The organism is Streptomyces sp. NPDC048650, from assembly GCF_043199095.1.
Classification (GTDB): Bacteria; Actinomycetota; Actinomycetes; order Streptomycetales; family Streptomycetaceae; genus Streptomyces.
The window spans coordinates 219,832-276,932 of sequence record NZ_JBICVM010000010.1 but is presented as its reverse complement, the minus strand read 5'-3'; the positions used below and the strand labels follow the sequence as shown (position 1 = coordinate 276,932).

At 71.8% G+C, this 57,101-nt stretch carries 47 protein-coding genes, 8 tRNA genes and 1 riboswitch (2 of these 56 only partly in view); of the genes, 29 read left to right on the top strand and 26 right to left on the bottom strand.

Annotated elements, in window-relative coordinates:
• The 4 genes from lhgO to ACGFML_RS27235 all read left to right on the top strand — a co-directional run.
• Positions 1-81: the 3' portion of an L-2-hydroxyglutarate oxidase gene (gene lhgO, locus ACGFML_RS27250; protein ID WP_393547975.1), read on the top strand. The gene continues 1,131 nt to the left of window position 1, outside the view; 81 of the gene's 1,212 nt are visible here — the last part of the coding sequence; its start codon lies off the left edge, out of view; it ends in the stop codon at positions 79-81.
• A 266-nt stretch (positions 82-347) separates the two neighbouring features.
• Complete coding sequence (gene trmB, locus ACGFML_RS27245; RefSeq protein WP_393547973.1) at positions 348-1,253, top strand: tRNA (guanosine(46)-N7)-methyltransferase TrmB; 906 nt, start codon at positions 348-350, stop codon at positions 1,251-1,253.
• 151 nt (positions 1,254-1,404) lie between these two features.
• Positions 1,405-2,778 (top strand): PrsW family glutamic-type intramembrane protease, encoded by a 1,374-nt coding sequence (locus tag ACGFML_RS27240; RefSeq protein WP_393547971.1) that lies wholly within the window; start codon positions 1,405-1,407, stop codon positions 2,776-2,778.
• Between the two features lie 173 nt (positions 2,779-2,951).
• Positions 2,952-3,254, top strand: coding sequence for a hypothetical protein (locus tag ACGFML_RS27235; RefSeq protein ID WP_393547969.1), 303 nt, complete (start codon positions 2,952-2,954; stop codon positions 3,252-3,254).
• A gap of 134 nt (positions 3,255-3,388) precedes the next feature.
• Here the strand turns inward: ACGFML_RS27235 and ACGFML_RS27230 are convergent, their stop codons facing one another.
• Both ACGFML_RS27230 and ACGFML_RS27225 read right to left on the bottom strand, forming a co-directional pair.
• Positions 3,389-4,330, bottom strand: a complete 942-nt coding sequence (locus ACGFML_RS27230) for an aldo/keto reductase (RefSeq protein ID WP_393547967.1) — start codon at positions 4,328-4,330, stop codon at positions 3,389-3,391.
• An 87-nt stretch (positions 4,331-4,417) separates the two neighbouring features.
• A complete protein-coding gene (locus tag ACGFML_RS27225) occupies positions 4,418-5,647 on the bottom strand; it encodes a M23 family metallopeptidase (RefSeq protein WP_393547965.1) in 1,230 nt (409 codons plus the stop codon).
• A gap of 12 nt (positions 5,648-5,659) precedes the next feature.
• Positions 5,660-5,792: riboswitch (cyclic di-AMP (ydaO/yuaA leader) on the bottom strand.
• Between the two features lie 449 nt (positions 5,793-6,241).
• On the opposite strand from ACGFML_RS27225, the gene ACGFML_RS27220 reads away from it, so the two are divergent.
• A complete protein-coding gene (locus ACGFML_RS27220; RefSeq protein WP_393547963.1) occupies positions 6,242-7,396 on the top strand; it encodes a DUF2332 family protein in 1,155 nt (384 codons plus the stop codon).
• Position 7,397: 1 nt separating this feature from the next.
• Here the strand turns inward: ACGFML_RS27220 and ACGFML_RS27215 are convergent, their stop codons facing one another.
• The 5 genes from ACGFML_RS27215 to ACGFML_RS27195 all read right to left on the bottom strand — a co-directional run bounded on the left by ACGFML_RS27215 (position 7,398) and on the right by ACGFML_RS27195 (position 12,782).
• Positions 7,398-8,537: a PP2C family protein-serine/threonine phosphatase gene (locus tag ACGFML_RS27215; protein WP_393547961.1), complete on the bottom strand. Its 1,140-nt coding sequence runs from the start codon at positions 8,535-8,537 to the stop codon at positions 7,398-7,400.
• Positions 8,538-8,950: 413 nt separating this feature from the next.
• Positions 8,951-9,023 (bottom strand) — tRNA-Lys (locus tag ACGFML_RS27210).
• 207 nt (positions 9,024-9,230) lie between these two features.
• Positions 9,231-11,399, bottom strand: a complete 2,169-nt coding sequence (locus tag ACGFML_RS27205) for a DEAD/DEAH box helicase (RefSeq protein WP_393547959.1) — start codon at positions 11,397-11,399, stop codon at positions 9,231-9,233.
• Positions 11,400-11,638: 239 nt separating this feature from the next.
• Positions 11,639-12,331, bottom strand: coding sequence for a hypothetical protein (locus ACGFML_RS27200; RefSeq protein WP_393547957.1), 693 nt, complete (start codon positions 12,329-12,331; stop codon positions 11,639-11,641).
• Positions 12,332-12,431: 100 nt separating this feature from the next.
• Positions 12,432-12,782 (bottom strand): metallopeptidase family protein, encoded by a 351-nt coding sequence (locus ACGFML_RS27195; protein ID WP_362711845.1) that lies wholly within the window; start codon positions 12,780-12,782, stop codon positions 12,432-12,434.
• Between the two features lie 130 nt (positions 12,783-12,912).
• Here ACGFML_RS27195 and ACGFML_RS27190 point away from each other — a divergent pair, with 130 nt between their 5' ends.
• The 4 genes from ACGFML_RS27190 to ACGFML_RS27175 all read left to right on the top strand — a co-directional run bounded on the left by ACGFML_RS27190 (position 12,913) and on the right by ACGFML_RS27175 (position 14,822).
• Positions 12,913-14,466, top strand: a complete 1,554-nt coding sequence (locus ACGFML_RS27190) for a metallophosphoesterase (RefSeq protein WP_393547955.1) — start codon at positions 12,913-12,915, stop codon at positions 14,464-14,466.
• 82 nt (positions 14,467-14,548) lie between these two features.
• Positions 14,549-14,621 (top strand) — tRNA-Glu (locus ACGFML_RS27185).
• A 48-nt stretch (positions 14,622-14,669) separates the two neighbouring features.
• Positions 14,670-14,744: transfer RNA gene (locus ACGFML_RS27180), tRNA-Asp, on the top strand.
• A gap of 4 nt (positions 14,745-14,748) precedes the next feature.
• Positions 14,749-14,822: transfer RNA gene (locus ACGFML_RS27175), tRNA-Phe, on the top strand.
• 107 nt (positions 14,823-14,929) lie between these two features.
• Here the strand turns inward: ACGFML_RS27175 and ACGFML_RS27170 are convergent.
• The gene (locus ACGFML_RS27170) at positions 14,930-16,003 is read right to left on the bottom strand and encodes an ABC transporter permease (RefSeq protein WP_393547953.1); all 1,074 of its coding nucleotides are present in this window, start codon (positions 16,001-16,003) and stop codon (positions 14,930-14,932) included.
• Positions 16,004-16,130: 127 nt separating this feature from the next.
• Between ACGFML_RS27170 and hrpA the strand changes: the two genes are divergently transcribed.
• From hrpA to ACGFML_RS27155, 3 genes are all read left to right on the top strand, one after another.
• Positions 16,131-20,207, top strand: coding sequence for an ATP-dependent RNA helicase HrpA (gene hrpA / locus ACGFML_RS27165; protein WP_393547951.1), 4,077 nt, complete (start codon positions 16,131-16,133; stop codon positions 20,205-20,207).
• A 96-nt stretch (positions 20,208-20,303) separates the two neighbouring features.
• Positions 20,304-20,378 (top strand) — tRNA-Asp (locus tag ACGFML_RS27160).
• A 149-nt stretch (positions 20,379-20,527) separates the two neighbouring features.
• Positions 20,528-20,761 (top strand): DUF6274 family protein, encoded by a 234-nt coding sequence (locus ACGFML_RS27155; RefSeq protein ID WP_393547949.1) that lies wholly within the window; start codon positions 20,528-20,530, stop codon positions 20,759-20,761.
• Positions 20,762-21,282: 521 nt separating this feature from the next.
• On the opposite strand, the gene bldC is transcribed toward ACGFML_RS27155, so the two are convergent.
• Both bldC and ACGFML_RS27145 read right to left on the bottom strand, forming a co-directional pair.
• Positions 21,283-21,489 (bottom strand): developmental transcriptional regulator BldC, encoded by a 207-nt coding sequence (gene bldC, locus ACGFML_RS27150; RefSeq protein ID WP_003949541.1) that lies wholly within the window; start codon positions 21,487-21,489, stop codon positions 21,283-21,285.
• Between the two features lie 457 nt (positions 21,490-21,946).
• Positions 21,947-22,783, bottom strand: a complete 837-nt coding sequence (locus tag ACGFML_RS27145; protein WP_393547947.1) for a hypothetical protein — start codon at positions 22,781-22,783, stop codon at positions 21,947-21,949.
• A gap of 208 nt (positions 22,784-22,991) precedes the next feature.
• Between ACGFML_RS27145 and ACGFML_RS27140 the strand changes: the two genes are divergently transcribed.
• The gene (locus tag ACGFML_RS27140) at positions 22,992-24,110 is read left to right on the top strand and encodes a Leu/Phe/Val dehydrogenase (protein WP_393547945.1); all 1,119 of its coding nucleotides are present in this window, start codon (positions 22,992-22,994) and stop codon (positions 24,108-24,110) included.
• Positions 24,111-24,435: 325 nt separating this feature from the next.
• Complete coding sequence (locus tag ACGFML_RS27135) at positions 24,436-24,687, top strand: DUF3073 domain-containing protein (protein WP_393547943.1); 252 nt, start codon at positions 24,436-24,438, stop codon at positions 24,685-24,687.
• A 148-nt stretch (positions 24,688-24,835) separates the two neighbouring features.
• Here the strand turns inward: ACGFML_RS27135 and purM are convergent, their stop codons facing one another.
• Positions 24,836-25,909, bottom strand: coding sequence for a phosphoribosylformylglycinamidine cyclo-ligase (gene purM / locus ACGFML_RS27130; protein WP_393547941.1), 1,074 nt, complete (start codon positions 25,907-25,909; stop codon positions 24,836-24,838).
• A 34-nt stretch (positions 25,910-25,943) separates the two neighbouring features.
• Entirely contained in the window at positions 25,944-27,503 is a 1,560-nt protein-coding gene (gene purF, locus ACGFML_RS27125) for an amidophosphoribosyltransferase (RefSeq protein WP_393547939.1), read from the bottom strand.
• 43 nt (positions 27,504-27,546) lie between these two features.
• Between purF and ACGFML_RS27120 the strand changes: the two genes are divergently transcribed.
• Both ACGFML_RS27120 and ACGFML_RS27115 read left to right on the top strand, forming a co-directional pair.
• A complete protein-coding gene (locus ACGFML_RS27120) occupies positions 27,547-27,765 on the top strand; it encodes a putative leader peptide (protein ID WP_393547937.1) in 219 nt (72 codons plus the stop codon).
• A 233-nt stretch (positions 27,766-27,998) separates the two neighbouring features.
• Positions 27,999-29,510, top strand: coding sequence for a sulfatase (locus ACGFML_RS27115; protein ID WP_393547935.1), 1,512 nt, complete (start codon positions 27,999-28,001; stop codon positions 29,508-29,510).
• A gap of 51 nt (positions 29,511-29,561) precedes the next feature.
• Here ACGFML_RS27115 and ACGFML_RS27110 read toward each other — a convergent pair whose 3' ends face one another.
• The 4 genes from ACGFML_RS27110 to purS form a co-directional block, all read right to left on the bottom strand.
• Positions 29,562-30,368, bottom strand: a complete 807-nt coding sequence (locus tag ACGFML_RS27110; RefSeq protein WP_393547933.1) for a sterol carrier family protein — start codon at positions 30,366-30,368, stop codon at positions 29,562-29,564.
• Positions 30,369-30,478: 110 nt separating this feature from the next.
• Positions 30,479-32,728 carry a phosphoribosylformylglycinamidine synthase subunit PurL gene (gene purL / locus ACGFML_RS27105; protein WP_393547931.1) on the bottom strand — a complete coding sequence of 750 codons (2,250 nt, stop codon included), beginning with the start codon at positions 32,726-32,728 and terminating at the stop codon, positions 30,479-30,481.
• The gene (purQ, locus tag ACGFML_RS27100; protein WP_393547929.1) at positions 32,725-33,405 is read right to left on the bottom strand and encodes a phosphoribosylformylglycinamidine synthase subunit PurQ; all 681 of its coding nucleotides are present in this window, start codon (positions 33,403-33,405) and stop codon (positions 32,725-32,727) included. The genes purL and purQ overlap by 4 nt, the downstream gene beginning before the upstream one ends.
• Complete coding sequence (gene purS / locus ACGFML_RS27095; RefSeq protein WP_393547927.1) at positions 33,402-33,665, bottom strand: phosphoribosylformylglycinamidine synthase subunit PurS; 264 nt, start codon at positions 33,663-33,665, stop codon at positions 33,402-33,404. Before purS ends, purQ begins: the two co-directional genes overlap by 4 nt.
• A gap of 298 nt (positions 33,666-33,963) precedes the next feature.
• Between purS and ACGFML_RS27090 the strand changes: the two genes are divergently transcribed.
• The 8 genes from ACGFML_RS27090 (at position 33,964) to ACGFML_RS27055 (ending at position 38,793) form a co-directional block, all read left to right on the top strand.
• Positions 33,964-34,284 carry an Lsr2 family protein gene (locus ACGFML_RS27090; protein WP_393547925.1) on the top strand — a complete coding sequence of 107 codons (321 nt, stop codon included), beginning with the start codon at positions 33,964-33,966 and terminating at the stop codon, positions 34,282-34,284.
• A 118-nt stretch (positions 34,285-34,402) separates the two neighbouring features.
• Positions 34,403-34,474, top strand: a tRNA-Gly gene (locus ACGFML_RS27085).
• A 90-nt stretch (positions 34,475-34,564) separates the two neighbouring features.
• Positions 34,565-34,637: transfer RNA gene (locus tag ACGFML_RS27080), tRNA-Gly, on the top strand.
• Between the two features lie 222 nt (positions 34,638-34,859).
• Entirely contained in the window at positions 34,860-35,918 is a 1,059-nt protein-coding gene (locus ACGFML_RS27075) for an ABC transporter ATP-binding protein (protein ID WP_393547923.1), read from the top strand.
• Complete coding sequence (locus ACGFML_RS27070) at positions 35,915-36,727, top strand: ABC transporter permease (RefSeq protein ID WP_393547921.1); 813 nt, start codon at positions 35,915-35,917, stop codon at positions 36,725-36,727. Before ACGFML_RS27075 ends, ACGFML_RS27070 begins: the two co-directional genes overlap by 4 nt.
• A 40-nt stretch (positions 36,728-36,767) precedes the next feature.
• Complete coding sequence (locus ACGFML_RS27065; RefSeq protein ID WP_393547919.1) at positions 36,768-38,072, top strand: sensor histidine kinase; 1,305 nt, start codon at positions 36,768-36,770, stop codon at positions 38,070-38,072.
• A gap of 8 nt (positions 38,073-38,080) precedes the next feature.
• Positions 38,081-38,686 (top strand): DNA-binding response regulator, encoded by a 606-nt coding sequence (locus tag ACGFML_RS27060; protein ID WP_393547917.1) that lies wholly within the window; start codon positions 38,081-38,083, stop codon positions 38,684-38,686.
• A gap of 34 nt (positions 38,687-38,720) precedes the next feature.
• Positions 38,721-38,793 (top strand) — tRNA-Gly (locus tag ACGFML_RS27055).
• A gap of 76 nt (positions 38,794-38,869) precedes the next feature.
• On the opposite strand, the gene ACGFML_RS27050 is transcribed toward ACGFML_RS27055, so the two are convergent.
• The 4 genes from ACGFML_RS27050 to purD form a co-directional block, all read right to left on the bottom strand.
• A complete protein-coding gene (locus tag ACGFML_RS27050; protein WP_393547915.1) occupies positions 38,870-39,769 on the bottom strand; it encodes a phosphoribosylaminoimidazolesuccinocarboxamide synthase in 900 nt (299 codons plus the stop codon).
• Between the two features lie 187 nt (positions 39,770-39,956).
• Positions 39,957-41,435, bottom strand: coding sequence for a N,N-dimethylformamidase beta subunit family domain-containing protein (locus ACGFML_RS27045; protein ID WP_393547913.1), 1,479 nt, complete (start codon positions 41,433-41,435; stop codon positions 39,957-39,959).
• A gap of 223 nt (positions 41,436-41,658) precedes the next feature.
• Positions 41,659-43,515 (bottom strand): hypothetical protein, encoded by a 1,857-nt coding sequence (locus ACGFML_RS27040; protein WP_393547911.1) that lies wholly within the window; start codon positions 43,513-43,515, stop codon positions 41,659-41,661.
• Between the two features lie 314 nt (positions 43,516-43,829).
• Positions 43,830-45,095: a phosphoribosylamine--glycine ligase gene (gene purD / locus ACGFML_RS27035; RefSeq protein WP_393547909.1), complete on the bottom strand. Its 1,266-nt coding sequence runs from the start codon at positions 45,093-45,095 to the stop codon at positions 43,830-43,832.
• Between the two features lie 269 nt (positions 45,096-45,364).
• Between purD and ACGFML_RS27030 the strand changes: the two genes are divergently transcribed.
• On the top strand, positions 45,365-46,219 hold the full coding sequence (locus ACGFML_RS27030) for an SLATT domain-containing protein (protein WP_393547907.1): 855 nt from the start codon (positions 45,365-45,367) through the stop codon (positions 46,217-46,219).
• A gap of 73 nt (positions 46,220-46,292) precedes the next feature.
• Here ACGFML_RS27030 and ACGFML_RS27025 read toward each other — a convergent pair whose 3' ends face one another.
• The 4 genes from ACGFML_RS27025 to ACGFML_RS27010 all read right to left on the bottom strand — a co-directional run bounded on the left by ACGFML_RS27025 (position 46,293) and on the right by ACGFML_RS27010 (position 49,981).
• Complete coding sequence (locus ACGFML_RS27025) at positions 46,293-46,943, bottom strand: hypothetical protein (RefSeq protein ID WP_393547906.1); 651 nt, start codon at positions 46,941-46,943, stop codon at positions 46,293-46,295.
• A gap of 143 nt (positions 46,944-47,086) precedes the next feature.
• On the bottom strand, positions 47,087-47,764 hold the full coding sequence (locus ACGFML_RS27020; protein ID WP_393548006.1) for a GntR family transcriptional regulator: 678 nt from the start codon (positions 47,762-47,764) through the stop codon (positions 47,087-47,089).
• A gap of 145 nt (positions 47,765-47,909) precedes the next feature.
• Entirely contained in the window at positions 47,910-49,283 is a 1,374-nt protein-coding gene (locus ACGFML_RS27015; RefSeq protein ID WP_393547904.1) for an aspartate aminotransferase family protein, read from the bottom strand.
• Positions 49,284-49,504: 221 nt separating this feature from the next.
• On the bottom strand, positions 49,505-49,981 hold the full coding sequence (locus tag ACGFML_RS27010; RefSeq protein ID WP_393547902.1) for a hypothetical protein: 477 nt from the start codon (positions 49,979-49,981) through the stop codon (positions 49,505-49,507).
• A gap of 142 nt (positions 49,982-50,123) precedes the next feature.
• Between ACGFML_RS27010 and ACGFML_RS27005 the strand changes: the two genes are divergently transcribed.
• Both ACGFML_RS27005 and ACGFML_RS27000 read left to right on the top strand, forming a co-directional pair.
• Complete coding sequence (locus ACGFML_RS27005) at positions 50,124-50,834, top strand: response regulator transcription factor (protein WP_393547900.1); 711 nt, start codon at positions 50,124-50,126, stop codon at positions 50,832-50,834.
• 3 nt (positions 50,835-50,837) lie between these two features.
• Positions 50,838-52,163, top strand: a complete 1,326-nt coding sequence (locus ACGFML_RS27000) for a sensor histidine kinase (RefSeq protein ID WP_393547898.1) — start codon at positions 50,838-50,840, stop codon at positions 52,161-52,163.
• A 185-nt stretch (positions 52,164-52,348) separates the two neighbouring features.
• On the opposite strand, the gene ACGFML_RS26995 is transcribed toward ACGFML_RS27000, so the two are convergent.
• Complete coding sequence (locus ACGFML_RS26995) at positions 52,349-53,143, bottom strand: polyphosphate polymerase domain-containing protein (RefSeq protein WP_393547896.1); 795 nt, start codon at positions 53,141-53,143, stop codon at positions 52,349-52,351.
• Positions 53,140-53,883, bottom strand: a complete 744-nt coding sequence (locus tag ACGFML_RS26990; protein ID WP_393548004.1) for a DUF4956 domain-containing protein — start codon at positions 53,881-53,883, stop codon at positions 53,140-53,142. Before ACGFML_RS26990 ends, ACGFML_RS26995 begins: the two co-directional genes overlap by 4 nt.
• 268 nt (positions 53,884-54,151) lie before the next feature.
• On the opposite strand from ACGFML_RS26990, the gene ACGFML_RS26985 reads away from it, so the two are divergent.
• Together ACGFML_RS26985 and ACGFML_RS26980 are read left to right on the top strand one after the other, a co-directional pair.
• A complete protein-coding gene (locus ACGFML_RS26985; RefSeq protein WP_393548002.1) occupies positions 54,152-55,807 on the top strand; it encodes a serine/threonine-protein kinase in 1,656 nt (551 codons plus the stop codon).
• Between the two features lie 125 nt (positions 55,808-55,932).
• A protein-coding gene (locus ACGFML_RS26980) for a serine/threonine-protein kinase (RefSeq protein ID WP_393547895.1) crosses the window boundary here: on the top strand, positions 55,933-57,101 show its 5' portion. The gene runs 673 nt beyond the window's last position; the window shows 1,169 of its 1,842 coding nt (coding positions 1-1,169); it begins with the start codon at positions 55,933-55,935; its stop codon lies beyond the right edge, outside the window.

Genomic DNA, 57,101 nt, shown 5'->3' with positions numbered 1-57,101 from the left:
GCCCCGTCGCCGGCCGCCACGGCGTCGCTCCCCATCGGGCGGGAGGTGGCGCGGCGAGTTCTGGCGGTGGTGGGGGCCTGAGGGCGAACCCGCCGTGCGAGTGGGGGCGGCGGCGCTTGCGGGACGGATCGGGAACGGCGCGGCGTACGGCGGCGTGCGCGGCATATGGCTGCCGCCCTGCTGCCCTGCCGCCCTGCTGCCCTGCTGCCTGCGTATGGCAGGAGACGGCCGACGGGCCGGCGACCTGGCGCTTCCCCACTCTTCCCGGCTTCCCTGCCCGTCGTAGGCGCCTCCCCTCGCAACCGTCGGCGTCTCCCCGCCGCCGCCATCCGTAGAATCAACACACTGTGTCCGAGAATCCCGCCACCCCCGAAACCGACGTCGCCCGGGCCGATGCCCCCGCGGCCGACGGCCCGGAAGCCCGCGCGCAAGCCCCTGCGACCACGGCCCCCGCCCCGCAGCCCCCCGTCGCCCAGGAGGACACCCGCCTGGGGGCCACCGCCGCATCGGCGGCCATGCCGCGCCGCGGCGAGCCGATGTTCCCCGACGGAACCGGCCCCGCCGCCGACCCCGCGGGCTCGCATCACGAACGCCGGATCCGCTCCTTCCAGCCCCGCCGCAGCCGGGTCTCGCCCTCCCAGGCCGATGCCCTGCGCCGCCTGTGGCCCAAGTGGGGCCGGGACATCGACGGGCTCGCCCGGATCGATCTGGACGAGTTCTTCGACGGCCGCCCGGTCGTCCTGGAGATCGGCTTCGGCATGGGCGAGGCCACGGCGCAGATGGCCGCCGCCGACCCGGACACCGGCATCCTCGGCTGTGATGTGCACACTCCCGGCCAGGGCAATCTGCTCGCTCTCGCGGAGCGGAACGGCCTGTCCAACATCCGGGTGGCGAACGGCGACGCGATCATCCTGCTCCGCGAGATGCTCGCCCCCGGCTCGCTCGCCGGCCTGCGCGTCTTCTTCCCCGACCCCTGGCCGAAGAAGCGCCACCACAAGCGCCGTCTGATCCAGCCGGAGTTCGTCTCCCTGGCCTCCACCCGGCTCGCTCCCGGCGCGCTGGTGCACTGCGCCACCGACTGGGAGCCGTACGCCGAGCAGATGCTGGAGGTCCTCTCCGCCGCACCGACGCTGGAGAACCTCCACCCCTCGTACGCGCCCCGGCCGGACTTCCGTCCGCTCACCAAGTTCGAGGGACAGGGTCTGGACAAGGGGCACGTCGTCCACGACCTGATGTTCCGCCGACTCGGGTAGCCCCGGCGAAGCGGGCCGTGGGTGGCGTGCCGGCGCCCCCACGCGACGGCCGGCGGTGGGCGACGGCCCTGCCCACCCCGCTGTCACGCCCTCCTCATGCGCTTTGCCGGCTCTCGTCCGGGTGCCCCGCCCCGCTCGTTAGGGTCGATGGGTGTACCCGTCCCAGCCGCACCCGCAGCCGCCTCTCCCGGCGTACGCGCCGCGTCAGCACCCGGACACCCACGAGCCGCACCCGTACACCCAGGTCACCCGGCACACCCACCCGCGCCGCCGGCCGGCGCCCTGGCACAGCAAGACCGTCCGCGCCCTCACCCTGATCTCGCTGCTGGCGCTCTCCGGCGTGATCATCCTCGCCATCGTCCGCCGCCAGACCGGCCCCGAGGGGTTCCTGGTCGGGCTCGGTCTGGCCGTCTTCCCCGTACCGCCGCTCATCGCGGCGTTCTGCTGGCTGGACCGAATAGAGCCCGAACCATGGCGCAATCTCGCGTTCGCCTTCGCCTGGGGGGCATGCGCCGCGACCCTGGTCGCGATCCTCGCCAACGGCTTCGCCACCGACTGGCTGGCCACCAACATCGCCGGTGCCTCCGATTCCGACGCCCAGGTCTGGGGCTCCACGGTCATCGCGCCGGTGGTCGAGGAATCGGTCAAGGGCGCCGCCGTCCTGCTCCTCTACCGCTTCCGCCGGCGCGACTTCGACGGCATCACGGACGGCCTGGTGATCGCCGGTCTCAGCGCCACCGGCTTCGCCTTCACCGAGAACATCCTCTATCTGGGCAGCGCCTTCGGCGAGGACCAGTCCATGGGCCACTCCGGCCTGCACTCCCTCACCGCCGGCACCTTCTTCATCCGCGTCGTCGTCTCCCCCTTCGCCCACCCCCTCTTCACCATGCTCACCGGCCTGGCGTTCGGGACGGCCGCCACCCGCTACCACCACCGCCGCGTCGCCCGCGCCGCGCTCGCCCTGCTCGGCCTCGCCACGGCCGTCCTCCTCCACGCCATCTGGAACAGCGCCACCTCCCTCGGCGACCTGGGCTTCCTCACGGTCTACGGCCTCTTCATGGTCCCCGTCTTCATCGCCCTCACCTGGCTGGCGATCTGGTCCCGCCACCAGGAACTCCTCTCCCTGCGCAGCTACCTCGCCCCCTACATATCCACCGGCTGGCTCGCCCCCGCCGAACCCACCGCCCTCTCCTCCCTCAGCACCCGCGCCCTGGCCCGCGACATAGCCCGCCGCACCCAGGGGCCCACCGCCGCCCGCGCGGTAACCACCTACACCACCCTCGCCACCACCCTCTCCTTCCACCGCCGCCGCGCCCACCTCACGGGCCCCACACCCGACTTCAGCGCCCGGGAGCAGGAGCTGCTGCTGCACCTCTGGCACCTCCAGCCCTGGGTCCAGGGGGCGTTGGCAGAGGCGGTGGCGGTGACACACCGGCCGCTCGCGCAGCTGCCCGCGAGTGGGCAAGGGACCATCGGTGCGCCGACCACCCGGGCCTGCTCGCCACGGAGCGGCGTCCGCGAGTGACGTCGGCAGCGCGGCGATCACGCACCCGCGTCGACGGCGGCTCCCTCCGTGCGGCCGCGGCGGTGACGGCGGCCGCACCGGCAGCCATACGCAGGACGGCCCGCCCCGCCCCCTCGGGACTCCCGCGCGTAAAGTCGCCACCAGAGTTGTCCCCCGATACGGAGGTTGTCCCCATGGCGGGCGTTCCGACCGCAGTAGTGGCCGCCAGTGGCATCGTCGGCGGCTATGCCGTGGCCCGGTGGACGAAGAAGCGGCCGCTGGGTGGGGTTGCGCTGGCGGGGGCCGGAGTCGTGGCGGGGATGGAGTGGCGGCGCAAGGCCGGCGGCACGACGGCTGCCGCACTGAGCGGGCTGTACGTCGCCGCGTTCGCCGGGTCGCATCCACTGGCCAAGAAGGTGGGCGCCTGGCCCGCGGTCGTTGCGGTGGCGGGCGGGGTCGCCGCGGCGGCGTGGCTGGCGGTGGACCGGCGCGGATAGCGTCGGCAGCGCGGACGCCTCGGTGAGCGCAGCCGCCCCGGTCCACCCGGAGGGGGCCGTCGGCGCGGACGGCGCGTATACGGGCCGGCGGCGTCACCGGCCCGCTGACCGGCCCCGTATACGCGCCGAGCGTGTCAGGCCGAAGCGTCGTTCAGGAGCGTCGTCTCGGCCTCGGTGAGCTCGATGTCCCCGACCGCCAGCAGGGCCGGGAGCTGGGCGACGGTGCGGGCGCTGGTGATCGGCGCGGCGACCGTGGGCCGGGCGGCGAGCCAGGCGAGGGCGATGGTGGCGATCTCGGCCCCATGGGCGGCGGCGACGGTGTCGAGGCTCTCCAGGACGCGCAGGCCCCGGTCGGTGGACAGGTACTTTGCGGCGCCCTCGGAGCGGGCGCTCTCGACGACCGTGCCCGGACGGTACTTGCCGGTCAGGAAGCCGCGGGCGAGGCCGTAGTACGGAACCGCGGCGACGCCGTGGCGGGCGGCCACGTCGGCGAGGTCACCCTCGTAGGTGTCGCGGGAGACCAGGTTGTAGTGGGGCTGGAGGGCGACGTAACGGGCCAGGCCCTCACGGGCGGAGAAGGTCAGGGACTCCTCCAGGCGCTTCGCCGAGATGTTGGAGGCGGCGATCTCGCGGACCTTGCCGGCCCGGACGAGGTCGTCGAGCGCGGTGAGGATTTCGGCGACCTCGACCGACTCGTCGTCGTAGTGCGTGTAGTAGAGGTCGATGTAGTCGGTGCGCAGGCGGGCGAGGGACGCGTCGACCGCGGACTTGATGGTGCCGGCGGACAGTCCCTTGAGGTCGGGGTGGGCACCGACCTTGGTGGCGATGACGACGTCGGAGCGATTGCCGCGGGAGGCCAGCCAGTTGCCGATGACGGTCTCCGACTCGCCGCCGCTGTTGCCGGGGACCCAGGCCGAATAGGCGTCGGCGGTGTCGATGAAGTTGCCGCCGCCGGCGACATAGGCGTCGAGTACGGCGAAGGACTCGGCCTCGTCGGCCGTCCAGCCGAAGACGTTGCCCCCGAGAGAGAGGGGCGAGACGGAGAGCGAGCCGAGAGGTGTACGTGTCGCGATCATGCGTGGTTGCAGCGTTGAGGGGTGGGGAGTTATTCCCGCCCCACCCCTTTTCTCCGTGCCCGCCGTCAGATTTCTCCGTGCCCGCCGTCAGACCTTGATGCCGTGATCGCGCAGCCACGGCATCGGGTCGATGGGGTCACCGCCACCGGGGCGGACCTCCAGATGGAGGTGGGGACCGGTGACGTTGCCGGTGGCGCCCACGCGGCCGATGACGTCTCCGGTGCCGACCTTGCCGGAGGTCTTCACCATGGACGACAGATGGCAGAACCAGAGCTCGGTGCCGTCGTCGAGGGCGAGAACGATGCGGTAGCCGTACGAACCGGCCCAGCCCGCCTGGGTGATGGTGCCGGAGTGAATCGCCTTGATGGGGGTGCCGGTCGGTGTGGCGAAGTCCTGACCGGTGTGGTCCGCGGCCCAGCGGTCGCCTGCCTGGCCGAAGCCGGCGGTGAGGGTGTATGAGGTCACCGGGGCGAGGAAGCTCCGGGCGAGTTCCGCGAGGCGCTCGGCCTCCGCCTTCTTACGGGCCGCCTCTTTCGCCTGCCGCTCGGCCTCCACCTTCGCCGCCTTCTCGGCCTTTTCGGCCGCGTCCCGGTGTGCTGTGGCGTCCTTGGCTGCCTGCGTGACGGCGGCCGATTCGGCGGTGTCGCGCGCCTCCTGCTCGGCGGCGCCCTGCTGTGCGTCGGCCTGCTGGAGGATGCGGTGGCGCAGCGCCTCGCCGGCATCGCCGCCCTGGGTGGCCTCGTCCTGGGTGAGGCCCGCCTGGGAGAGCGGGCGGGAGCCGGCACCCGAGTCGGAGTCGGCCCCGGACTCCGTGTCGGAGTCGGATATGAGTCCGCCCACTCCGGGGAGGGACTGGGTGTCCGGCAGCTTGTCGGCGATGTCGTCGGTCATACCGCCGAGGTCGGGCATCGAGATGGGGACCGGCGGCCGGCCCTCGGCCGTGGCCATGCCGCCCGCGCCGACCGCCGCGATGACGCCGACTCCCAGGACCGTGCTGCTGCGGGCGAGTCCGCCGCCACGCTGCTTGGCCACCCGGTGCCTGCCGCGGACGGACCGGACGGACTCCTCGGTGGGGTTCCATTCCTCCCACGGGCCGTCGCCGCCCCGCGCGCCGTCCCGTTCGCGGTCGCGCACACCGCCTTGATAGACGACGGCAGATCCGTCGAAAGGACTTCCGCCCTCGAAAGGACCGCCGCCTTCCACCAGATGTCCGCCGTCGAACGGACCTCTGTCGTCGAACGGACCTCTGTCGTCGAACGGGCCCCTGTCATCAGGGCCGGCGGACGAAGCATCGGGGGCAGGACTGTTGGACGCCACGGAGGCGCACTCCTTTCCTTCCTTCGCGCCTACCGGGTTAGCTGACGGGTTCGGAGCAGGAAGGTCTCCTACGGGCGCCTCTGGCGGGAGGCGTCCGATTCACCCCAAGGTGGTGGTTCCCCGGTTCCCTCGGTGCAGTTCATACGGGTCGTGCAGGTCGTGCGGTGGCACCGATCGCGCGGATCGAGCGGTCCGTGGATCGGTGCCCTGCGGCGCCATGCGGTGCCTGCTGGTGCCGTTCCGGGCGGAAGTGCTCGGTTCGTACGGGACTGGTGCGTGCCGTGGAGACATGCCTGACGTGCATGGCGTGCGCTTGCGGGATTCGGCGGCGGCGCGCGGTGCCGTCTCTTGCGACGGCTGGGACGACCGCGCTCCGTTATCGGACAGTAATAGAGATCGCATCCATTTTCCAAGCGTTCCGGGGAATCCTTGCGCTCCACACACAAGCTTCGGCGTGGACTTATGCACCCACCGGCGACCCAAACCGGGCGAGTTGCCCCACCACCCCCAAACGATCCGGCCGTGATTGTGCGTCAGTTGTTATGCGGAGGGGTGCCCGATGATTACGGAGGGTGAGAGCAGTAACGTCGGATCATGGTCGTCAACGTGGTCAACGTCGTGAACAGCGCGCAGACGGTTGCGGATCGGTACCGGGAGTTCTCCTGGCAGCGGGCGCGGGGACGGTCGGACGCCCATGCCGAGTTGACCGCCCGGATCAGCCACGACCCGGAATTCTGCGATCTGTTGTCGGGTTCGCTGCCGGCCGGGAACAAACAGCGGCCGGAGCTCCTCCTGGCCGCCGTCCGTCACCTCGACGGCCCGCACGCCGAACAGGGACCGCGCGACGAGGTGGCGTACGGGCGCTGGCGCGAGTGGACCGTCCGGCACTGGGACGAAGTCCGGGCGCTCGTCCTGCGGCACACCGGCCGGGCCGACGAACCCGCCCACTGCGCCCCGCTGCTGCCGCTGCTCGCCCGCCTGCCGCAGCCGCTCGCGCTGCTGGAGGTCGGGACGTCGGCGGGACTGTGCCTGTATCCCGACCGCTACCGCTACCGCTACGAGGCGCACGGCGGGCACCAGGGACCCGCGGGGCATGCGATCGCCGGCGGGGAGTCCGCCGCCGTGTGCGGGGCCCCTGAGAGCCCGGTGACGTTCGTGTGCCGTACGAGTGCCGAAGGCCCGGGCCCGGTCCCGGACGCCCCCACCCGTCTCCCCGCCGTCGTCTGGCGCGCGGGCATCGGCCCCGAACGGCTCGACCCCGTCGCCGAACGCGACGACCTGCGCTGGCTCCAGGCCCTGGACTGGCCCGGGGACGGTGACGCCGGCACCGGGCGACAGGACCACGCCGCTCAGCTCGCGGCCGCCGTGGAGGCCGTACGACCCGCGCCCCGGCCCCGGATCGTGTGCGGCGACCCGCTTGCGGAGCTGCCCGCGCTGGCCGCCGAGGCCCCGCCCGAGGCGACGCTGGTCGTCTTCCACAGCGATGCGCTGTCCTGGCTTCCGCCCGCCCGCCGCGAGGAGTTCGCCCGTCTCGTACGGTCGCTGCTCGCCGGGCGGAACGGCTCGGGCCACTGGATCTCCCACGAGCACCACACGACCCTGCCCTGGATCACCGCCCCGGCCCACCGGGAGCTGCGCCCCGAGGACGCCCACCTGCTCACCCTCGCCCTCGACGAGCGCCCGGTCGCCCTGACCGGGCCGCTCGGCCGGAGCCTGCACTGGCTCACGGACGACGCCGCCGCCCGCTGAGCTACTCCCCCAGCGGTCGCTGCACGGCCAGCAGGGCCATGTCGTCCGCCTGCGGTCCGCCCGCGTGCCGGCCGACGTCCTGGGCCAGGATGTCCAGGAGCGCGTCCGGACCGGGAAAGTGACGGCCGCGCAGCTGGGCCGGCGCGTCGTAGAAACGGCCGGCCCGGTCCCTGGCCTCGGTCACCCCGTCGGTGAACAACAGCAGGAGCGACCCGGCCGGGAAGAACGTCTCGTCCACCCGGTCCGGCCACCCCGCGACCTCGCTCATCCCCAGGGGCAGCGCCGGCGAGGTGGGGGGCAGCTCGCACAGGCCGCCGTCCGGGGCGAGCAGCAGCGGGGCCGGGTGGCCGCGGTTGAGGAGGCGCAGCACGGAGTGCGCGCCGGACGGGATCTCCGCCAGGACCGCCGTGGTGAACCCTTCGACCTGGTCGAGCCCCTCGCGCCGGCCGCCCTCCCGCTGCAGCGCCCGCTCCAGCCGGCCCGCCACCGCCTCCAGGGTCGACTCCTGCTCGGCGGCCTCCCGGAAGGCACCGACGACGATCACCGCGGCCTCCACCGCCTCCAGCCCCTTGCCCCGTACGTCGCCGACGATCAGCCGCACGCCGTGCGGGGTGTCCTGCACGGCGTAGAGATCGCCGCCGATCCGGGCGTTGGCCTGCGCGGCCACATAGCGCGCCGCGACCGCGAGCCCGGCGATCCGGGCCGGCGGAGTGGGCAGCAGGGCGCGCTGGGCAGCCTCGGAGACATCGCGGACGGAGTCGAGCCGGGCGTCGCTGAGCCGGACCACCCGGTTGATGCCGAGCGCCAGGACGGCGACCACCAGGACGGTCAGGGACTCGGTGACGGACTCGGTGTAGTTCTTCGTGCTGTGGTACGTGACGACCAGGTACTCGCCCGCGATCGCGGCGACGGTGGTGACGGCCGTGGCGCGCAGGGAGTAGAGGGGCGCCGCCACCAGAGGCGCGGCGGAGAAGAACGGCGCGGCGGTGTACTGGGCGGGCGTGCCGAGGTCGAAGGCGAGGCCGCCGACGATCAGGACGGCGGGGAGCCAGCGGGCCAGCCGGCGGCCCAGCGGGGACATCCGGGCGCGGCGTGCCTCCCGCTCCCGTTCGCCCGCACGGCGCCCACGGCCTCGAAGCATCCGTACCGGCCTCTTCCCGCTGCCCAGGCTGTCCACTTCCCAAGGCTGTCGATCTCCCAAGGGTTTCGGGTACCGGGCCGGTCGGCGACTTGTCGTGGCCCGTACGGGTCACGACCGGCCACGGCAGTGACCCGGCCGAGAACACCGGGCGCGACGAGCGGGGAGAAGACGCGATGACGGGCACATCATGACGAACCCGGCGAGCGGGGCATCCGCAGACCGAGGGGCGCAGACACTCGAACGGCCGGTCATCGGTGAGCGACGTGTGCGGAACCGCGGGAGCGGGAGGCGCCGTCGGCCACCGCGCCGGACCGGCATCGCACGGCATGCGAAAGGCCCCGGCCGCTTCGCGTGCCGGGGCCCGATGCCGCTGGTGAGAGCCCCACAGGGCGTCAGAACCAGCACACAACCGGTGGGCCATCAGGGGCTCGAACCCTGAACCAATGGATTAAAAGTCCACTGCTCTGCCAATTGAGCTAATGGCCCGCACCGAGCAGCATAGCCCGAGCTCGCCCCGCAGCCCGAAGGCATTGGCCATCAGGCCCCGGCCGAGCGCCCGGATTCCGCCGCCGCCCGGCTCCGCCGCCGCGCCACCCCGGTCGGCGATACGTCGCGGCCGCTCGCCGCGGCCGCCCAACGCACAGGGCCCGTACGGCACTTGCGTGCGGTACGGGCCCTGGAGCGGATCAGTGATCAGCCGTTGCGCTTCCAGCGCGGCTTGTCGTCGCGGCGGCCGAAGGAGCCGGTCGCGGTGCCGGAGCCGGAGCCACGGTGGTCGTCACGACGGGCGTAGGGACGGTCGCCACCGGAGCGGAAGCCGCCACCGGACGGGCGGCCACCGGAGCGGTCGTCACGGTTGAACGGGCGGTCGCCGCCACCGGAGCGGTAGCCGCCGGAGGGACGGCCACCGGTGCGGTCGTCGCGGTTGAACGAGCGGTTGGGACGGTCACCGCGGTCGCGGAGGCCGCCACCGGAGCGGTCGTCACGGCGCTCGAAGGAGCGGCCGCCGGAGCGGTCGTCACGACGGTCGAAGGAACGCCCACCGGAACGGTCGTCACGACGGTCGCGGTTGAAACCACCACGGTCGTCACGACGGTCGAAGGAACGCCCACCGGAGCGGTCGTCGCGACGGTCGCGGTTGAAACCACCACGGTCGTCACGACGGTCGGAGGACCGGCCACCGGAGCGGTCGTCACGACGGTCGCGGTTGAAACCACCACGGTCGTCACGACGGTCGGAGGACCGGCCGGCCGGACGGTCGTCCCGACGCTCACGGCGGTCGAAGTTGCCCCGGTCGTCACGGCGTTCGTACGAGCGGCTCGGCGCCTCGTCCGACGTCGCCTGGGCCGGCACGGCGGCCTCGGCCTCGGCGGTCTCGGCGGCAGCGGCGGCGAGCGCCTCGGCCGGGTCCTCGCCGCGCTCACGGGCGGCGCGGGCGGTGAGGCGGTCAGCCTCCTCGCGCAGCTCGGTGGCGCGACGCTGCAGACGCTCCAGCTCGCGGGTGACCTCGGCCACCTCACGCTCGGCCTGCTTGGCGGAGTTGTTGGCGCCGTCGGCCTGGACCTCGGTGAGCGAGCGCGCGCCGGTGATCCGGGCGACGTCGTCGTCGAACGCGCCGGCGCCACCGACGATGTGGCGCGAGGCGTCCACGCCCGCGTCCTCCATCAGGCGGAAGATCTGGCGGCGCTGGTGCGGCAGCGACAGCGAGACGACCGTGCCGGACTGGCCCGCGCGGGCGGTACGGCCCGAACGGTGCAGGTAGTCCTTGTGGTCACCGGCCGGGTCGACGTTCAGGACCAGGTCGATGCCGTCGACGTGGATACCGCGGGCGGCGACGTCGGTCGCGACCAGCGCGTTGACGTAGCCGTCCTTGAAGTCGGCGAGGACGCGGGTACGGGCGCCCTGCGTCATACCGCCGTGCAGCGCGTCCGCCTTCACGCCGGACTCGACGAGCTGCTCGGCGATCCGGTCGGCGCCCAGCTGGGTGCGGACGAAGATGATGGTGCGGCCCTTGCGGGCGGCGATGGCGGCGGTGACCGGCGCCTTGTCCTTCGGCTTCACGACGAGGACGTGGTGGGTCATGGTCGTGACGTTGCCCTGGGCGCTGTCGACCTCGTGGGTGACCGGGTTGGTCAGGTAGCGCTTGACCAGGGTGCCGATCTCGTTCTCCATGGTGGCGGAGAAGAGCATCCGCTGGCCGCCGCCGGGGATCTGGTCGAGCAGCTCGGTGACCTCGGGCAGGAAGCCCAGGTCGGACATCTGGTCGGCCTCGTCGAGAACCGCGACCTGGACGTTCTCCAGGGAGCAGGCGCCACGGTTGATGATGTCGCGCAGCCGGCCCGGGGTGGCGACGAGGACGTCGACGCCGCGCTCCAGGGCGTAGATCTGGTTGCCCATGGACGTACCGCCGCAGACGACCTTCATCTTCAGGCCGAGCACGTCGCCGTACGGCTGGAGCGCGTCCGCGACCTGCATCGCGAGCTCACGGGTCGGGGTGAGGATGATCGCGCGGGGCTTCTTCTTCTCGGTGTTGCCGCCGGCCAGCGTGGCCAGGGTCGGCAGACCGAAGGAGAGCGTCTTGCCGGAGCCGGTGCGGCCGCGGCCGAGGATGTCCTTGCCGGCCAGGGCGTCCGGGATGGTCGCGGCCTGGATCGGGAAGGGGGTGGTGACGCCGTTCTGGGCCAGCTTGCGGACGATGCCCTCGGGCAGTCCGAGGTCGGCGAAGGTGACGGTGGGCTCGGCGGCCTCGGCCTCGACAGCCTCGACGGCCTCGGTCTCGACGGCCTGGACCGGCTCGGTCACCTCGGGAGCCGTCTGCTCGTCGGCTGCGGGCATGACGGACTGCTCAGTGGAAATTGACATGCGAAATGCGAAACCTTCCGGAGTCTCGGCACGCGCCCAAACTCCGTGTGTTTCACACGACCGCCTCTATGCGGTCAGCCACGGCAAGGGAGAGAACGCGCCACGCGGCGCGCTTCTTTTCTGGCGCCGGGCAAATGGGATCAAACGATCTACCACCATACGCACCCTTCCCCCCGGAAGGCAAATGCACCCCTCGTCCGCCCCACCACTCCGCGCACCGTGCGCGACCCTGCCGCCCCTTACGCGTCCGGCCAGTCCCCCGGCTCCACCGGCCCGGACATTCGACCGGCCCCGGGCTCGGAGACCGAGGCGGACGGCGACTGGCCGGAGGCCTGGGAGCTGGGCTGCGGAGGACCGCTCGGCGGCTGCGTCGGCTCCGCCGAGGGGACGGCGGGGGGCGGGGCGGACGGCTGCGCGGACGGCCCCTCGGGCTGCCCCGGCGCCGGGTCCACGGGCCCGTCCCCCGGCGGGCGGGTGTGCCCGCCGTGCCCCCGGGCCTCGCCGGGCACCGGGCCGGACGGCTCCACCGGCTGAGCCGGCACCTTGCGCGCGGGCGCCTTCGCCGTCGCGCCCGCAGAGGGGTCCGCGGCTCCGGCGGCGCGGCCGCCCGCGGGCCGCGGTGCGCCGTCGCGCACCCTGCGGCCCGGGCCGTCGCCGCGCCCGTCCACCGTCAGCCCGCCGGGCTGCGGGACGGCATCCTTGCCGTCGCCGTGCTGCGCGGCGTTGCCCGGTGGGCGGGGCGGCTCGGGATCGCTGACGCTCATGCAGCCGGCGAGCGACGCGGCCAGTGCGGAGACGGTGACCGCGGCGGCGGTGACACGGGCCAGCGGACGGCCGGCGGGGGACGGTGGCGGGGACGACGCCGCTCCGGACGAGGGGGACACCTCGTCCGGAGGGACGGGGAACGAATGACCTGACGCGATCGGGCGCACGGGCGGGACCTCCGGATCCGGAGCGCAGGGGCGGCGGTACGGACGCCCTGCCCAACTCCCGCCGCCCGCTGGAGGACACGCGCGGCGGGCACCCGATCCGTCAGCCGTAGCCCAGCGCGTGCAGCCGCTCGTCGTCGATCCCGAAGTGGTGGGCGATCTCATGAACGACCGTCACCTCGGTCTCGGCGACCACGTCCTCGCGCGAGGCGCACATCCGCAGCGTCGGCCCCCGGTAGATCGTGATCCGGTCGGGCAGCACGCCCGCGTACCACTCTCCGCGGTCGGTCAGCGGCGTCCCTTCGTACAGCCCGAGCAGCTCGGGATCGTCGGCCGGGGGCTCGTCCTCGACGAAGACCGCCACGTTGTCCATCAGGCGGGTCAGCTCCGGCGGAATCCGGTCCAGCGCCTCGGCGACCAGTTCCTCGAACTCCTCGCGCGTCATTTCCAGCACACCATCATTCTCCCCCGTATCCGCGCACTCGTACGCCCCACGGGCACACTCCCGGCGCGGCCCGCCCCACCCTCGACGGGAGCGCGCCCGCTCCCGCTTAACGACCGCCGCTTCGGGGCATACGGCGCCAATGGCCCGCGCAGCGCGCTCCCGGACATCCACCGTCGACCCCCGCCGTACGGCCCTGATGCCCGATGTCGCCCAGCCGCCGCACCGGTACGCCCGGGCCCTCGGCCTGATGGCCGTCACCCTGCTCGGCGCCTGGCTGGGCCTGCTCGCCCTCGGCACCACCCGCGCCCCGGTGGGCCCGATGGACACGAGCATGACGCTCCGCCCCTCCCTGACCGGCGGCACCCGGATCGACGTCGCCCCGCTGGGCGACCTGGAACTGCGCAGCCACTACGCACCACTGCGGCTCGATGTCGACGTCGACCGGCTGGACCCGGTCCGCTCCCGGACGCTGGTCGACCATCCCGAACGGTTCTCCGGCCTGCAGGCCGAGGTCACCCGCGATGTCACCCGTGGTGCCCTGGGACTCGCCCTGCACTCCTGCGTCGCGGTGGCCTGCGGCGCCGCCGCACTGAGCCTGGCCGTCCACCGCCGCCCGCGTCGCGCCCTGGCCTCCGGCGGCCTCGCCCTCGCGCTGCTCGCCGCCTGCGCCGGCAGCGCGTACGCCACCTGGAACCCCAAGTCCGTCCTGGAGCCGAAGTTCTCCGGCCTGCTCTCCTCCGCCCCTTCGGTGGTCGGCAGCGCCCGCAGCATCGTCAGCGAATTCAACGTGTACCAAAAGGAGTTGGCGCGCCTGGTCACCAACGTCACCAAGCTCTACGACGCCACCTCGACCCTCCCGGCGTACCAGCCCGACCCCACCACCCTCCGCGTCCTGCACGTCTCCGACATCCACCTCAACCCCGGCAGCTGGCGGATCATCGCCTCCCTGGTGAAGCAGTACCGGATCAACGTGATCGTCGACACCGGCGACACCATGGACCACGGCTCGGCCGCCGAGAACCACTTCCTGGACCCGGTCTCCACCCTCGGCGCCCCGTACGTATGGGTGCGCGGCAACCACGACTCGCGCACCACGCAGAAGTACCTGACCGGCCGCAAGCACGTCACCGTCCTCGACGACGGCAGGGTCACCCGGGTGGCCGGGGTGCGGATCGCGGGCGTCGGAGATCCGCAGTTCACGCCGGACCGCACCGTGGCGGCGGCCGGTGACCTCGCGGAACGCACGGCCGGCGGCCGGCTCGCCGACGCCCTGCGCACCGAGCGGCTGGCCGGCACGCCCGTCGACATCGCGCTGGCCCACAACCCCACCGCCGCCACCGAGGCCGACGGCCTGGCCCCACTGGCCCTGGCCGGGCACCTCCACCACCGCGAGAACACCACGCTCCCCCAGGGCACGCGGTTGATGATCGAGGGCTCCACGGGCGGCGGCGGGCTTCGCGCCGTGCAGAACAAGAAGCCGGCCCCGGTCCAGGCATCGGTGCTCTATCTGGACCGGACGACCAAGCGGCTGCAGGCCTGGGACGAGATCACCCTCGGTGGGCTGGGGCTGTCCCGCGCCGAGGTCGGCCGCCACCTCCCCCGCGAGAACCGGCCCGGCGCCACCCCGTCCCCGACGCCCTCCCCCGACGCCTTCGAACACCCGACCAGGAAGCCTTCCCACGGCTCCCGGTAAACCGTTTTGGCGAACGGTCCTCCCATCCCATATGCTTCTCACGTCCCCGACGGCGCCGGTAACGACGCCAAGGTGGCCACCAGCCCTCATCGTCTAGTGGCCCAGGACGCCGCCCTTTCAAGGCGGTAGCACGGGTTCGAATCCCGTTGGGGGCACGCATTACCGTGTGCGAGACTGGTTCACGCCGCTCTCGCGCAATGCAAGGTCCTGTGGAGCAGTTTGGAGTGCTCGCCACCCTGTCAAGGTGGAGGCCGCGGGTTCAAATCCCGTCAGGACCGCTGCGGCTGGGTAGCTCAGTTGGTACGAGCGATCGCCTGAAAAGCGATAGGTCGCCGGTTCGACCCCGGCCCCAGCCACACCCATTGGGAGAAGGCCCCGGTTTCTGAAACCGGGGCCTTCTTCGTTTCTGTCGGCCGCCGCACGGGTGAGCCCCACCGCTTGGTGCACGGGCCCTGTCTTTTCGTCAGACATCCGCCGCGTGGGCCCCCGCGACCTCCCGTCCCCCCGGATGGCGGTGCCGCCACCCCCAGAAGACGGCGCAGGAGACCACCGCCCAGCCGGCCAGCACCAGATACGGGAAGAGATGCTGGTGGCCGCCGAAGTAGACGGCGGTGTGCTGGGCGTTGACCGAGGCGCCGGGCGGCAGCCAGCGCCCGATGAGTCCGAGGGCGGACGGGAGCAGGGGCCAGGAGACCGCGCCGCCCGAGGACGGGTTGCCCAGCAGCACCATCAGGCCCCAGGTGGGGATCATCGCCCAGCGCCCCATCAGGGTGTTGAACATCGTGAAGACCATGCCGGACGTGAACATCGTCAGCACCAGGATCAGCCAGGACTGCAGGAACGGCAGGCGCAGAGCGGTCAGCCACCAGTCGACCACCGCGACGATGGCGAAGCCGCCGAGCAGGGCGTAGGCAACGGTGAAGGCGATCCGTTCGGCCGGATTGAGTGCGCGGGCGTGCACGCTGAGCTGGATGGCGCCGACGAACCCGATGATCACCGCGGCCAGCGAGATGTAGAAGAGGGCGAGGCCACGGGGGTCGCCCCGCTGGAGCGGCTTGATGTCCCGGACCCGGACGTCCACGCCGGCCGCCCTGCCCACCTTGACACCCGTCTCGGCCAGCAGCTGCGCCACCGACGCGCCCGCGGCGCTCGCCACGTCCAGCTCCACGGCGCGACCCCGGGGCCGCAGAACGGCGAACTCCCGTTGTTCCTCGACGGCCTTCGTGGCCGCACCGTAGGTGCCGTACTCGGTCAGCCGCAGCGTGCCGTGCAGCGCCTTCTCCATTCCCGCGGCGAACGTCCGCTCCGCGGGCTCCGCGCGGAAGCCGATCACGGCCGTGGGGATGTGCCGGGGCGTCGGATTGGCCATGGCATAGGTGTACGAGCCGGCGAAGAGGCCGGCGGCCGCGGCGAGGATGAACACCAGGACCGTCGCGGGGAAGAACGGTGATTCCTTGGCCGCCGCCCATTTCTCCCCGGGCGTCGGCGGCCGGCCGTGCTCGCCGTGCGGCGCGGAACCAGCACCCTGATCGGACATGGGAACCACGCTAAAGGACCACACCTGGACATACCCCGATAGATCACCCGCACGCGCGCGGCGGTTAGGGCACCTGTCCGCAAATGGTTCGCCACACGATTCGGCGAGGTGAGATCCTGGGGGTCGTATGTCCAGTCAGCCTGCCCCCGCCCTGCCCGACGGCACCGTTCCCAGCCTGCCCACGCTGCTGGAGCGCCTACCCGAGCTGATGCTGCGCGACCAGCAGCGGCTGGGGCGCCGACTCGACGGCGCACGCCGGATCCGTAAACCCGAGGCCCGCGCGGCCGTGCTCGCCGAGATCTCCGACGGTATCGAGGAGGCGGAGCTGCGGGTCGCCCAGCGGCGCGCCGCCGTACCGGAGATCACGTACCCGCAAGAGTTGCCGGTCAGCCAGAAGAAGGACGAGATCCTCGAGGCGATACGCGACCACCAGGTCGTGATCGTCGCCGGTGAGACCGGGTCCGGCAAGACGACGCAGATCCCCAAGATCTGCATGGAGCTCGGCCGGGGCGTGCGCGGCCTGATCGGGCACACCCAGCCGCGCCGGATCGCGGCCCGTACGGTCGCCGAGCGAGTTGCCGAGGAGCTGAAGACCCCACTGGGCGAGGCGGTCGGCTGGAAGGTCCGGTTCACGGACCAGGTCGGCGGCGACACCCTCGTGAAGCTGATGACGGACGGCATCCTGCTCGCCGAGATCCAGACGGACCGCGAGCTGCGCCAGTACGACACGATCATCATCGACGAGGCGCACGAACGCAGCCTCAACATCGACTTCATCCTCGGGTATCTGGCCCAGCTGCTGCCCAAGCGGCCGGACCTCAAGGTGGTCATCACCTCCGCGACCATCGACCCCGAGCGGTTCTCCCGGCACTTCGGGGGCTTCGCCTCCGTGGACTGCGCACAGGGCGAAGGCGGAGCTGGGCGGGGCGCGCCGATCGTCGAGGTCTCCGGCCGTACGTACCCCGTCGAGGTGCGCTACCGCCCGCTGCTGGAGGAGGGCGGCCAGGACAGCGACCGGGATCAGATCACCGCGATCTGCGACGCGGTCGACGAGCTGCAGGCCGAGGGGCCCGGCGACATCCTGGTCTTTCTCTCCGGCGAGCGCGAGATCCGCGACACCGCGGACGCGCTGGTGAAGAAGAACCTCCGGTCGACGGAGGTGCTGCCGCTCTACGCCCGGCTGTCGCACGCCGAGCAGCACCGCGTCTTCCAGCGGCACACCGGCAGACGGATCGTGCTGGCCACGAACGTCGCCGAGACCTCGCTGACCGTCCCGGGCATCCGGTACGTCATCGACCCGGGCATGGCCCGCATCTCCCGCTACAGCTTCCGCACCAAGGTGCAGCGGCTGCCCATCGAGCCGGTTTCGCAGGCCAGCGCCAACCAGCGCAAGGGCCGCTGCGGCCGGACGAGCGACGGCATCTGCATCCGCCTCTACTCCGAGGACGACTTCCTCGCCCGGCCGGAGTTCACCGATGCGGAGATCCTCCGGACGAACCTGGCCTCCGTCATCCTGCAGATGACCGCGGCCGGCCTGGGTGACATCGAGAAGTTCCCGTTCATCGATCCGCCCGACCGCCGCAACATCAAGGACGGCATCGACCTGCTCAGCGAGCTGGGCGCGCTCGAGACGAAGCAGAAGTCCGCCCAGCCGGGGCAGAAGGGGCAACGGCTCACCCCGCTCGGGCGCCGGCTCTCGCAGCTGCCGGTGGACCCCCGGCTGGCCCGGATGGTGCTGGAGGCGGACCGTAACGGCTGCGTCCGTGAGGTCATGGTCATCGCGGCGGCGCTGTCGATCCAGGACCCGCGGGAACGGCCCTCGGACAAGCAGCAGCAGGCCGACCAGCAGCACGCCCGCTTCAAGGACGAGTCCTCCGACTTCCTGGCCTTCCTCAACCTCTGGCGCTATGTCCGCGAGCAGCAGAAGGCGCTGTCCTCGTCGGCCTTCCGCCGGATGTGCCGGTCGGAGTTCCTGAACTATCTCCGGATACGCGAGTGGCAGGACATCTACTCCCAGCTGCGTACGGTCGCCAAGTCCATGGGCATTCACCTCAGCGAGGAGGACGCCGCGCCGGACCACATCCACACCGCTCTGCTTTCCGGTTTGCTCTCGCATATCGGACTGAAGAACGCCGGGGAGGAGAGCGGGCGGGACGGAGCCGGCAAGAACGACTACCTGGGTGCGCGTAGCGCCAAGTTCGCGGTCTTCCCCGGCTCCGCGCTGTTCAAGAAGCCACCGCGCTGGGTGATGTCCGCCGAGCTCGTCGAGACCTCCCGGCTGTGGGCGCGGGTGAACGCCAAGATCGAGCCCGAATGGATCGAGCCGCTCGCCCAGCACCTGGTCAAGCGCACCTACAGCGAGCCGCACTGGGAACAGAAGATGGCCGCCGTGATGGCGTACGAACGGGTGACGCTCTACGGCGTCCCGATCGTCGCCCAGCGCAAGATCACCTACGGCCGGATCGACCCGGAGACCTCGCGCGACCTGTTCATCCGCAACGCCCTGGTCGAGGGCGACTGGCGCACCCATCACCAGTTCTTCCATGACAACCGCAAACTGCTCGGCGAGGTCGAGGAGTTGGAGCACCGCGCCCGGCGCCGCGACATCCTCGTGGACGACGAGACGCTCTTCGACTTCTACGACCAGCGCATTCCGGAGGACATCGTCTCCGGGGCGCATTTCGACGCGTGGTGGAAGCAGAAACGGCAGGACGAGCCGGAGCTGCTCAACTTCGAGCACTCGATGCTCATCAACGAATCCGCCGAGGCTGTCACCAAGGACGACTATCCGGACTCCTGGCGCCAGGGAAAGCTGAAGTTCAAGGTCACCTACCAGTTCGAGCCCGGAGCCGACGCGGACGGCGTGACCGTCCACATCCCCCTCCAGGTCCTCAACCAGGTCTCCGCCGAGGGCTTCGACTGGCAGATCCCGGGTCTGCGCGAGCAACTGGTGACGGAGCTGATCCGGTCGCTGCCCAAGCCGATCCGACGCAACTACGTACCGGCCCCGAACTTCGCGGCCCGCTTCCTGGACTCCACGGTGCCCCTGCAGGGCACCCTGACCGTCGCGCTGGCGGCCGGGTTGCAGCGGATGGTGGGCGTCCCCGTCGACGCCGCGGACTTCGACACCGCCCGGATCCCCGACCATCTGAAGATCACCTTCCGGGTGGTCGACGAACGGCGCCGCCGGCTCGCCGAGGCCAAGGACCTGGAGGCGCTGCGGCTGAAGCTCCAGCCGAAGACCCGCGCCGCCCTCTCCAAGGCCTTCGAGCAGGCCGCCGAACGCCCCGCGAAGGACCGCCAGGGCGACGGCGCGGCACCGGCCGGCCCGGAGCAGCGCACGGGGCTCACGTCCTGGACGATCGGCACGCTGCCGCGCACCTTCGAGACCCGGCGTGCGGGCCAGCCGCTGAAGGCGTACCCGGCGCTGGTCGACGAGGGCAGCAGCGTGGCCGTGCGGCTCTTCGACACGGAGGCCGAGCAGCTCCAGGCGATGTGGGCGGGCACCCGCCGCCTCATCCTGCTCAACGTCCCCTCCAACCCCGCCAAGTTCGCCCAGAGCAAGCTGAGCAACCAACACAAGCTCGCGCTGTCCCGCAACCCGCACGGCTCCATCACGGCGCTCTTCGAGGACTGTGTGACGGCCGCCGCCGACCGGCTGATCGCGGCCCGGGGCGGCCCGGCGTGGGACGAGGAGTCCTTCCGCAAGCTGTTCGACGCGGTGCGCGCCGACCTGATGGACGCCACGCTCAAGACCGTCCAGCAGGTCCAGGAGGTCCTGGCCGCCTGGCAGGCGTGCGAGCGCCGACTGAAGGACACGACGTTCCCCTCGCTGCTGCCGTCCCTCGCGGACATCAAGGAGCAGCTGGCGGCCCTGATCGGGCCGGGTTTCGTGACGGCACACGGCACCAAGCGGCTGCCGGACCTGATGCGCTATCTGGTCGCCGCCGACCGCCGACTGCAGCAGTTGCCCACCAACGCCGAGCGGGACCGCACCCGGATGGCGAAGGTGAAGGAGATGCAGGACGAATACGCCTGGCTGCTGGAGCAGTTCCCCCGAGGGCGGCCGGTGCCGGCAGCGGCCCTGGAGATCCGCTGGATGATCGAGGAACTGCGGGTGAGCTACTTCGCGCACGCCCTGGGGACCGCGTATCCGGTCTCGGACAAGCGCATCGTGAAGGCCGTGGACGCCGCCGCGCCCTGACGGGTGGGCGGCTCCCGGCACCGGGTTCGACCGCACCCCCTGACCTGCTGTAGAGTCTTGCTTCGCAGCCCGCCGCAAGCGGAAAGCGAAACGCAAGGTCCTGTGGAGCAGTTTGGAGTGCTCGCCACCCTGTCAAGGTGGAGGCCGCGGGTTCAAATCCCGTCAGGACCGCATTTTTACGGCCCGCATCCCCTGAGGATGCGGGCCGTTTGCTGTGCTCACCGCGTCCGTACGACCTCCGGTCACCTCCGGCCGTCTTGACGGCGGACCGGCCTCCCGGTACTCACAGAGAAAGCACGGGGGCCGGGGAGGGGCGTGCGATGACGACTGCGGCAAGGCACGAGACGAGGGCGCTGTTGCGGGCCCATCTGTCGGCTGCCACGAGGTACCGCCACCTGACGCGGCACTGCCCCGTCTGCCACCGGCTGCTGCGGCTCGCCATGGAGCCGCGCAAGGCCCGCCCGGCGTCGCCCCCGCCCGCGGAGCCCGCCGCCGCGCTGCCGGCCGCCTGCGGGGGACCTGCGGCGGAGGACCAAAGTCCCCCCGCCCGGTGACGTCCGGCGCCTGCTCCAGCCTCCTTGAGGTGGAAGGCTGTTGAGGCGGCCACGGAGGAAGTGCACTACCGCAGACGCCATACCCCTTCAAGGAGCGCGCTGTGTGACGGGTGTCACCGAACAATTTTCGCGAGATGCGGAACTTACACCCGCCCTACAACCAGTCAATTTAATATATGCAATTGCACCACCCCCCGGATGCACCCGACCGAGGTCGCCAGGTCCGCGCGGAGAGGCCCCTCCAGAGCCCCTGACGGGGCCGTGAAAGTCACCGCAGACGGCGTCGGCGCCAGGCCGACCCGGCCTCGATGAGCGGCCGGGGAACGGGCACACACAAAAAAGATCGCGCTGGACCCGGCGGAGTCCAGCGCGATCGGTGACGTACCCAGATGGTGCGGGTGTGGGACCTGTTGGGGCAGGCGCCGCGTCGTATGGAGCTGTGGTGCGTGGTGGAGCTATGTGGTGCGATGTCGGCTTTTCCCGGGTTGGGGGCCCCGAAAACGGCCTGGTTATGCGGTTTTTCAGGCCTCGCTGCGCTGCTGCGGGATACCCGCGAGCAGTGCGCGGACCTCAGCCTCGCGGTAACGCCGATGCCCTCCGAGCGTGCGGATGGACGTGAGCTTGCCTGCCTTGGCCCAACGGGTCACCGTCTTCGGGTCCACGCGGAACATCGTGGCAACCTCAGCAGGCGTAAGCAGCGGCTCGGCGTCAGGGGTGCGAGCGGTCATGAGCGGCCTCCTCGGGAGAACCGAACCATCACGGTTCTTTCCTCTAAATTCTGCACCTTGACCCGCGTTGCCCGAAATGGCGGACGCGGGCCGAGTCGGTTATAGGACGAACGGCTTGTCCTCGGCACTACAACTACACCATCTGTCCAACCACGTCGGCCAAACCGATGGAATTGCCCTCTCAGGTGTTCAACCTCGGCGGAAGCCGATGGACCATGCCATAACGGACAGTCACGCGACCGTGACGATCAGTCACAACGTGATCAGGTGTCACAGACTCCTCAAGGAGCGCAATACCGATCTATCCGCCCTTAGTTGGACGGAAGGAGCCCCGGAAAGGCTCCTTGTCCTATTTTGGCACGAGGATACGTCTTGGTGGCAAGGCCCGAAGTCAGTGCTTTAGGTCACGCTTGCGCCAATAGCCCGGATCAGGACCTACGTCCCGCGCCCGCGACCCTCAGCTGGAGAACTGACGCTCGCGCACCGCACGCCACCGTTCCGCGAGCTTCTCGTAGGCGACGCCGGCCCGCTCGCCGTCCCCGTCGCGCAGCGCCGCCAGCCCCTCCGCCACTTCCGCGGCGGAACGGTCCTCGGCGAGCTGCCCCTCGGGCACCGCGTGCACCAGTCCTCCGTAGTCCAGCTCCACGAGGGACCGCGGGTGGAATTCTTCGAGCCAGCGCCCCACATCTACCAGGCCGTCGATCAAGGGGCCCTCTTCCAGCGCGTCCCGCAGCGTACGAAGTCCACGTGCGACACGCCGTCTGGCCTGCACCATTGGCGTCCGGTAACGCAGCAGGGGCCCCTCATCACCCTTGGTGAACTCGCGCTCGGTGTCGTCGAAGAGCACGAACCAGCGCACCGGGACGTGCCAGGTGGCCGCGCGGATCCACGGCCGGGCATCCGGGTTGCGCTCGCGCCACTGCTCGTAGTCGGTGGCCGCCTGGCGGCGCACCACCGGGGGCAGTGCCGCGTCCAGCACCGACGCGGGCAGCAGCTCCTCCAGCCCCTCCAGCGCCTGCCAGCCACGCAGCCGGGTCCGCCACGGGCAGACGCAAGTCACCTCGTCGACGACGGCGACGAACGCGTCGGCGCTCTCGTGGACCGGCACCGGCACCGGGGGCACCGGCAGCAGGTCGGCCAGCGCCCGGCGCTGCTCGTCCTGTGCGGTGGGGGTGTCCTCGCGCTCGGCATAGCGCGCCCAGTGGGAGCGTTCCGGCTCGGGGAACGCTCCCAGCGGCTCGTAGACCCGCAGATATGCCATGTACGGGACCATCACCGACGACGCCAGGGCCACGCCCGCTCCTTCAAAAGGAAGTCCGCTCAAAGGGAGGCCCGTGCCGGGGGTCACCTGCCCCCATCCGGCCCGGGATACGGCAAATCGTCCCACGCCCGTCCCCCGCGAGGGGGTGATCCCCGGCACCCGGCCGATCAACCCGCTCCCCAGGTCTTACGCTCTTCACAACCGGCCCTCCCCACCCGCAGGGGGGCGTCCTCCGCGACTTATGGGAGTCACCACAGTGACCGACGTACGTCCTGCCTCCGTCAGTGTCGACGGTGGCGTTCTGCAGAGCCTGTTCCGATCGGAGCAGGGCGGCCACGAGCAGGTCGTTCTCTGCCAGGACCGTGCCAGCGGCCTCAAGGCCGTGATCGCCATCCACAGCACCGCTCTGGGCCCCGCCCTCGGCGGAACCCGCTTCCACCCGTACGCCTCCGAGGAGGAGGCCGTACAGGACGCGCTGAACCTCGCGCGTGGCATGTCGTACAAGAACGCCCTGGCCGGACTGGACCACGGCGGCGGCAAGGCCGTGATCATCGGCAGTCCCGACGTGATCAAGACCGAGGAACTCCTGCTGGCCTACGGCCGGTTCGTGGCGTCCCTCGGAGGCCGCTACGTCACCGCCTGCGATGTCGGTACCTACGTCGCCGACATGGACGTCGTGGCCCGCACGAACAAGTGGACCACCGGCCGCTCCCCCGAGAACGGCGGCGCCGGCGACTCCTCCGTACTGACCGCCTACGGCGTCTTCCAGGGCATGCGCGCCTCGGCCCAGCACCAGTGGGGCGATCCGACCCTGCGCGGCCGCAAGGTCGGTGTCGCGGGTGTCGGCAAGGTCGGCCACCACCTGGTCGAGCACCTCCTCCAGGACGGCGCCGAGGTCGTGATCACGGACGTCCGCGCCGAGTCCGTGGAGCGGATCCTCACCCGTCACCCCCGGGTGACGGCCGTCGCGGACACCGAGGCACTGATCCGCACCGAGGGCCTGGACGTCTACGCGCCGTGCGCCCTGGGCGGTGCGCTCAACGACAGCTCGGTGGCCGTGCTCACCGCCAAGGTGGTGTGCGGTGCGGCGAACAACCAGCTCGCGCACCCCGGCGTCGAGAAGGACCTGTCCGACCGGGGCATCCTCTACGCCCCGGACTACGTCGTGAATGCCGGCGGCGTCATCCAGGTGGCCGATGAGCTGCACGGCTTCGACTTCGACCGGTGCAAGGCCAAGGCCGCGAAGATCTTCGACACCACACTGGCCATATTCGCGCGTGCGAAGACGGACGGCATTCCGCCGGCCGCGGCCGCCGACCGGCTCGCCGAAGCCCGGATGGCGGGAGGCCGGCACCTCTGATCTGGGCACGGGAGTTCGCACGGCGATCTCTTGGCCGAAAAGGTGTCCTTGTGCGGCCCGCTGGGGGTGGTGAGGGAGACTTCGCTCACCACCCGTCGGCGGGTCGCCGTACAGGACAGGTTAAAATCGCAGTTGACCAGTGGGGGAAGGGCGACCTGCAGGTCATGCCGAGCGGTGGGTGATGCGGGCGACGTACCGTATGGCCGCGGAAGCAGGTACCGTTAAAGCTCTACGGACCGGTCTCTCTGTCGAGAGTCCGCTCTGAACCATGAACGCGTGTCAAGACTCTGGGGCCATCGAGCCCCGTCATTGAGGGGGTCGACCCATGGGGCGCGGCCGGGCCAAGGCCAAGCAGACAAAGGTCGCCCGCCAGCTGAAGTACAGCAGCGGTGGGACGGATCTCTCACGACTGGCCGACGAGCTGGGTGCAACGCCGTCGAACCAGCAGCCGCCGAACGGGGAACCGTTCGAGGATGACGAGGACGACGACGACCCGTACGCACAGTACGCGGATCGGTACAACGACGATGACGACGAGGGCGAGGGCGACTCCTCCAGCCAGCGTCGTCGCGCCTGACGCTCTGCACGCACAGCGCGTACGCACAGCACAGCACCACATCAAGAACCCGGTCCGGGCATAGCCCGGAGCCGGGTTCTGTGCTGCTCGGGTACGTGCGCAGGGCTGCGCCGGGGCCGCCCCTCGGCGGCCCCGTACGTCAGCGGCTTCAGCTCGCGTAGTCGCCGGTCAGGGTCACGGCCTCGGCGTGGTCGCCGCGCTCGAGGATCTCGCCGCTGACCCAGGCGTCCACGCCGCGGTCCGCCAGCGTGGTCAGGGCGACGTCGACCGACTCCTGCGGGACGACGGCGATCATGCCGACGCCCATGTTCAGGGTCTTCTCCAGCTCCAGGCGCTCGACCGAGCCCGCGGAACCGACCAGGTCGAAGACCGGGCCCGGCGTCCAGGTGGCACGGTCGACGGTGGCGTGCAGGCCGTCCGGGATGACCCGGGCGAGGTTGTTGGCCAGCCCGCCCCCGGTGATGTGCGAGAACGCGTGCACCTCGGCCGTGCGGGTCAGCGCCAGGCAGTCCAGCGAGTAGATCTTGGTGGGCTCCAGGAGCTCCTCGCCGAGCGTGCGGCCGAACTCCGGGATCTCCCGGTCCAGGGGCAACCCCGCCCGGTCGAAGAGCACATGGCGCACCAGCGAGTACCCGTTGGAGTGAAGTCCGGAGGACGCCATCGCGATCACCGCGTCGCCCGTACGGATACGGTCCGCGCCCAGCAGCCGGTCCGCCTCGACGACGCCCGTGCCGGCGCCGGCGACATCGAATTCGTCCGCGCCCAGCAGGCCCGGGTGCTCCGCCGTCTCGCCGCCGACCAGCGCGCAGCCGGCCAGCACGCAGCCCTCGGCGATGCCCTTGACGATCGAGGCGACCCGCTCGGGGTGGACCTTGCCGACGCAGATGTAGTCCGTCATGAACAGCGGCTCGGCGCCGCAGACGACCAGGTCGTCGACGACCATGCCGACGAGGTCGTGGCCGATGCTGTCGTAGACGCCCATCCGGCGGGCGATGTCGACCTTGGTGCCCACACCGTCGGTGGCCGAGGCCAGCAGCGGGCGCTCGTACCGCTTGAGGACGGACGCGTCGAAGAGGCCGGCGAAGCCGCCGAGCCCGCCGACGACCTCGGGGCGGGTGGCCTTCTTCACCCACTCCTTCATCAGGTCCACGGCACGGTCGCCGGCTTCGATGTCGACGCCCGCGCTCGCGTAGCTGGCACCAGTGGACTCTGCAGCGGACATGGCTGAGAACTTTCGTTTCGGGTGTGTTCGAGCTCTACGGGCGACGCAGCGCGTCGGCGCCGCCGACCCCGGCGGTGAGCGTGCGGACGCCGTCCACATCGGAGGTGGCGGGGCTCGTGGTCTCCGCCTCCAGGAGGTGCTTGCCCAGCAGCTCCGGGTCGGGCAGCTCCATCGGGTACTCGCCGTCGAAGCAGGCGCGGCACAGATTCGGCTTGGCGATCGTGGTCGCCTCGATCATGCCGTCGATGGAGATGTACGCCAGGGAGTCGGCGCCCAGCGACTTGCCGATCTCCTCCACGCTCAGACCATTGGCGATCAGCTCCGCACGGGTGGCGAAGTCGATGCCGAAGAAGCACGGCCACTTGATCGGCGGCGACGAGATCCGGATGTGCACCTCGAGAGCACCGGCCTCGCGCAGCATCCGGACCAGGGCGCGCTGGGTGTTGCCGCGGACGATCGAGTCGTCGACGACCACCAGGCGCTTGCCGCGGATGACTTCCTTGAGCGGGTTGAGCTTGAGGCGGATACCGAGCTGGCGGATGGTCTGCGACGGCTGGATGAAGGTCCGGCCGACGTAGGAGTTCTTCACCAGGCCGGAGCCGTACGGAATGCCGCTGGCTTCGGCGTAACCGACCGCGGCGGGCGTGCCGGACTCCGGCGTCGCTATCACCAGGTCGGCGTCGGCCGGGGCCTCGGCGGCCAGCTTGCGGCCCATCTCCACACGGGAGAGGTACACATTGCGGCCGGCGATGTCGGTGTCGGGGCGCGCGAGGTAGACGTACTCGAAGACGCAGCCCTTGGGGCGGGCCTCGGCGAAGCGGGTGCTGCGCAGGCCGTTCTCATCGATGGCGACCATCTCGCCGGGCTCGATCTCCCGGATGAAGCTGGCGCCGCAGATGTCCAGCGCCGCGGTCTCGGAGGCCAGCACCCAGCCACGCTCCAGGCGACCGAGGACCAGCGGGCGGATGCCCTGCGGGTCACGCGCGGCGTAGAGCGTGTGCTCGTCCATGAAGCAGAGCGAGAAGGCGCCCTTGACCTTCGGCAGGACGCGCGGGGCGGCCTCCTCGACGGTCAGCGGCTTGCCGTCCTCGTCGACCTGGCCGGCCAGCAGGGCCGTGACCAGGTCGGTGTCGTTGGTGGCCGCGACCTGGGTCGCCCGGCCACCCTCACGGGGCAGCGCGGTGACCAGATCCGCCAGCTCGGCGGTATTGACCAGGTTGCCGTTGTGACCGAGCGCGATCGAGCCGTGCGCGGTGGCACGGAACGTCGGCTGCGCGTTCTCCCACACCGAGGCACCGGTGGTGGAGTAGCGGGCGTGGCCCACGGCGATATGGCCCTGGAGGGAACCGAGCGAAGTCTCGTCGAAGACCTGGGAAACGAGGCCCATGTCCTTGAAGACGAGGATCTGGGAGCCGTTGCTCACTGCGATGCCCGCAGACTCCTGTCCACGGTGCTGCAGCGCATACAGCCCGAAATAGGTGAGCTTGGCGACCTCTTCACCCGGAGCCCAGACACCGAAGACGCCGCAAGCGTCCTGGGGGCCCTTCTCGCCGGGGAGCAGGTCGTGGTTGAGTCGTCCGTCACCACGTGGCACGTCAACGAGTCTAGGGCAGGTCGCGGATTCATCCGAACCGGGGATGGCCCGGATCCTGGATGAGTACATGAACGCAGCGTTAAGCGTGCTTGACGCAGCCCGCCGGCCGCGGCCAGGCTTTCTGCTCATGCAGACCCCGCAGCCCTTGGCACACCTGGCTTGTGGCCGGGTGGCCGGCCTCGCGCGGCCCCTGGTGCGTCGCCGCCATGTCGACCTCGGTCGCCTCGCCGGCGCCATCTGTCGCTGCGCGTCCGTGCGATAGCCGCGGGTAGCGACGCTCTCGTCGGCGCCGCCGCGGCAGCACTCCTGAGCTGCACCTTCTCGAACTTTTCACCTCTCACCCCGTATGCCTGACTTTCGGCGAATGCGCAGTTCGTTCGCCTTTACGCCCTGGCATGCCCGTGTGAGATACGCGACGCACCCTCGCCCGCCGCCGTCCCCGGAGGCCGACGCGCCGCATCACGGCCCATCACACCTCTCTGGAGAGCCGAAACGATGTCTTCCGTCGACCCCGCACGCCCTTCCACACCCGACATATCCGATACCTCCGGCACCGTCGCGCAGACGTCCGCCATATCCCGGCGTGCCTTCGGTGGCCTGGCCGGCGGCGTGGGAGCCGCCGCCGTGGGCGGGCTCGCCACGGTGGCCTCCGCACCCAGCGCCGCCGCCGCGGAGGCCGCGCGACCCGACGAGCGGGCGTTCCGCGCCGCTCCCGGACGCCGCTCGCGCCGCCCCAACATCCTGTTCATCCTCGGGGACGACCTGGGCTGGGCCGATCTGTCCTCGTACGGCTCACCGGACATCCGCACCCCGCACCTGGACCGGCTGGCGCGTCAGGGCGTCCGCTTCACACAGTCCTACGCGGGCTCCGCCACCTGCTCCCCCACCCGCTTCTCCCTCTACACGGGCCGCTATCCGGGCCGCACCGAGGGCGGCCTCGCAGAGCCGATCGCCGACAGGAGCGCCGGGCTCGCTCCCGACCACCCCACCCTCGCCTCCCTGCTGCGCGCCGCGGGCTACGCGACGGCGCTGATCGGCAAGTGGCACTGCGGCTATCTGCCGGACCACAGCCCCACCAAATCCGGCTGGGACACCTTCTTCGGGAACTTCGGCGGGGCCCTGGAGTACTACTCGAAGCTGGGGCCGGCCGGGGAGTACGACCTGTACGAGGGCGACGCCGAGTACAAGGACCTGCGCTACTACACCCGGATCATCACCGAGCGGGCGGTGGACCACATCGCCGGGCGGGCCACCGAAGCCGCCGGTCACCGCACGGACCGGCCCTGGCTGCTCAACCTGAACTTCACCACCCCCCACTGGCCGTGGATCGCCGACGGCGACACGGAGGAGAGCGCGGAGATCGTCCGGCGGATCAAGGCGGGCGAGGACCGGGCGCTGTTCCACGACGACGGCGGCTCGCTGACGAAGTACCGGGAAATGGTCGAGGACCTCGACCGCTCCGTCGGTGAGGTGCTGGCGGCGCTGCGGCGCTCCGGCCAGGAGGAGGACACCCTCGTCTTCTTCGCCAGCGACAACGGCGGCGAGCGGTGGTCGTACAACTGGCCGCTGTCGGGGAACAAGAGCTCGCTCCAGGAGGGCGGCATCAGGGTGCCGACGATCGTGCGCTGGCCCGCCCGGCTCGACGGCGGACAGGTCAGCCATGAGCCGGTGTTCACGCCGGACTGGACGGCGACCCTGCTGGAGATCGCGGGCGCCCGCCCGGACCGGGCGTACCCGCTGGACGGGACGAGCCTGGCCGGCTATCTGCTGCGGGGACAGCGGCTCGCGGAGCGCGATCTGTTCTGGCGGGTGCGCGGCGAGCGGGCGCTGCGCCGCGGCGACTGGAAGTACTACCGGGGCAAGGACGGCAGGGACCGGCTCTTCGACGTGGCGAACGATCCGCGCGAACAGGCCGACAGGGCGGCGGACCACAAACAGCTCCTGGGACGGCTGCGGGCCGCCTGGGAGACGGTGGACGGGACGCTGCTGGCCTATCCCGAGGAGTAGCCCCCGGGCCCCGGGACCGCCCCGGAGCCCGGGGCGGCCACCGGCCCGCGGTCAGCTGAGGACCGGCAGATACCCGCCGATGTCGGCGCGCTCCCCGCTGGCGCTCACGGCCGCCGACTCCAGCGCCTCGCCCCACGCCGAGCGGCCGGTGGCGAGGCGCAGCCAGGTCAGCGGGTCCGTCTCGACGACATTGGGCGGGGTGCCGCGGGTGTGCCGGGGGCCTTCGACGCACTGCACCACCGCGAACGGCGGCACCCGCACCTCGACCGACCCGCCGGGCGCCTTCACGGCCAGCGCATCGGCCAGCAGGCGGGTGGTGGTGGCCAGGGCCTGCCGGTCGTACGGGATCTCCACGCCGAGCGCCGCCGCCAGGTCGTCGGTGTGCACCACCAGCTCGACACAGCGGGTGACCAGGTAGTCGGCCAGCCGCATCGCGCCGACGCGGGTGGCGACGACGCGGTCGTCGGGGGCCTGCGACACCGCGTCGGCGAGCTCCTCGGCGGTGCGCGCGAGCAGCTCGGGCAGGTCGGGCAGGTCGTGCGCGGCGGCCAGGACACGGGTGTCGTCGTCGATTCCGGAGGTGAAACGGGCGGTGGCGAACGGCCAGTCCAGCAGCTCCGTCTCGACTCCCGGCGGGGCGGGCGCGCGCAGCGCCCGCACCACGCTGCCGGTCACCAGCGCCAGATGCGCGACCAGTTCACGCACCGTCCAGTCACCGAGCCGCGTCGGCAGCGCGAGCTGCTCGGGCGTCAGCGCGGCCGCGGCCGTACGGACCTCACCGAACTGCGCCAGCACGGCGGCGCAGGTCTTCACGGGGTCGTAACTGCGGGTGCGGGCCTTGCTGCGGGCGGGAGACATGTGCCGAGGCTACTGCGCGACACCGGCCGCATGTGCGTTGTCCACAGGTCCGGTACGACGAACGGCTCGCCCCCGGGTGGGGACGAGCCGTCGAGGTCGCTGCGCGGGCGTCAGGCGATCAGCCCGGGAATCGTGGCCTGGTGCGACTCCTTCAGCTCGCTCAGCGGAATGCTGAACTGGCCCTGGACGTCGATCTCGGCGCCGTCGATCACACCGATGCGGGTGGCCGGCAGCCCCCGCGCACCGCACATGTCCGTGAAGCGGAGCTCCTCGCTGCGCGGGACGGCGACGATCGCGCGGCCCGCCGACTCCGAGAAGAGGAACACGAAGGGGTCGAGGCCGTCCGGGACGACCAGGCGAGCGCCCTTGCCACCCCGCAGGCACGACTCCACCAGCGCCTGGACCAGGCCGCCGTCGGAGAGGTCGTGCGCCGCGTCGATCATGCCGTCGCGCGAGGCCGAGATCAGGATCTCGGCCAGCAGCTGCTCCCGGGGCAGGTCGACCTTCGGCGGCAGCCCGCCCAGGTGGTCGTGCACGACCTGCGACCACGCCGAGCCGCCCAGCTCCTCGCGGGTGTCCCCCAGGAGGTAGATCAGGTGGCCCTCGTCGGCGAACGCGATCGGCGTGCGGCGGTTCACGTCGTCGATCACACCCAGCACGGCGACCACCGGCGTCGGGTGGATCGCCACGTCACCGGTCTGGTTGTAGAGCGAGACATTGCCGCCGGTCACGGGCGTGCCGAGCGTCTGGCAGGCGTCGGCGAGACCACGGGTGGCCTCGGCGAACTGCCACATCACCGCCGGGTCCTCGGGTGAACCGAAGTTCAGGCAGTCGGAGACGGCGAGCGGCTTGGCGCCGGAGGCGGCGACGTTGCGGTACGCCTCGGCCAGCGCCAGCTGCGCGCCCGTGTACGGGTCGAGCTTGGCGTAGCGCCCGTTGCCGTCCGTGGCGAGCGCGACGCCGAGGTTGGTGTCCTCGTCGATGCGGACCATGCCGGCGTCCTCCGGCTGCGCGAGGACGGTGTTGCCCTGCACGAACCGGTCGTACTGGTCGGTGATCCACGCCTTGGACGCCTGGTTGGGCGAGGCCACCAGCTTCAGGACCTGCGCACGCAGCTCATCGGCGTTCGCCGGGCGGGCCAGCCGCGCCGCGTCGTCGGCCTGGAGGGCGTCCTGCCAGTCGGGCCTGGCGTACGGGCGCTCGTAGACCGGGCCCTCGTGGGCGACGGTGCGCGGCGGTACGTCCACGATCTGCTCGCCGTGCCAGAAGATCTCCAGCTGCGAGCCGTCCGTCACCTCACCGATGACGGTCGCGATGACGTCCCACTTCTCGCAGATCTCCAGGAAGCGGTCGACCTTCCCGGGCTCGACGATGGCGCACATCCGCTCCTGCGACTCGCTCATGAGGATTTCCTCGGGCGAGAGGGAGGAGTCGCGCAGCGGCACGGTGTCCAGTTCGACGCGCATACCGCCGGAGCCGGCCGAGGCCAGCTCGCTGGTGGCGCAGGACAGCCCGGCGCCGCCGAGGTCCTGGATGCCGTCGACCAGGTCTTCCTTGAAGATCTCCAGGGTGCACTCGATGAGCAGCTTCTCCTGGAAGGGGTCACCGACCTGGACGGCGGGGCGCTTGGCGGGCTTGGAGTCGTCGAAGGTCTCCGAGGCCAGCACGGAGACGCCGCCGATACCGTCGCCGCCGGTGCGAGCGCCGTAGAGGATGACCTTGTTGCCCGCGCCGGACGCCTTGGCGAGGTGGATGTCCTCGTGCTTCATCACGCCGATGCAGCCGGCGTTGACCAGCGGGTTGCCCTGGTAGCAGGCGTCGAAGACGACCTCGCCACCGATGTTGGGCAGACCCAGGCAGTTGCCGTAACCGCCGATACCGGCCACCACGCCCGGCAGGACGCGCTTGGTGTCGGGGTGATCGGCGGCACCGAAGCGCAGCGGGTCGACGACGGCGACGGGCCGGGCGCCCATGGCGAGGATGTCGCGGACGATGCCCCCGACCCCGGTGGCCGCGCCCTGGTAGGGCTCGATGTACGAGGGGTGGTTGTGCGACTCGACCTTGAAGGTGACCGCATACCCCTGGCCGACGTCGACGACGCCGGCGTTCTCCCCGATGCCGACGAGCAGTGCGTCGTTCTCGGGAGCCTTCTCACCGAACTGCTTGAGGTGGACCTTGCTGCTCTTGTAGGAGCAGTGCTCGGACCACATGACCGAGTACATGGCGAGCTCGGCGCCGGTGGGCCGGCGGCCGAGGATCTCGCGGATACGCGCGTACTCGTCCTGCTTCAGGCCCAGTTCGGCCCACGGCTGGTCGGTGTCCGGCGTCTCTGCGGCGTGCTTGACGGTGTCCAGAGTCATGCGTTGACCAGCTTCTTCAGGATCGAGGTGAAGAATCCGAGGCCATCGGTACGGCCCGTACCGATCAGCGGCTCGACGGCGTGCTCGGGGTGCGGCATGAGGCCGACGACATTGCCCGCCTCGTTCGTGATGCCGGCGATGTCCCGGAGCGAGCCGTTGGGGTTCGTGTCGAGGTAGCGGAAGGCGACCCGGCCCTCCGCCTCCAGCATGTCGAGCGTGCGCTCGTCCGCGACGTACCGACCGTCGATGTTCTTCAACGGTACGGAGATCTCCTGGCCGGCCGAGTAGTCGGTGGTCCAGGCGGTTTCGGCGTTCTCCACCCGCAGCTTCTGGTCGCGGCAGATGAAGTGCAGGTGGTTGTTGCGCAGCATGGCGCCGGGCAGCAGGTGGGTCTCCGTGAGCACCTGGAAGCCGTTGCAGATTCCCAGCACCGGCATGCCGGCCCTGGCCTGCTCGATAAGGCTCTCCATGACCGGCGAGAAACGGGAGATGGCCCCGGCCCGCAGGTAGTCGCCATAGGAAAAGCCGCCGGGCAGGACCACGGCGTCGACCTGCTTGAGGTCCTTGTCGCGGTGCCACAGCGGCACCGCTTCGGCCCCGGCCACCCGAACCGCGCGCTGAGTGTCGCGGTCGTCGAGCGTGCCGGGGAAGGTAATGACTCCAATACGGGCGGTCATGACCCGACCTCGGTCGGCTCATCCACCCGAACGGTGAAGTCTTCGATAACGGTGTTTGCGAGGAAGGTCTCGGCCATCTCGTGGATGCGGGCGAGGGCGGCGTCATCGACCGGCCCCTCCACCTCGAGTTCGAAACGCTTGCCCTGACGGACGTCCGCGATCCCCTCGAAACCCAGGCGTGGCAGTGCGCGCTGCACCGCCTGCCCCTGCGGGTCGAGGATCTCCGGCTTGAGCATGACGTCGACGACGACGCGTGCCACTGGCACTCCCGGTGGTGTGGTGCGTAAGGCGGTGACCTCACAGTACCGTGTTCGAAAATCTACGCGCATAGATATCCGTTCCGCCCATCACGGTCCGGTATCGGCCGGAGTACCCGCAGAGGAAAATCCTCGAAAAGATCTAGAGTCCGGATTGCACAGGACACGCTGAGAAAATTAACTGGGCTTCACAATGCAATGCCCATAGCTGTACAAATGAAAAAGCATTGATCCCAATCAGCCGGATCTGCAGCATCGCCCCATGTCAACACGGGGTCGCTGCACGAAAGGACCGATATCCGTGGCGCAGCGCGTAGTAGTAACGCTCTCCGATGACATCGACGGCGGAGAAGCCGCAGAGACGGTCACCTTCGGATTGGACGGGAAGTCGTACGAGATCGACCTCAATCCCGCCAATGCGAAGAAACTGCGCGGCACGCTCGCCCCGTTCGTCGAGGCGGGCCGCAAGCGGTCGAAGTCCGGCAAGACCTACCACCGGACGGCGGTGAACCCCGACCCCGCCGCCGTACGGGCCTGGGCCCGCTCGCACCAGATGGACGTCCCCCCGCGCGGCCGGATCCCCAAGAAGGTCTACGAGGCGTTCAACGCCGCCAACCACTAACCAACTTGCCGGCGCTCCGCGGCCGCGCGCAGTCGACTTGCACAGCACCCCTACTGATCAGCTAGAGTCTGGAGCACGCCGAGGGGCGAGGCCGAGAGGCCGAACCTCACGGAGTCACGCGGGTGTAGCTCAGTAGTAGAGCGCCCCCTTTCCAAGGGGGAGGCGCAGTGTGCAATCCCTGTCACCCGCTCTGACTGCTCGAACGATCCTTGGCCATAAGAAGCTAAAGGATCAGGTAGAGTAGCTGTCGCGCCGCTCGGTGAAAGCCGGGTGGATGCCTGCGGACGTAGCTCAGTTGGTAGAGCGCAACCTTGCCAAGGTTGAGGTCGCGAGTTCGAGCCTCGTCGTCCGCTCAAAGAAAGAAGGCCCCGGTCATCGCGACCGGGGCCTTCTTCGTTTCCCGATGAGCGCTTCACCTCCCCTCGCCGCTCTTCACCGCGTCCCTCTTCACCGCGTGCGTCTTCTCCCTTGCTCCGTTCCGCCTCGCCCTCCGCTCGCGGGCAACTGACATTTGTCATCAGCTGCGATGACAGGTCGCACTGCCATGGGAACCGCAGCGGCGGAACGCTGGGTGCATGAACTTCGGGGAGAAAAGCAGCGGGGGTGCCGACTGCGGAGGCGCGAGGCACGCCGGATCCGGCGAACGAGTGATCGACGTCACGGGCCTGCGCAGACGGTACGGCGGCACCGGCCGGCGCGGGCAGTCGCGGAAGGGCTTCGAGGCGGTGCGCGGGGTCGATTTCTCCGTCGCACGCGGGGAGCTGTTCGCGCTGCTGGGGACGAACGGCGCGGGCAAGACCTCCACCGTCGAACTGCTGGAGGGGCTGGCCGCGCCGAGCGGCGGACAGGTGCGGGTGCTCGGCCACGATCCGTTCACCGAGCGGGCGAAGGTGCGGCCCCGGATCGGCGTCATGCTCCAGGAGGGCGGGTTTCCGTCCGAGCTCACCCCCGCCGAGACGCTGCGGATGTGGGCCGGGTGCACCAGCGGGGCCCGGCCGGTCGACGAAGCCCTCGAGGCCGTGGAGCTGGCCGGCCGGGCGGATGTACGGGTCAAGCAGCTCTCCGGGGGTGAGCGGCGGCGGCTGGATCTCGCGCTGGCGCTGTTGGGGCGGCCCGAGGTGCTGTTTCTCGACGAGCCGACGACCGGCCTGGACACCGAGGCGCGGCACCGGACCTGGGAGTTGGTCCGCGAGCTGCGCGACGGCGGGACGACCATCGTGCTGACCACGCACTACCTGGAGGAGGCCGAGGAGCTGGCGGACCGGCTCGCGATCTTGCACAACGGCCGCATCGCGGCGGCCGGGCAGGTGGCGGAGGTGGTTGCCACGCAGCCCTCGCACATCTCCTTCGAGCTTCCCGAGGGCTACCTCGTCGGGGATCTGCCGCCGCTGGGCGAGCTGGGCGTCGTGGGGCACGAGACGGCGGGGGGCACGATCCGGCTGCGGACGGACGAGTTGCAGCGGGCCGCCACCGGGGTGCTGATGTGGGCCAGGGACAAGGGCATAGCGCTGCGCGGCCTGGACGTCCGCTCCGCATCGCTCGAAGAGGCATTTCTGCACATAGCAAAAGGAGCGGAGAAGGAGATGGCGGCGGACTCGGGCGAGCGGTCGGAGAAGGCGGTGGCGCGCGTATGAGTGCGGAGGTGTGGAAAGCCGGCGCCGGCGGGGCAGTGCGTACGGAGACGGGGACGGGCGCACGACTGCTCGCCCTCGGACAGGCGGAGTTGACGCTTCTCGGCCGTAACAAATCCGCGCTGTTCATGACGCTGGTCATGCCCGTCACGATGGCATTCGCGATGAAACAGGCGCTGAGCGGAATGGACCTGTCCCGGCATGGCCTGTCGGTCGCCGCGGTGCTGCTGCCGTCGACGCTCGGTTATGCCCTGCTCTTCGGCGTCTACTCCAACCTGACGGGCGCCTATGTCGCCCGCCGCGAGCAGCTGGTGCTCAAGCGGCTGCGCATCGGCGAGTTGCGGGACCTGGAAATTCTGGCCGGGACGGCGCTGCCGTCGGCGGCGCTGGGGCTGGGGCAGTGTGCGCTGCTGGTGGCCCTGGGCAGCGCGGTGCTGGACACCGGGCTGCCCGCCGCCCCGCATCTGCTCATCGCCGGGGTCCTGATCGGCACGGTGATGGTGGTGGCGTTCGCCGCCGTCTCGTCCACCCTCGCCAGGACGGCCGAGGCCGCCCAGCTGGTGGTGCTTCCGTTGATGGTCCTGTCGCTGGGCGGGTCGGGGATGGTGGTTCCGCTGGACGTCCTGCCGGACCGGGTCGCCACCGTGCTGGAACTGCTGCCGTTGTCACCGGTGATGGAGCTGATACGCGCCGGCTGGAGCGGAAGCACGGCTGCCGGGGACTCCCTGAGGCAGCTGGCCGTTGGCTTGGTGTGGACGGGAATCGCGGTGTTTGCTGTGCGTCGGTGGTTCCGCTGGGATCCGCGGCGGTAGAGGTGTACGGCGGTGGTCGGCACAACGGGGGCGGGAGCGCATGATCGGGCGGTTGCTGGCGAAGTGGCGGATGCGGACCCGGCTGCAGCAGGTCGACGCGTACTTCCGCTGGACGCTGTATCTCCTTCCCTGGCTGGAGGCCCTCGGCTGCGTGCAGCCGGTGGCCGCCGCCGCTGCCGCCGGCGATCCGCTGCTCCTGGCCCTGGCCGTCACCGCCCTGGCCCTGTGCGTGACCCAGGCACTCGTCATGATCAAGGTGTTCCGGCACGCGCTGCGGCACTATCTGGAGCGGGGCCCGGCACCGGTCCGCATGCTGATCGTCTCGGTCCTGGTGGCCTTCGCCGTCGAGGCCACGCTGTTCTGGCTGATGTACCTGACGGCGCAAGCCAAGGGCGGGGGCCTGGCCAGCGCGGCGCTGGCGGCGCTCGCGGCCGTCACCCCGCCGTGCATGGGTTACAGCCTCGTCGTGTCCAAACGGCGCTTCATGGCGACGACGGGCCTGGTCGGTGCCGGACTGGTGCTGCTGATCGGGCTGCTGACGCAGTCGTGGGGGTGGGGGCTGTTCCTCGCGGCCTATCTGGTCGGAGCCGGTCTGTGGAGCTTTGTGATAGCGCGTCCCTCGGGGTGGATCCTCGCCGTGTTCTGGGAGCTGGACGCGGCGCGCGCCACCCAGGCGCGGCTCGCGGTGGCCGAGGAGCGGCTGCGGTTCGGCCGGGATCTCCATGACGTGATGGGCCGAAATCTGGCGGTGATTGCACTGAAGAGCGAGTTGGCCGTCCAACTGGCCCGACGGGAGCGGCCGGAGGCGGTCGATCAGATGGTGGAGGTCCAGCGGGTGGCCCAGGAGTCGCAGCGGGAGGTGCGGGAGGTGGTCCGGGGGTACCGGAAGGCGGATCTGCAGGCGGAGTTGGCCGGCGCGCGCTCGATATTGCTCGCGGCCGGCGTGGATTGCCGAATAGAGGGCACAGCCGGTGGGCGGTTGCCGTCGGCGGCGCAGGCGGCGCTCGGCTGGGTCGTCCGGGAGGGCACCACGAATGTGCTGCGGCACGCCACCGATGTCCGCCGCTGCACCATCCGGAACGACATCGATGCGCGACGCTCCGTCCTGGTGCTGACCATGGAGAACGACGGGGTCGGGGCGCCGCTGGGAGCCGTGCCCCAGCCCGCGTCCGGCAATGGCCTCAAGGGGCTGCGGGAACGGCTGCAGCCGTTGGGCGGGAGGTTGACCGCGGGTTCGGCGCCCGGTGGCTTCTACCGGCTGACGGTCGAACTGCCGATCGAAGCGGGCGGCGGGGATCCGGTGGGAGTGGGTGGCGGCGGGGCCGATGGGGTGAGTGACGGGTGAGCGGTCGGATGATTCGGGTGTTGCTGGCGGATGACGAGCATCTGATCCGGGGGGCGCTGGCGGCGCTGCTGTCGCTGGAGGACGATCTGCTGGTGGTGGCGGAGGCCGCATCGGGGCCGGAGGCCCGTGCGATGGGGCGGGCGCACGAGCCGGATGTGGCGGTGCTGGATCTGCAGATGCCGGGGGCCGACGGTGTGGCGGTCGCCACATCGCTGCGAGATGCGGTGCCGGCCTGCCGGTCCATGATCGTGACGAGTCATGGGCGGCCGGGGCATCTGAAGCGGGCGCTGGAGGCCGGGGTGCGGGGATTCGTACCGAAGACGGTGTCGGCGCAACGGCTGGCGGAGATCATCCGCGCGGTGCATGCCGGAAACCGCTATGTGGACCCGGAGTTGGCGGCGGACGCGATCAGCGCCGGGGACTCGCCGCTGACGGTCCGAGAGGCGGAGGTACTGGAGTTCGCCGGGGCCGGGGCGCCCGTCGCGGAGATCGCGGAGCGGGCCGCGCTGTCGCAGGGGACCGTGCGCAACTACCTCTCGTCGGCCACGGCGAAGCTGGGCGCGGAGAACCGTCATGCGGCAGCGCGCATCGCCCGCGAGCGGGGTTGGCTATAGTGGTGCCCGCACCGCGCGCCCAGGCCGCGGGCAGGCGGACGTAGCTCAGTTGGTAGAGCGCAACCTTGCCAAGGTTGAGGTCGCGAGTTCGAGCCTCGTCGTCCGCTCAAGGAAAGAAGAAGGGCCCCGGCCGGTAGAGATACCGGCCGGGGCCCTTCTGTGTGCCCTGTCGGGCCCGGCCGGCTACGACCAGGCCAGGCCGGTGAGGCGCTCGTACGCCTCGATGTACTTGGCGCGGGTGCGGTCGACGATCTCCTGCGGGAGGACGGGCGGCGGCTGGTCGCCGTTGCGGTCCCAGGCAGCGGCCGGGGAGGTGAGCCAGTCGCGGACGAACTGCTTGTCGAAGGAGGGCTGGGCGTGGCCCGGCTCCCACTCGTCGGCCGGCCAGAAGCGGGACGAGTCGGGGGTGAGGACCTCGTCGGCCAGGGTCAGCTGCTCGCCGTCGAAGCCGAACTCGAACTTCGTGTCGGCCAGGATGATGCCGCGTTCGCGGGCGATGTCCCGGGCCCGGCCATAGATGGCGAGAGTGGTCTGGCGGAGCTGCGCGGCGACGTCGGCGCCGACCTGGTGGACGACCTGCTCGTAGGAGACGTTCTCGTCGTGGTCACCGACGGCGGCCTTGGTGGCCGGGGTGAAGATCGGCGAGGGCAGTTCGGAACCGTCGACCAGGCCCTCGGGCAGCGCCAGACCGCAGACCGTACGGGACTGCTGGTATTCGATGAGGCCGGAGCCGGTGAGGTAGCCGCGGGCCACGCATTCGACCGGGGCCATCTCCAGGGACGTGCAGACCAGGGTGCGGCCTGCCCAGTCGGCGGGGGCGCCGGCCGGGACGTCGGTGGTGAGGACGTGATGGGGGACCAGGTCGGCGAGCTGGTCGAACCACCACAGGGACAGCTGGGTCAGGACGCGGCCCTTGTCCGGGATGTCGGTGGGCAGCACCCAGTCGTACGCGGACTGGCGGTCGGTGGCAACCATGATCAGTTGGCCGTCGGCGTTCTGGTAGAGGTCACGCACCTTGCCCGTGTGCAGGTGGGTGAGACCCGGGACCTGCACGGGCTCGGGCTTTTCTACGAAACCGGACACGCTGCCTCCGCGTAGGTTGATCCAGGAGTCACCTCGATTCTCGCGTATGCGGAAGGGGATCTTCGCTTCAGGGTCGCCGGGTGGGCGGCCGGGATGCCGTACGGGTCCGTCCGGGTCAGGCCATGGCGGTGCCCGCGGGCCGTGCGCTCGCCCGCGGAACCCGGGCCGTCGCTGCCTGGTGCCGCGCTCAGTCGCGCTTGCAGATGCGGTCCAGGAGGTTCGCCGTGGCGCGCTGGACCCGCTGGTCGATATGGCCGGGACGGTCGAGGGCCGGGGACCAGGCGAAGGTGCCGGAGGCGAAGACCCAGGCGCCGCTCGGGGCGCGGTAGAGGGACGTCTCCTGATGGCGCATGGTGCCCTCGCCGTCGCGGTACGGGGAGTGGGCGAGCAGGGTGCGGTCGGTGTGGTCGGGGAGGCTGGTACGCGGGAAGTAGCGGTCGGCCTCGCCCGCCACCAGGCCGGGGATCTCGTCGCCTTCGTGGGCGCCGGTGGCCTCCCAGAGCCAGTGGTCGCCGTTGCGGACGATGAGCGGGGCCGGTTCGGGCACCCGGCCGGCGTACTGGATTCCCATCAGGCGCTGCTCCGGGTCGCCCAGCTCGCGCCAGAGGGCGGGGCGGCCGGGCCCCTGCCGCTTGCGGCAGTTCAGGAGGGAGTCGGTGCCGGAGGGGGACGGGGAGAGCTCGACCTGCCAGTACATGGTGTTGGCGGAGAGGAAGACCAGGGAGGTGCCGGCGTCGCGGGCGTGCTCGACCGTCCGGCGCATGGGCACTGACCAGTACTCGTCGTGGCCCGGGAAGACCAGACCGCGGTAGCGCGTCGGGTCGACGCGTCCGGCGTGCAGATCGCGGGCGTCGGCGTAGGCGAGGTCGTAGCCGTAGCGCTCGGCCCAGCGGATGAAGTCGTAGGCGTGCCCGACGTGCAGGGGGAGGCCGGCGCCCGCGTACGGGCGGTCGAAGGAGACCGTGGTGGCGGCGTCCTGCTCGCCGAGGAGCGCGCCCTTCTCGTCCCAGGCGTGGTAGAGGCTGGCGCCCGTGCGGCCGTCCTCCGGGTAGAGGTTGTACGCCTGCCAGGTGACGTCCGGCAGCAGCAGGAGGAGGTCGGCGGGGTGGTCGTCGCGGACCGTGAACGGGATGTGGGAGCGGTAGCCGTCGGCGGTGGTCAGCACGGCCACGTAGGCGCCGAGCTGCCAGTAGGCGGGCACCTGGAGGCGCCAGGAGAGCCACCAGTGGTGGCAGGAGACGGTGCGGTCGGCCGTGAGCGGGTTCGGCTGGACGATGCCTGCCAACCGCGGGCTGGTCGTGATCTTGGAGGCTCCGGCCCCCGCGTAATGGCCGATGCGGTAGACGTCGATGCTGAACGGCTGCGGCGGGTCGACGGAGACCCGGAAGTCGATCGCGTCACCGGGGGCCACCGCGCCGGTGCTGGCGAAGCCCTTGATCTGGCGGCGGACGTCGTCGGCCGTACGCGGGCCGTTGTGCTTGCGCGGCACCGGGACCCGCAGATCGCCCTGGGCGACGGCGGGGTCGACGTACCACGGGACCACCTTGCCGGAGTCGAAGTAGTTCTCGCTGCCGCGGAGCCAGGGCAGCGGGCCCTGCCCGAACGGGTCCGTGACCGCGTGGGCGAGAGCGCCCGACTCCCAGCGCCTGATCTGTTCCGTGCCCACCTTCCGCTCCCCTCCCGCGTTCCCCGTTGTCCGCGGCCGGCGATCGGCCGTTTCGGTATGACAGGTTGCGTGATGTCCCCACCGCTCCAGAGCGGCTCCAAACCCAGCACATCACATTACGCACCCACTCCGTCACCCTTCGTCGTGAATTTAGAGGGCGTTGGCCCGAAAAACGAACTGAAGGGGAACATTCAGCCGGAGCCGCCGGGGCCGGAGCCCCGGCTCACACCAGCCTGACCGGCTTCTCCGGGCGGACGCCGACCGTGGTCAGCCAGCCGCGGAGCGGTTCGGCGTCGCCGTCGTCCACCAGGCTCAGCACCGGGTGCCCGAGGTCGGCGCGACGGGCGCCGTCGACCATGAGGGCCGGGCCGTCCAGCCAGTCCAGGCCGGGGGCGGCGCCCGCGGTGTCCACGGCGGCACAGCACACCATCGCCGTGACGTGGTCGGCGAGCAGCTCGCGGCCCGTGCGGGGCGGTTGCAGCGGGAAGAGCGGGAGGCCGCCCTCGGCCAGGCCGTCGCCCCAGGCCACCCCCGCCGCGGTCTCGTGCGCGAAGGAGGAGTGGGCGGCCTGGCGGGCCGCTTCCTCGCGCTCCTCGCGGGCGACCTCCGCCCCCAGCCGGGCCGCAACGAGATCACCCGCACGGTCGTCATGCGCCAGCCGGTCGATGACCCGGGCGAGGGTGGGCCCCACCGCGGGTCCCACCGGGGCCACCGCCAGCTCGTGGGCGGCCAGGCCGGGAGGGACGTGGCCGGCCGGCGTGCGGCCGTCGGGCCGACGGGCCGACGAGCGGGGGCCGGCGGCCGTGCCGGCGGGGGTGCGGGCGAACGGGCGGGACGGGCCCGCCGCCGGATCCGCCGGCGGCGCCGCGCCGGCCGACGGGTCCGTGCCCTGGCCGGCCGATGGCACGTCCGCCGCGGGCAGCTCGTCCAGGACCCGGTGCAGACGGGCGGCCTCGAGGCGCCACTTACGGTCCACGACCTCCTCCGGATACTGGTTCCAGGCCACCGGGGACCAGTCGGGGCCCGGTTCGGGCGGACCACCGTGGAAGAGCCGGGCTGCCAGCAGGGAGGCGGCGCGGTCGATGGCGCCGGGCTCCTCCAGGAGGTCGCAGGCGGGCCGCTCGCCGAGCCGGGACGTGAAGCCCTCGGCGAGGCGGTCGCGGCGGGAGAGCTCGGTCAGTGCGGAGACCACACCGGCGTCCAGCCGGGACGGCCAGCGGCCCATCCGCCAGGCGGGCAGCGCCACCCTGGTCAGCAGCCGGTCCCAGCCCGCGTACGCCAGCCCGACCTGTTCCTGGGCGACGATCCGGAGGCCGTAGTCGACGCCCTGGGCGCGCTCGGAGGCGGCCGCGGCCACCCCGCGCTCCATGATCGTGGCGTGGTCGCGGCAGGCGCGCAGCAGCATTCGCGCCACCCGGCCGACGAACCGGAGCGGCAGGGCGCGCAGCGGGCCCGCGGGCCGGGCTGAGACGGCGACGGCTGCGTCCAGGCCCCGGATGAAGCGGCGGGCGGCCGCTATGTCGGGGTGCGCGGAAGGGCCGGTGCCCGCCACGACCGGGGCGAGGAGGGCGCGCAGCTCGGCGACCCGCATCCACCACAGGAACGGCGAGCCGATGACCAGGACCGGCGCCTGGGGCTCACGGCGGCCGTCGGCCTCCGGGAGGGGGCCGTGGGACCGGTGTGTGCGGTCCTCCAGCCAGCTGTCGCAGTCGGGGGTGAGTGCTATCGAGGACGGCGCCGGGACCTCCAGGCGCTCCGCGAGATCGCGTACCAGGCGGTAGAGATCGGGAGCCGACTTCTCGGAGATGGGCACGGAGGGGCTCAGCGCGGGCCGGGCGCGGACGATGACCACGGTCACCAGCAGGGCCAGGAGCAGCACCGGCACCGCCAGGCCGGCCACCGCCCAGCGGGCCGTGTCCCAACCACCCGACGCACCGAGATGGCCGGTTGCCCGGCCGACGAAAAGCACTACGGCGACGGCCGCGGGCAGCAGCGCCACGGCCGTCGCCGTGCTGCGGATCCGCAGCACGGCGAGGGCGCGGGCGCGCGCCGCCAGGACGCCTGTTTCCGGACTTGCCACGAGCCTGTACACCCCCTGCTGTCCTGGTGGAACCGGACGGAGAGAACACGGGACGACGGACGAGAACTGTGCGTTGCGCGGGGCGAGCTAGCTCGCTCACCACCACTGTGGCAGCAGCCACTGACATCGCAATGCCGGTGAGCCACTTGCCGGACGCCGCGGCTGCGGCCGCGCCGATTTCCGGCACGGCCACCGCATGGCGCCTGCGCGGCACCCTAGTTGGGAAGGGTGATCCCGTCAGCGGAAATCTGACGTCGTCACTCGATGGAATGGCTTTGGGCAAAGCCGGGAACCAGCCGGGACCCGAAGGCCGCTCAGCCCTGAGCGGCGTCCCCGGCCACCTTGGCCGCGATGTCCGTGCGGTGCTGGGAGCCGTCCAGGGAGATCCGGCCCACCGCGCGGTAGGCACGCTGCCGGGCGGTGGTGAGGTCGGAGCCGGTGGCGGTGACCGACAGCACTCGGCCGCCCGCGCTGAGTACCGCGCCGGAGCCGTCGCGCCGGGTACCCGCGTGCAGCACATACGCCGTGGGGGCGTCCTGCTCTGCGACGTCGGCGAGGCCCGAGATCGGGTCGCCGGTGCGCGGGGTGTCCGGGTAGTTGTGCGAGGCGATGACGACGGTGACGGCCGCGCCGTCGCTCCACCGCAGCGGCGGGAGGGTCGCCAGGGTGCCGGTGGCGGCGGCGTGCAGCAGCCCGGCCAGCGGGGTCTTGAGACGGGCGAGGACGACCTGGGTCTCCGGGTCGCCGAAGCGGGCGTTGAACTCGATCACCCGGACGCCGCGCGAGGTGATCGCCAGGCCCGCGTAGAGCAGCCCGGAGAAAGGCGTGCCGCGGCGGCGCAGCTCGTCCACGGTGGGCTGCAGGACGGTCGCCATGACCTCGTCGACGAGCTTGGGGTCCGCCCACGGCAGCGGGCTGTACGCGCCCATGCCGCCGGTGTTCGGGCCCTGGTCGCCGTCGTAGGCCCGCTTGAAGTCCTGGGCGGGCTGGAGCGGGACCACGGTCTCACCGTCGGTGACCGCGAAGAGGGAGACCTCGGGGCCGTCGAGGAACTCCTCGATCACGACGCGGTCGCAGGCCAGGGCGTGGGCGCGGGCCGCCTCGACGTCCTCGGTGACGACGACGCCCTTGCCTGCGGCCAGGCCGTCGTCCTTGACCACGTACGGGGCGCCGAACGCGTCGAGCGCCGCGTCGATCTCGGCGGGGGTGGTGCAGACGTAGCTACGGGCGGTGGGGACGGCCGCGGCGGCCATCACGTCCTTGGCGAAGGCCTTGGAGCCCTCCAGCTGGGCGGCCTGGGCCGAGGGGCCGAAGACCGGGATGCCGCGCGCACGGACGGCGTCCGCGACGCCCGCCACCAGGGGGGCTTCGGGGCCGACGATGACCAGGTCGGCCTCCAGGCCGGCCGCGAGCTCGGCGACGGCCGTGCCGTCGAGGGCATTGACCCCGTGCAAATCGGCCACCTCGGCGATACCGGCGTTGCCGGGAGCGCAGTGCAGCGCGGTGACGTCGGGGTCGAGGGACAGAGAGCGGCACAGGGCGTGTTCGCGGGCGCCGCCGCCGATGACGAGGACCTTCACGGGGGCAGCCTAGTCGCCCTGGGCGGCGGGCCGGGCCGCGGGCCGGGGCGGCCGGAAACCGTCTGCCGTCACCGGGGCCCTTCTTGGCGGCAACTCTTTCGAGTGAGGCGCCCGGTCGCCTTATACCGGATCCACCACCACTTCTGGGCGGAAATCAGGGGATCTTGCGAGGGACGCCAACCGTTCGGCGGTAGGAATGGGGGCTGCGCGCAACGGCCGTCTCGTATGTCACGCAGCGCACCGCACGGACCGTACTAGAGGGAGCACGGGTGAGTCAGCCGGAGATGCAGCCCGAGGGGCTTCCCCGGAGGGAGGGCGGGCAGCGGCGGGGGTACGGCCGCGAGTGGCGCTGGGACCGGTACCGCGACCGGGACCGGAGCCGTTTCCCGGACCGGGAACGGGAGCGCCATGACGCCTACGGCCGGGAGCCGGACCGGATCCGGGGCCGCGAGGACCTAGGAGGGCGGCTGTTCCCGCTCGGCGACTGGGGTGAGCCGGCCGACCGCCTGGACGCGCTCTATCTGTGGACCGAGGAAGGCGCGCTGCGCGCCGCCGACTGGTATCTGCACAGCCGGCAGACCAAGCGCCGCGGCGCGCGGACGCTGCGGCTGGGCAGCGCGGCCGGGGTGTCGGTGGGCGGTCTGCTGCCGCTGCTGGACTTCGCCGGGGTGCTGGACGGCGGGGCGCCGTGGGGCTACCTCTCGCTGCTGGCGGCGGCGGTGTGCGTGGGGTGCGACCGGTATTTCGGGGTGACCGCCGGCTGGATGCGGGACCTGGCCACCGCACAGGCGATCCACCGCCGGCTGGAGGCGCTGCAGTTCGACTGGGCGTCGGAGAGCGTGCGCGAGGTGCTCGGGCCGACCGAGGGCACCGCGAGCGAGGCGGCGGAGCGTTGCCTGGGGGTGCTGCGGCGTTTCAACGAGGACCTCGGAGAGCTCGTACGGGCCGAAACGGCGGACTGGATGGCCGAGTTCCGGGCCGGGCCGGTGCCGTCGGCGACACAGGGGCTGGTGCCGTGGGCGGCGCCGCGGCAGGAGAGCGTGGAGCCGCCGGCCCGGTTCGTGCTGCCGCCGGGCACCCGGCCGAACATGCCGCGGCAGCGGCCGCCGGAGCCGGGGCGCTGAGCGGCCCCGCCGGTGCAGGGCGACGAGCGACCGGCGCGCCGGGGCGGAGGGCCCCGGCGCGCCGTGGCACCCGTCAGCTGAAGACGATCATCGAGCCCTGCCCCAGGCTCCTGGTCGCCGCCGCGTGCAGCCCCAGCCAGACGTGCCGCTCCCTGGCGAACGGTCCGTCGTCCAGGGGGGCGGCGCCCGCCCGTTCCTCCAACGTGGTCGGTCCGGCCGGCGGCTCCGGTGCGGCGGGCGGATTGGCCGGATCGATGCCCAGGCAGGGCGCCACCACTTCGAGTTCGCGCAGCAGTCCGTGCGACGAGCCCAGCGGGCCGCCGCCGTCCAGGAGTTCGTCGTCGGCCAGCGGGTGCGGGAAGTCGACCGGGACGTAGGCGCCCGCGTGGTCGTAGTGCCAGACCAGGTGGGACTGCTGCGCCGTCGACTCGAACATCTCCAGCAACTGCTCGTAGTCGCCGCCCAGTTCGTCCACCGGCGTCACCTCCAGGCCGCACAGGCGCAGGAGGTAGGCGCGGCGCAGGAAGTGCAGCGCGTCGTAGTCGAAGCCGGCGACCGGGGCGACATCGCCGGAGAGGCCCGGCATGTAGCTGAAGACCGGGATCGGCGGCAGGCCCGCGTCCGTCAGGGCCTTGTCGTAGGCGGCGATCTCTTCGGAGAACGGGTTGTCAGGGCTGTGGCACAGCACGTCCACGAGGGGCACCAGCCACAGGTCACATGCCACGAGTGAGGGCTCGCTTCCGGTCGGGGGACAGGGCACCGGCACGTCCATCAAGCCAAGGGCACGGTTACGGGACGCCCCATGACGGCCGATGGTCGGGACAGCGTAGTGCTCACCGCGCATTCCCAGTAGTACTGGTCGTGGCACTATCCGCGCATTCCCACAAGGGCGAGCGAGTGTTCGTTGTAGTCGGCGATCAGCCGCTGGGCCTCGGCCAGGTCGTACTGGACGAGGGCCTTGGCCAGCTGGCTGTGGCTGTGCCAGAGGGCGCCCTTGAGGTCCTCGGTGCGCCGCAGCAGGGGCACCGCGAACATCCAGGTCTGGACGCGGACCCGGTCGAGGAAGTCGCTGATGTACGGGTTGCCCACGATGCCGCTGAGTTCCCGCCAGAACCGCAGGTCGTAGCCGATCAGGACGTCGAGGTCACCGGCCCGGGCGGCGCGCTCGGCCTCGTCGGCGCGGCGGCGTACGGAGATGAGGACCTCGGCGGGGGTGGCCCGCAGCGCGCGTTCGGCGCCGCTGCGGAAGATGCCCTCGATGATCAGGGTGCGGGCCTCGACCATCGCGACGAAGTCCTCGGTGGTGAAGGCGTGCACCTTGAACCCGCGGTGCTGTTCGACGTCGAGGAGGCCCTGGGCGCACAGGTCGAGCAGCGCCTCGCGGACCGGGGTGGCGGAGACGCCGTACTGCTCGGCGATCTCCTTGACGGTGAAGGGGTGCCCGGACGGCAGCCGGCCGGCCAGGACCTCGTCGCGCAGGGCGTCGGCGATCTGCTGGCGCAGGGTGCTGCGCCGTATGAACGAGCTGTCTCCGCCGACGGCCATCGTGAGCGTCTCCTTCGACGACTTCATGACCGCGCAGAGGGGATGCGGCCCGGGCCAACGATAGGCGAGGGCCGCGGCGGCCACGCCCCGTACCTGGGACGATACGTCCCCGGCAGGTCGGGTGGCCGCCGCTGCGCCGTTCCGGTCAGGCCGCTTCGGTGTGCGCGTCCGCGGCCGTCAGGGCCTCGTCCAGAATGCTCAGACCCTCCTTGGCCTCGGCCTCGGTGACCGTGCAGGCCGGGACGACATGCGTCCGGTTCATGTTCACGAAGGGCCACAGTCCGCCGCGCTTGCAGGCCGCGGCGAATTCGGCCATCGGGGCGTTGGCGGCGCCGGACGCGTTGTACGGCACCAGCGGCTCGCGGGTCTCCTTGTTCCGGACCAGTTCGAGCGCCCAGAAGACGCCCGTGCCGCGGACCTCGCCGACGGAGGGGTGCCGCTCGGCGATCTCGCGCAGCGCGGGGCCGATGACCGTCTCGCCGATGCCGGCGGCGTTCTCGACGATCCGCTCCTCGGCCATCGCGTTGATGGTGGCGACGGCGGAGGCGCAGGCCAGCGGGTGTCCGGAGTAGGTCAGACCGCCGGGGAAGGGCCGCTGGTCGAAGGTGGCGGCGATTTCGGCGCTGATCGCCACGCCGCCCAGCGGGACGTAGCCGGAGTTGACGCCCTTGGCGAAGGTCAGCAGGTCGGGGGTGACGCCGAAGTGGTCGGCGGCGAACCAGCGGCCGGTGCGACCGAAGCCCGACATGACCTCGTCGAGGATGAAGACGATGCCGTGGCGGTCGCAGATCTCGCGGACGCCGGCGAGGTAGCCGGCCGGCGGGACCATGATCCCGGCGGTGCCCGGGATGCTCTCCAGGATGATCGCCGCAATGGACTGCGGGCCCTCGAAGGCGATGGTCTGTTCGAGGTGGGCGAGGGCGCGCTCGCACTCCTGCGCCTCGCTCGTGGCGTGGAAGGGCGAGCGGTAGAGGAACGGGCCCCAGAAGTGCACGACGCCGGCCGAGGCGGTGTCCGAGGGCCAGCGGCGCGGGTCGCCGGTCAGGTTGATCGCGGCGGCGGTGGCGCCGTGGTACGAGCGGTAGGCGGAGAGCACCTTGGCACGGCCGGTGTGCAGCCGGGCCATCCGGACCGCGTTCTCCACGGCCTCCGCGCCGCCGTTGGTGAAGAAGATCTTGTCGAGGTCGCCGGGGGTGCGCTCGGCGATCAGCCGGGCGGCCTCGGAGCGCACGTCGACGGCGAAGCCGGGCGCGATGGTGCACAGCTTCGCGGCCTGCTCCTGGATCGCCGCGACGACCTTGGGGTGCTGGTGGCCGATGTTGGTGTTGACCAGCTGGGAGGAGAAGTCGAGGTAGCGGTTGCCGTCGTAGTCCCAGAAGTACGAGCCCTCGGCGCCCGCGACCGGCAGCGGGTCGATGAGGCCCTGCGCGGACCAGGAGTGGAAGACGTGCGCGCGGTCGGCGGCCTTTACTGCCGCGCCCGTGGCGGGGTCGGCGGAGGCGGAGGGCGTCGTGGTCACGGTCAGTACCTCGGATCGGGTCGCTCGGGCCGCCGGTGGACAGGCCCGGCGAACGCCCTCAGCCTAGGGATCACGGCCCGTCGGCGGGTACCGACAACCTGTATGGCACTCACCACGTGCACGGACAGAATGTCTACGGGTCGGCCGGATTGTCTGCGGGGTTGGAGGAAGCTCCAGTCGGTGGCGGTGGGCGCTCCAGCCGGTGGCGGCGGGCGGTGCGCTCAGTCCTCGCGGGGCGGGGCGGCCGCCGGGCGTCCGCCGGCGCAGTGGATCGCGTACGGGCGGTCCGCACCGTCCTCGTCGTTCAGCGGCTCGAACTCCAGGGCCGCGGTGGCCGCCGGCCCACGAGAGACGTCGTCGTCCACATGGAATCCGGCGTCCGGGCTCCAGGCGGTGAGGTAGACCCGGCCATCGGGACGGCAGACCGCGGTGACGCTGCCGCCGGTGACCCGGACGGTGCGGGCGGGGGGCGCGGCGGGGCCCGCGGAGCGGGACGGCCGAGTGGGCGGCGGCCCCTGGGCACCGTCGGCGGAGCGGGCTTCGGCGAGTCGCCGGCGCACGGCCGCGTCGTCCAGGGTGACGGCCCGCGCGTTGCGGTCCCCGATACCGCTGTCCGTGGACGCCAGCGCCCAGGCTCCCAGCCCACCCGCCGCGGCCAGCCCGGCCATCCAGGCCGCCGCCGCACCCCGCACTGCCACGGCCGTCACCTCCCGTCGTCCGCACCAGCCTCGCGCACCCTTCCCTAACGCCCGGTTAAGGCCCGCCCAAAGCTCGCGGGCATTCGCCCTCGTCGGCGGCCCGACCTCCCCCGGGCGTATCGGCGCTGGCTACGGTGGCTGCATGCCCCATGTACTCGTCGTCGAGGACGACCCGCAGCTGCGTGGTGCGCTGATGCGGGCGCTGCGCGACCGCGGCCACGCCGTTGCCACCGCCGCGACCGGGATGTCCGGGCTCGACACCGCCGTCACCGACCGCCCCGACCTGGTGGTCCTCGATCTGGGACTGCCCGATGTGGACGGCGCGCAGGTGCTGCGGATGCTGCGGGCGGTCAGTGACGTCCCGGTGATCGTCGCCACCGCGCGGGACGACGAGCCGGACATGGTCGCGGTCCTGGGCGACGGCGCCGACGACTACATCGTCAAGCCCTTCGGTGCGGCCCAGCTGGACGCGCGGATCAAGGCGGTGCTGCGGCGGCTGGGTGCCGAGGAGGCGGAACCGGTGATCCGGGTGGGCGAGTTGGCGCTCGACGCGGGGGCGCGCGAGGTGACGCTGGCGGGGGCGGCGCTGGAACTGACGCCCCGGGAGTTCGACCTGCTGGCCTATCTCGCCCGGCGCGCCGGACAGGTGGTCTCGCGACGCGAACTGCTGGCGGAGGTGTGGCAGCAGCCGCTGGGCGGCGCCGACAAGACGGTGGACGTCCATCTGTCGTGGCTGCGCCGGAAGCTGGGGGAGACCGCGCAGCGCCCCCGGTATCTGCACACGGTCCGTAGGGTGGGCGTGAAGCTGGCGCCGCCCGGGGGCGTCCGGGACGGCGCGGGGCAGGAGCCGTAGGGCGTGCGCCACAGCATCCTCCGCCTCACCGCCGCGACCACCGCCCTGGTGCTCGCCGCTCTGCTGGTGCCACTGTCCCTGCTGGCGCGCAGCCACGCCGCCGACCGCGCCACGGCCGACGCCACGGCGCGCGCCCACTCGCTGGCCACCGGCCTCGGGCGGAGCCTCGCCGAGCCCGCCGGCCGCCGTGCCGCCGCCGCCATCGTCGCCTCCGCCAACGGCCCCGACCTGCCGCGCACCTCGGTGATCCTCGCCGACGGCACGGTCCTCGGCCCGGCTGCGCCGGTCACCGACGCGGTGCGGCTGGCGCGCTACGGGCGGGCGTTCTCGTACGAGCCGGCCGGCGGCGGCCGGGCGGTCCTGGTCCCCGTACAGGGGGTGGCCGGCGGTACCGCGGTCGTCCAGGTCGGGCTCGGCGACCGGCAGCTGTACGCCGGGACGCTGACCTCCTCCCTCGCCTTCGCCGGGATCGGCGCCGGGCTGATGCTGCTCGGCCTGCTGTTCGCCGACCGCCTCGGCTCCCGCCTGGTCGGCTCCACCCGCCGCCTGGCCGCCGTCGCCGACCGTCTGGCGGGCGGCGATCTGACCGCCCGCGCCGAGCCCTCGGGCCCGCCCGAACTCCGCCTGGTGGCCGGGCAGCTCAACCACCTCGCCGACCGTATCCACGGCTTTCTGACCGCCGAGCGGGAGAACGCCGCCGACCTCGCCCACCGCCTGCGCACGCCGGTCGCCGCGCTGCGCCTGGACGCGGAGGGGCTGCGCGATCCGGCGGAGGCGGAGCGGATCGCGGCGGATGTGGCGGCGCTGGAGCGCAGTGTGGACGAGGTGATCCGTACGGCCCGCAAGCCGCTGCGGGAGGACGGCGACGGGCCCGTCCGCACCGATCTGGCGGCGGTGGTCCGCGCGCGGTCGGACTTCTGGCGCCCGCTGGCCGAGGACCAGGGCCGCGCCCTGACCTGCACCGCTCCCCCGGTCGGCACCCCGGTGCCGGTCGCCGCCGATGCGGCCGAGCTGGCCGCCGCGGTCGATGCGCTGATCGGCAATGTCCTCGACCACACACCGGAGGGCGCCGGGATGCGCCTGACGGTCGCGGGCGAGGCGCCGGGCGGGCGGCTGACCGTCGAGGACGACGGCCCCGGCTTCCCCGCCGGCCACGTCCCCGAGCGGGGCCGCAGCGGGGGCGGTTCCACCGGGCTCGGGCTGGACATCGTGCGCCGCGCCGCCCAGGAGTCGGGCGGCGCGGTGGAGTTCGGCAGCGGGGCGGGCGGCGGTGCCCGCATCACGGCGACGTTCGGCGGCGGGGCGGAGGGGCGGGGCACCCGCCGGTAGGAATCCGCCCGTCAGGAATCCGCCCGTCAGGAGTCCGCCGGCAGGAATCCGTCCGAGCCTGAACTGCGCCCCGCCGCGGCCGGTTTCACGTGAAACAGTCGGTTCACGCGGAACGGCCGGTTCATGTGAAACAGCCGGTTCACGCGAAACAGCCGGTTTCACGTGAAACGGTCCGCCCGTCGTCCTCAGGCCGCCGTGGGGAACGCCGTGCGGACGGCCCGCTTCCAGTGGTTGGCGGTGAGGTCCGGTCGCAGTGCCGACAAACCCCCGCAGTACTTGGTGAATTCGGCGGCACGGATGCCGTGGCCGTGTAAGAGTCGGTCCGCCTCGGTGAGATGGCCGACGGTCTTGGTCTCCACGAGAACCAGTCCGCCGTCGGCGCGTACCGTGCGCCCGGTCTCCAGGTCCCGGCAGAGCAGGGCCGCGTCGCAGGTGATGCGCTGGCCGTCGGCGACGAAGGTGGCCCGGGTGTAGTCGGTCTCCATGGAACGGCCCAGCTCGGTGGGGGCCGCGATGCCGTACGAGCGGTCCAGCACGGAGGCGAGGAAACCGCGCGGCGCCGGGCCCAGGGCCGCGGCTCCCGGCATCAGCGGCTGCCGGTGCTTGACCGTCTCGCCACGGCGGCCCTTGAGCTTGATCTCGAACTGCCGCTCCCCCGTGTCCTCGTACAGCCGCTCGCGGATCTTGTAGCGCAGTCGGCGGCCCTGCCGGTGGTCGTGAAAGGACCGCAGGTCGGGGGTGTCGTAGTAGACGGAGTGATAGCGGAACCAGCGGCGGCCGTTGATGCAGAGCGCGGCGAACGGGCCTCCGGGGCGCCGCCGGTCGGTGAGCTCGGCCGCGAAGTCGGCGAAGACCTCGACGGGGACGAGGTAGCTGTTGTCGTAGCGGGCGAGGAGTTCGGCGCGTGCCTGGACCTCGGCGAGCGGGACCGGACGCGCGGCCATGGCGGCGCGGGCGAGGGCTCGTACGGCGGGAATCACACGGTCTCCTTGGCAGGGGGCTGGGGACGGGCGATCGTGCGGGGCCGGGCGGTGCTCCGCTCCGGGTCCGGCGAGGTGTCCGGCGAGGTGTCCTTCGCCGGATTCCGCGGCGCGGTCCGTGACGGGTGCTGCGCCGCGGGATGCGGGGCGGCAGGCGTTCTACGTTCCGTACCCAGGGAAAGTTCCGGGACGCGGAACCTGACATCCACCACCATCAGATCCCGGACACAGTCCACCTGTTGGACCGTCCACTTCAGCGGCTCGCCGAGCCGCCCGGCCAGGTCGGCACGGAGGGCCTCCTGGCTGGAGTGCACCACGTCCAGGGTGATCACCACGCGGCGCGTACCGGACAGCAGCCGCGGGTGGTCGGCGACATGGATGACGAGCAGGAGCAGCGCGGCGAGCCCCCCGACGACGGCGAGCGGGAGGTGCGGCAGCGCGCACAGCAGCCCCAGCACCAGCGTGGTGAAGTAGTACGCAACCTCCTGGTGCTGGACGGAGTCCGAGCGCAACCGGATGATCGACAGCACCCCGAACAGACCGAATCCCAGCGCCATCCCGCCGTTCTCACCGACCCTGGCCAGGGCCGCGACCACCGAGAACAGCGCGACATTCAACGCGAGATAGGCCGGAACCAGATCACGGCGCCGGTGGCGCGGGTAGTACACGGCGAAGGTGAGCGTCCCCACCGCGGTCAGATCGATCGCCAGCCGCGCGGCCAACTGGCCGTAACTCTCCATGATGTCCACCACTCTCCTGCGTGCCGCGCCGGCGTCGGCGGCCGGGCGGTTCCGGTCGTCCGGATTCCGTCCAGCACACTAGGAACGGCCGGGTTAAGCGCGCCCCCACCGCGAGTTAAGGATCCAGGGGTGCTCCGCCGCTGCCGGCGCGCGCGGCCCTGGATATCCTCACCGCGGAAGCGGGGCCGGGGCAGGACGGATGCGGGGGAGAGGGCGACGAATCGTGGCACAGCAGGGACGTACGGGGCAGGCAGGGCAGCCCGGAGGGCTGACGCCGCTCATCGCCGGGGATCCATCGCGGATCGGTGACTATCGGTTGATCGCGCGGCTCGGCGAGGGCGGCATGGGCAAGGTGTTCCTGGCCCGTTCGGACCGCGGACGTACGGTCGCCGTCAAACTCGTCCGCGGCGAACTGGCCGGCCAGGAAGAGTTCCGGGGCCGCTTCCGGCGCGAGGTGCGCGCCGCACAACAGGTCGGCGGCGAGTGGACCGCGCCCGTACTGGACGCGGACACCGAGGCCGAAACGCCCTGGGTCGCCACCGGTTACATCGCCGGGCCCTCGCTTCAGCAGGTGGTCGGCGGCGGCACCACCCCGCTCCCCGAACGGACCGTCCGCATCCTGGCGGCCGGTCTGGCCCGCGCGCTCCAGGCGATCCACGCCGCCGGGATCGTCCACCGCGACCTCAAGCCGTCCAACGTGCTGATCACCATCGACGGCCCCCGCGTCATCGACTTCGGTATCGCACGCGCCCTGGAGGCGCTGGCCGACAACGGCATGACCCGCACCGGCGCCACCGTCGGCTCGCCCGGCTTCATGGCCCCCGAGCAGGTGCGCGGCGAGGCGATCGGCCCGGCCTGCGACGTCTTCTGCCTCGGCTCGGTCCTGGCCTACGCGGCCACCGGGCGGCAGCCGTTCGGGACGGCCGCAAGCGGTGTGCACGCGGTGATGTACCGCATCGCCCAGGAGGAGCCCGACCTCTCCGGGCTGCCGCCCGGACTGCACCCCCTCGTCGCCGCCTGCCTGGCGAAGGATCCGGCGCACCGCCCCACCCCCGCACAGCTCGTGGCGATGACGGAGGACGCCCTGGCGTACTCCGCGGACGAGGACGAGCCGTGGCTGCCGGGGGCGCTCATCGCCCGGCTGGGACGGCACGCCGTCGAACTGCTGGAGGCCGAGAACCCCGAGGGCGACCCCGGCGGCCACGGCGCCGGGGCCGCGCCCTACCCCCCTGGCCCCGCCGCGCCCTATACCCCCGCCCCCGGGGTGCACGCGATGCCGACCTCGGTCTCGCCCGCGGCCGCGCCCCCCACCCCGCCGCCGGGACACGCTCCGCCCGGCGCGACCCCGTACCCGCAGCAGGGGCAGTACACGCCCCAGGGCCAGTACGGGTACCCACCCGCGCCGCCCGCCCCCACGCCGCCCGCCCCGGCGGCGCACCGCCCGCAGCGCCGGCGCCGCCGCAGCGGATCCGCCCTGACAGCCGCCGTCGTGCTGGTCCTGGCCGCCGCCGGCGCGGGCACCGCGTTCGCCCTGCTGAACGGGAACGACGACGGTGTACGGCCTTCGGACGCGAAGGGCGGAGCGCAGGCCGTCAAGGGACGCATCCCCGCGGGCTACCTGGGCACCTGGGAAACCCGGGACGGCAACGGCACCGCGGACCTCCGTCTCACCCTCAAACAGGGCACGCCGGGCGACACCGTGCTGACCATGACGGCCACCGGGCCCACGTACCGGTGCGAGTTCGCGGCCGCCCTGAAGAAGGCGGGGCCGCCGGTCCGCCTGGGGCCCTCGAAGGTGGTCGCCGGGCGCCCGGCGCAGAGCTGCAGCCCCGGCTCACCCAGCAGGCTGGAGCTGGTGAACGGCGGGCTGCGCCGCTCGATGGACAACGGCAAGACGCCGCTGATCTACCACAAGACCGGTTGATCCGGGCGTCGTTGCGCTGCCGATCGTTCTCCCCTCGTGACGCGTCGTCGCCCGTGGTGCGATCTCGGGACGCCTAGGCTCGGACGGATGCACCGGGGACGGAACGACACGGGGAGGGCGTCCGGATGGAGGGCCTGCGGGAGCTGACCGCCGACGATCCGCACTGGATCGGGGACTACCGGCTGCTCAGCCGTCTCGGCAGCGGCGGGATGGGCCGGGTCTACCTGGCCCGTTCCGAGGGCGGCCGGACCGTTGCCGTGAAGCTGGTGAAGACCGAGCTGGCGGCCGAGGAGGAGTTCCGGGACCGCTTCCGTGCCGAGGTCGCGGCCGCGCGCCGGGTCGGCGGCCGCTGGACCGCGCCCGTCCTCGACGCCGACACCGAGGCGGAGATCCCCTGGGTCGCCACCGGCTACATCGCGGGCCCGACCCTGAAGACGGTCGTCGGCAACCGGGACGACGAATACGGCCGGGCGGGAACGTACGGCCCGCTCCCCGAGCATTCCCTGCGCCACCTCGCCTACGGCCTGTTCTCCGCCCTGACCGACATCCACGGCGTCGGGCTCGTCCACCGCGACCTCAAACCGTCCAACGTCCTGGTCACCATCGACGGCCCCCGGGTCATCGACTTCGGCATCGCGCGCGCCCTGGACGCGGTCGGCGACCGGACCCAGACCCGTACGGGCGCGGTCGTCGGCTCGCCCGGCTTCATGTCGCCCGAGCAGGTCCGGAGCCGCCGCGTCGGCCCGGCCAGCGATGTCTTCTGCGTCGGATCGGTGCTGGCGTACGCGGCCACCGGGCGGCAGCCGTTCGGCAGCGTGGCGGCCGGCGTGCACGCGGTGATGTTCAAGATCACTCAGGACGAGCCGGATCTTGCCGGTACGTCCGGGCAGATCCGCGGCCTGATCGAGGACTGCCTGGCCAAGGACCCGGCGGCCCGGCCCGCTCCCGAGGAGGTCCTCGCCCGGCTCGGCCCGGAGCCCGGCGGGCGCGCGGCCACGCCCTGGCTGCCCGGCGAACTGATCGCCGGCCTCGGCCGGCACGCGGTGCGCCTGCTGGACACCGACACCCCGCCGGGCGGCCATCCGCCGCAGCTCACCGGCACCCGGATCTCCCCCGGCCCGAGGCCGCATCCGTCCGGGCGCACCCCCGCCCGACGACGACGCTGGCTCCCCTTCGCCGCCACCGCCGTCGTCGCGGCCGCCGCCACCGCCGTAGCCGTCCCGCTGCTGACCGCCGGCACCGGCAGCGAGGGCGGCTCCGAGGGCATCCCCGACCGCTACATCGGCACCTGGTC

What these genes read in the sequence shown, in the direction of transcription:
- ACGFML_RS27235 (WP_393547969.1), top strand. Translation starts at nt 2,952, where the DNA reads ATGGCGGGCGTTCCGACCGCAGTAGTGGCCGCCAGTGGCATCGTCGGC.
- ACGFML_RS27230 (WP_393547967.1), bottom strand. Translation starts at nt 4,330, where the DNA reads ATGATCGCGACACGTACACCTCTCGGCTCGCTCTCCGTCTCGCCCCTC.
- ACGFML_RS27220 (WP_393547963.1), top strand. Translation starts at nt 6,242, where the DNA reads ATGGTCGTCAACGTGGTCAACGTCGTGAACAGCGCGCAGACGGTTGCG.
- ACGFML_RS27215 (WP_393547961.1), bottom strand. Translation starts at nt 8,537, where the DNA reads ATGCTTCGAGGCCGTGGGCGCCGTGCGGGCGAACGGGAGCGGGAGGCA.
- ACGFML_RS27205 (WP_393547959.1), bottom strand. Translation starts at nt 11,399, where the DNA reads ATGTCAATTTCCACTGAGCAGTCCGTCATGCCCGCAGCCGACGAGCAG.
- ACGFML_RS27190 (WP_393547955.1), top strand. Translation starts at nt 12,913, where the DNA reads ATGGCCCGCGCAGCGCGCTCCCGGACATCCACCGTCGACCCCCGCCGT.
- ACGFML_RS27170 (WP_393547953.1), bottom strand. Translation starts at nt 16,003, where the DNA reads ATGTCCGATCAGGGTGCTGGTTCCGCGCCGCACGGCGAGCACGGCCGG.
- hrpA (WP_393547951.1), top strand. Translation starts at nt 16,131, where the DNA reads ATGTCCAGTCAGCCTGCCCCCGCCCTGCCCGACGGCACCGTTCCCAGC.
- ACGFML_RS27155 (WP_393547949.1), top strand. Translation starts at nt 20,528, where the DNA reads ATGACGACTGCGGCAAGGCACGAGACGAGGGCGCTGTTGCGGGCCCAT.
- bldC (WP_003949541.1), bottom strand. Translation starts at nt 21,489, where the DNA reads ATGACCGCTCGCACCCCTGACGCCGAGCCGCTGCTTACGCCTGCTGAG.
- ACGFML_RS27140 (WP_393547945.1), top strand. Translation starts at nt 22,992, where the DNA reads ATGGGAGTCACCACAGTGACCGACGTACGTCCTGCCTCCGTCAGTGTC.
- ACGFML_RS27135 (WP_393547943.1), top strand. Translation starts at nt 24,436, where the DNA reads ATGGGGCGCGGCCGGGCCAAGGCCAAGCAGACAAAGGTCGCCCGCCAG.
- purM (WP_393547941.1), bottom strand. Translation starts at nt 25,909, where the DNA reads ATGTCCGCTGCAGAGTCCACTGGTGCCAGCTACGCGAGCGCGGGCGTC.
- ACGFML_RS27120 (WP_393547937.1), top strand. Translation starts at nt 27,547, where the DNA reads ATGGCCCGGATCCTGGATGAGTACATGAACGCAGCGTTAAGCGTGCTT.
- ACGFML_RS27115 (WP_393547935.1), top strand. Translation starts at nt 27,999, where the DNA reads ATGTCTTCCGTCGACCCCGCACGCCCTTCCACACCCGACATATCCGAT.
- ACGFML_RS27110 (WP_393547933.1), bottom strand. Translation starts at nt 30,368, where the DNA reads ATGTCTCCCGCCCGCAGCAAGGCCCGCACCCGCAGTTACGACCCCGTG.
- purL (WP_393547931.1), bottom strand. Translation starts at nt 32,728, where the DNA reads ATGACTCTGGACACCGTCAAGCACGCCGCAGAGACGCCGGACACCGAC.
- purQ (WP_393547929.1), bottom strand. Translation starts at nt 33,405, where the DNA reads ATGACCGCCCGTATTGGAGTCATTACCTTCCCCGGCACGCTCGACGAC.
- ACGFML_RS27075 (WP_393547923.1), top strand. Translation starts at nt 34,860, where the DNA reads ATGAACTTCGGGGAGAAAAGCAGCGGGGGTGCCGACTGCGGAGGCGCG.
- ACGFML_RS27070 (WP_393547921.1), top strand. Translation starts at nt 35,915, where the DNA reads ATGAGTGCGGAGGTGTGGAAAGCCGGCGCCGGCGGGGCAGTGCGTACG.
- ACGFML_RS27065 (WP_393547919.1), top strand. Translation starts at nt 36,768, where the DNA reads ATGATCGGGCGGTTGCTGGCGAAGTGGCGGATGCGGACCCGGCTGCAG.
- ACGFML_RS27060 (WP_393547917.1), top strand. Translation starts at nt 38,081, where the DNA reads ATGATTCGGGTGTTGCTGGCGGATGACGAGCATCTGATCCGGGGGGCG.
- ACGFML_RS27020 (WP_393548006.1), bottom strand. Translation starts at nt 47,764, where the DNA reads ATGGCCGTCGGCGGAGACAGCTCGTTCATACGGCGCAGCACCCTGCGC.
- ACGFML_RS27005 (WP_393547900.1), top strand. Translation starts at nt 50,124, where the DNA reads ATGCCCCATGTACTCGTCGTCGAGGACGACCCGCAGCTGCGTGGTGCG.
- ACGFML_RS26990 (WP_393548004.1), bottom strand. Translation starts at nt 53,883, where the DNA reads ATGGAGAGTTACGGCCAGTTGGCCGCGCGGCTGGCGATCGATCTGACC.